The organism is Nocardia sp. bgisy134, from assembly GCF_057708325.1.
The window spans coordinates 115,344-158,412 of the sequence record NZ_JBYIRW010000021.1; the positions used below are offsets into that span (position 1 = coordinate 115,344).

A 43,069-nucleotide genomic window follows, 5' to 3' on the forward strand; every position below is an offset into this window, starting at 1 on the left:
TCGATCAGCGCCCGGATCTTCCAGGACACGAACGCGCTCATCGGGGTTTCCTGAATAAGCAGGTTGGAGTGCGTCGCGATGCGGTGCAGATCGTGTAAACGCCGTTGCCGCGGGGTCATCCGCTGGTGATCCTCGGCGGTGATGATCGGGGCGGGAACGAAGTCTCGACGAGTCAGCCGCCATCGGTTCCAGCCAGCCCAGACGGTGCGATCAGGGACCGGACCAGGCAGAAACAGTGCCGGACCGGTCAATTCACATCCTCCAATCCGGTTTCCACGGCGTGGTCTTGTTCGTTCTCGTCGGGTAGGACCAGCAAGCTGGTGCGGCGTAGACGTTCTCCCAATCTGCCTGGTGGCCTCGGCCGCGTCGGCACTGCTTGCTCACGGCGATGCCGTCGTTCGGTGGTGACCGAGTCCTCGGTGCTGCGGGCCTGTTCGGGCCATCGCAACGCCACCACCTTCCCCTGGTTGTCGTCGGCGGGGGCTGGGTCTCGGTCGTTGCGTGCGGCGTCGCCCTGGGCTGCTTGGCGGGCGGTACTGGTGCGCTGGGTTTTGCTCATCCGGGTCGACCAGGCATCGACGGGGATATCGGCGCCGAGCAACTCCAGCAGCACCGGCAGCAGTTCGGCGTCGCTGTGCGGGGACAAACCCCGGCGACGGACTTGACGTAGCAGCTCATCGGCAGTGATCGAGGAAAACGCTGGGACTTCTCCTTCTGGAGGTAATCCGTTCCAGCGCAATGTGTGCCATTCGCTGGTGTTCTCGTCCTGGAAGAACACCATGCGACGATCCCGACGGTCCGACCGGATCAGCCACTTGCCTTTGTGTTTTCCGCCCCGTGTCGAGGGCTGGCTGCCGTCAGGTAGTGCCGGACCCCAGTACCACAGACCGGAGATTTTCACCCCGCGCCGACCGTGGATATCGACGTAGTGAGGTTTGAGCAGCCGGTAATACAACTGTGGATCCGGAATCTGAAGGGAGACACCGCCTTGCGCCATCGCAGCCGCGAACAACGTATTCGGCGAATGCTGTTCACCCGGCGCCCAGGCCGGCGCATACTCCCCCAAGGCCCGGTTCTGCCAGACCTGGACAATCCAGGTGGCAATGAGATGCTCCATCTGCGAAATGGTCAGTATCGCATCGGATTCAGGATCGACACCACGGTCTGCGACGTCGACGCCTGTGTAGCCGGGCAGCACTTCGAACAGCAGGCTGCGTATTCCGCCGAAGGTCCTTTCGACCGCCTGCTTGTCGGTCGGACGCATTATCCGAGCAGGGAGAATGTTGCAGCCCAGGTCGCGTTCAGCCTGAACGAGCCGGTGGTTCTTGTAGACGGATCCGTGGTCGGTGGTCACCGTTTCCGGGGTGAAGAACGGCAACCCGGCGACCCGGTGGCCGGCGAATTCGGCGACCACTGCGGCGGGAACGCCCGGGTAGGGCCATTCCATGTCCTCGCCCCATCCGTCGCGCATCGGCAGCGGCATCATCACATCGCGCAGCACCATCGCGATGTCGACCGATGTGTCCGACACCAGCGTCAACCGGAACGCCACCAGAGAATGCGTATAGACATCCAAGGCCAGACTCAGATGAACCGACACCGACTCACCGAACACCGTTTCGCGGACCTTCACCGGCAACACCGTGGTGTCCAGCGCGACCACCTGCCCCGGCCGATGGACAACGACGTAGGTGATGCCGGTGTCGACCGCGGCCGCCGAGCGGACATAACGCTGACGCGCGCCGCCGGGCCCGAACCATTCCGACCAGACCGCCCGCAGCGTGTCGTAGCTGGGAATCCTGACTTCCGCTCCGTGCTTTTCGAGTACGTACTGGTGAATGAGTCTGTCCTTGGCGCGCATGCTCATTCGTGATCGGTGCAGACTCTCGGCCCGGACCGCGAAGATCGCTTCGCGCACTGGTTCGTTGATGCTCGGATGCCCGCCACCGGCCCGCAGCCAACGCCCGTCGACGCACCCGGCGAAACCTTCGGTGCGCCAGGCGGCAGCCAGCCGCCGCAGGGTGCGTTCGCTGAGATTGGCCAACCCCAGCACCGCCAACTCCTCTGCACCCAACGCTGCCAGTTCGGCGACCTTGGTTCGTCTGCGCTGCGTGAGCGTGGTCTGCTCCGGGTCGTAGGCCGGACGCGGTTCACCCGGAGCGCGACGGCGTGAATCCCCGGAGCGAAAGCCAGTTTCGGCTTCCAACGCGTGCGCCAACCGGATGTGCAAGCGGTCTTGCTGCTCTGAAGTCAGGTCGGTTCGCACCGCGAGTTGTCCAGATCGTGGATCCTTCACCACCACACTGGAAACCACACGGCAGTCCGGGTGAAACATCAGCCACCGGAACGTGCGCGACTCGACAGCCCCGCTCGCAGGCCGCACCAGAAACCGGCCGTGTTCGGCCTGAATCTCCTGAACAGTCCAGTCCAAGCCGTCGAAACGCAGCACCACCCCAACCGTCAGTTCCAACAATCCACGCCGGTCGCTCACCGTGCCGACTCCCACCCGGCGAACACCAAGGTCTCGTCGGACAGTGGGCTACCCAGCTCGATGCCGAGGCGGCGGTGCCACAACAAGTGCAGAGCGTGCGCACGCGCCACCGCCGGGAGCGAGGCCGCATTCACCAGATCCGCGAACCGCCGAGGACCCGTGACCACCGCACTGAGCAGCTGACCTTCCAGGCCGAGGCGGTCGGTCAGCTCACGGCGCTGCGCCGAGAAGGCATCCATCACGCTCACCACATGCGGGGCCCACCCGGCGACCACGCTGTAGGACCAGTCATTGACCAGCGCTGCTTCTTTCGCGGCCACGAACTTCGTCATGTCATCGTCGCCGATCAACCCGGCCGGGCGGACATCGAACAACCACCCAGAACCGTCCTGTGACACCGCCAGATAGTCCGGGACATGTTCGCCGCGGCGGCCCGCCGCGGTCTCGAACGACAGCCGAAATGGTTGCGGCAGAACCTCGATCACCTCACCGGCGAAATCCAACGCGAGCAGCAGCCGCTGTTCCTCGAGTGACTCGAAACCATGGTGACGTCCCGTGGACACCAGGAACTGCAACCCCGGCCGGTGCTTCTGCCGCGCACCCCAACCGAACCGCCGCACCGGCTGCAACCCCTCGATGGGCATCGCAGCCAGATCTCGTACCGCACAGGAAATCTCATCTCCCCGAAACTGCCACGACGCGATCCACCGAGACGTCCACCCCGACCCGCAACTCAGCCGATGCCGCACCGAATCGGGCAAATCGGCGACTACGATCAGATCGCCCACGCGGCACTGGTCTGAACGCACGGCCACACCGTAACCTGGTGTTCGCCAATACGTTTCAAAATCACAAAGATCACATTGGAACGACCGACACCTGCCGTTTGCCCCCGTGTGGGACCACCACGTTGCCTCTCGTGGGACCACCGAGCAGGCGATCCACTGGGGGAACACGTTCCAGAACGGTTGTGCGGAACGATCATGGCGATGGTGGCTGAGCGTCCGATAATGCCGAATACAGGATAGTTTGAACCCGCCAGTATCGAGAATCGAACGATTTCGCGGCGACACCAGGTGGATGTCGAGCGGACCGAGATGCGCTCTACGACTTCACCGGCCGTACCAGCAAGCGCACCGGGCCCAGCGGTGGTGTGGTCGGGAGGTGACTATCCCGACCTGTACTACCGGCGGTGGGCGATAGGCCCGATGAGCAGGGGCTGGTCCAGCATGTCTGCGGTGAACGACACTCCGGTGACCTTCGCCGCCAGGGCGAAGGCCCTCGGCACGCCGGTGCTGAGGCTGATGTCCCAGGCGTCCGAATTGCTCTCGGGTTCATCCTCATCGGCGTCATAAATGTAGTCATCGTCGGTCATGTCCAGCTCCATGCCCAGCTCGCGCATGTAGTCGTTGAGCCGGTCGGGCTCGCTACCCCAACGGATATGCGGGTACCACAGTCGGTGGCCGGTCACGATCGTCCCGCCGATCGCGTACTCGAGGCTGTGCACGGCGTAGTCATGTCGGGTGATCGCCAGGACCTCACAGTCTCGCGATAGCTCCGCCAGCGTCTTGTGGTCAGTCACCCACCACCCGCACGGTTCGATGGCCACGCTCCAGGCACCGGCCCGAAACACGCCCACGTAACCGCCGCCTTCCCCGCCGCCGGTCTTGCCGCTGTCGTTGAGCTCTTCGAAGTCCGACTCCTGGCCGGCGGCGCCACCGTTGCTGAAGCGGCGCACCACCTCCGACGGGTCCAGGTTTCGGAAGAAGCCGACGCTGAAGATCACGCCCAGCGGGCCCGCTTGGCTCTCGGATGCGTTGAGCCACTGAAATGGGGCCAGGGGATCGGTTGTCGCCATATGGGTCATGGTGGCAGACCCCACCGACAACCATTCGATCGTCTGGATGCTTGATCACTGTCCTCAGCGCGGACTTCCCGTGGCTCCGTTGACGTCCGAGCGGCTCGCCGGCCTGATCCGCGAGGGTCAGCAGAACACCGGACTTGCTGCCACTGGCGACCATTCTTGCCGCGCAGGCGAGGTGGCCCTCGGCACCGAGCACATCGGATCGCCATCCGGGACCGCCCGAAAGCACTGAAATGCCGCATACTGGTCGTTCGGGAACGCTGCATTCGCCAATCGGCAGTGCGATAATCCGTTCCACTTCTGGACGGCTGTTGGTGGTCCAACGACTGGCAACGTGGTGGTCCAACGACGGTGGCAAACGACACACCGATAAGTGGCCAACTATCGTTCTGAGTGGCCAACTATCGCTCTTTGTCACACCGGCCGGGCCCGCCGAGGTCTAGATGACCTTGGCGGCGATCAGCAGGTTCCAGATCTCGCCCTGGTCGACGACCTCGACGCCGAGTTTCTCCGCCTTGGTCAGCTTGCTCTCACCGACTCCCGCACCGGTGATCAGCAGATCGGTGCTCGCCGATACCGAGGAGGCCGACGTCGCGCCCGCCTTCTCGCACAGGCGTTGGAACGTCGGGCGGGCGACCTTCTCGCCGGAGCGTGGGTCGCTGATCGCGCCGGTGATCACCACCGTCTTGCCTTCCAGCGGCGCGCCTGCCGCAACGACCGGGGGAAGATCCTCCTCGCGCACGTCCAGACAGACGCCCGCCTCTCGCAGCCGCTCGAGTTCCGGACGCAGGCGATCCAGGTGCGCGACCAGTGAGGCGGCGACCTTCGGTCCGATATCCTCCACCGCCACGAGCCGTTCCTCGCCCGCGTCGGCGACCTCCTCCAGGGAGCCGAATCCCGCCCGGGCCAGGCGAGCGGCAGTGCCGTCGGAGGCCATCGGGATCGCCAGGCCGATCAGGGCGCGGCGCAGGCCGACCTGGCGGCTGGCATCGATCGAGTCGATCATGCGCGCGGCCGAGACCTCGCCGACGCGGTCGAACTCGAGCAGGCGCTCCTTTGTCAGCGTGTAGAAGTCCGACGGGCGCTCCAGGATGCCCGCCTCGGCCAGGCGTTCGATCCACACCTGCCCGATGGCGTCGATGTCGGCCGCGGCCCGCGACGCCCAGTGGATGAGCCTGCGCACCGTCTGCGCGGGGCAGGAGACGTTGGTGCAGAACAGTTCTCGGCTGTTGCCCTGCTCGATGACCGGCTGCTCGCACGAGGGACAGGTGGTGGGCGGGACGATCTCGCGCTCCTCGCCCGTGCGTTTGGAGGCGTCGAGAACGCCCGCCACGAACGGGATCACGTCGCCCGCGCGGCGCACCAGTACCGTGTCACCGACCTTGATGTCGCGGGCGCGGATCACCTCTTGGTTGGCCAGCGTGGCTTTCGTGACCGTCGTGCCGCCCACGAACACCGGCTCCAGCCAGGCGACCGGGACGATCTTGCCCGTCTTGCCGACGTCCCAGACCACGTCGGCCAGCAACGTGGTCTTCTCCTCGGCGGCGAACTTGAACGCCAGCGCGCCGCGTGGGGAGTTCGACCGAGTACCGGCTGCCGCGTAGGCGTCGCGGTCGGCCAGCCGCAGCACCGCGCCGTCGAGGTCGTAGTCCAGCTCGTTGCGACCTTGCTCGATCGCGGCGATCGCCGCCTGCGCCTGCTCGGCGTCGGCGCAGAGCCGCATCTGCGCACCCGCGACCCCCAGCGCCCGCAGCCCCTCCGCCAAGTCGACCGCGGCGCCGCCGGCAGTGGTATCCAAGTCGAATCCGAAGAATCGCAGGCGCCGCTCGGAGACCGTGGCCGCGTCCTTCGCCCGCAACGTGCCCGCAGCGGCGTTACGCGGGTTGATCAGCGGCTTGTCCGGATGGGCGGTGTTGTAGGCGAGGAAGGTCGAACGCAGCATCACCGCCTCGCCACGCACCTCCACCCGCCCCGGGACATCGATCCGCTCGGGGACGCCATCGACCAACGCCCGGACCAGCACGGTCACGTCGTCACCGGTGGTGCCATCACCGCGGGTCACGGCACGCACCAGCCGCCCGTCCTCGAAGACCACGGCCAGGGACAAGCCGTCGAGCTTGGGCATCACCACAACCGGCTGGCCGGGGAAGCGGTCGAAGAACGCCGCGACCTGCTCGGGCTTGGTCGCCTTCTCGAGGGACAACATCGGACGCGAGTGCCGGATCGGGGCGTGCAGCACTGCGGGCGCGCCGACCTGCTCCAGCGGATTCGGGTCGGGCGTGAGGCCGGGGTGCGCCTCGATCAGGCCACGGAGCTCGTCCTCGATCGCGTCGTACTCGGCGTCCGCGACCAACGGCGAGCCCTGGTAGTAGGCGTCGCGCAGCGCCACAATGCGGTCCGCGAGCTCTTGAATACGTTCCCCAGTTTCCACAGCACCCGACGCTACCGATACCCACCGACACCCTCGTCGAGGCCCGCACGACCAGGGTCCGAGTAGGTAGCCCGTGATCACGCCACTCGCCACGCGTCGGCGCGCCGCCCGTCATTCGCCTCGGCGCTCCTTCGGACGGGTCAGTGGCATGCCGAAGGCGGCGAACAGGCTTGGTTGGAGAAAGACGGTGATGGCGGCGACGCCGCTGGGGCCGGTGGTGATGACGTGTATCGAATGGGCCTCCAGGACGTCCCCTGCGTCCCGGCGGTATTCGGCGACGGCGGGTTGTCCGTTCGCGGCCGTCGGAATCAGCATGAGATCGCCAGGTTCGGCGAAAGCACGCTGGGCAAGGAACCCGGTCACGGCGTCGCGCCCGGTGAACCACAGCGGCACCGGCGGCATTTCGAGCCTGACGTCGGCCGCCAGTAGCTCGGTGAGTGCTGCCAGGTCGGCGTTCTCGAATGCCGCGCAATACCGGTCGAGCAGGTCGCGGCGCTCGGCGTCGTCCGGTTCGGTCACGCTTTCGCCGGTGGGGGCGACCTCGGCGAGATGGGCGCGTGCCCGCTGCAGAGCGCTGTTGACCGCGACAGGGGTGGTTTCGAGCAGGTCTGCGACTTCGGCGGCGCTGAACTGCACGACGTCGCGCAGGATCAGCACGGCCCGCTGACGCGCAGGCAGCTCCTGCATGGCCGTCACCACTGCCAGCCGGACGCTTTCCCTCGCGACAAGTGCCGTTTCCGGGGTCAACGCATCGGGCAACGGCTCCATCCAGTGGTAAGCACCGGCGTCACGGTCGAGACCCGCATCGGGGTCGACCGAGCCGGCGCCCAATCCATTCGGCAGCACCCGGCGGGCGCGGTTCTCCAGCGCGCGCAGGCACGCGGTCGTCGCGATGCGGTACAACCAGGTCCGCAGCGCCGCGCGTTCCTCGAACGCCGCATAGCCGCGCCAGCCGCGCAGGTACGTCTCCTGGACAAGATCCTCGGCGTCATGCACCGAACCGAGCATGCGATAACAGTGCGCGATCAGTTCGGCACGGAACGGCGCCGCCTGCTCGATGAAATCTTCCTGGACCGGCACGGTCGTACTCCTGGGTCTCGATATGGCAGGGATGGGCACCCCCTACCAGTACAGATACGTCCGGCGGCCGAAATTCATCGGTCGGCTCGCCCTCGATCGCCGAAGAAGTGCGTAGGCAACACGACCGATTGCTCGGCGTCGCACCGATGAATCGCGACGCCACGGCGTATCTGAATCAGTGGGGACCTCGAGCACATCACCAACGAAAGCGAATACGACCGTGAACGAAACACTCGAGCCCGGCGGCCTCGAAGGCACGACGGCGATCGTGACCGGAGCCAGCCGTGGATTCGGCCGCGGTATCGCCAGGGCGCTGTCGGCGGCCGGTGCACATATCGTCGGTGTCGCCAGGACCAGCGCGCATCTCGACGCCGTGCGCGACGAACTCGGCGCTACCTTCACCGCGGTGGCCGCGGACGCCGCAGATCCCGCGACTGCCAGCCGGCTCCTCGACGAGCATCGACCGCGCACGGTGGTCTTGTGTGCGGGGGCGGCTCCGTGGATGAGCCCCTTGCAGGACCAGACATGGGAGACCTTCAGTCAGAACTGGAATGTCGACGTAGCCCAGGCGTTCCACTGGACTCGCGAAGCGCTGCGGCGCCCGCTGGCGCCGGGTAGCTCGGTAATCGCGATCTCCAGCGGCGCGGCGATCAACGGGTCGCCGTTGAGCGGCGGCTACGCGGGCGCAAAGACCACCGTCAAGTTCCTCACGACCTATGCGGCCGTCGAGTCGGAACGGGCCGGGCTGGGTATCCGGTTCGTGTCCGTCCTCCCTCAGCTGACACCGGCTACCGATCTGGGGGCTGCGGCGGTGGCGGCCTATGCCGAGCGGCAAGGTGTCGATGTCGACACGTTCGTACGGTCCTCGGGACCTGCCCTCACCCCGGAACAGGTGGGCAAGTCGATACTCGAAATCGCGACTGCCGAACACCCGGTGCACCACGCGAACACGCTCACCTCCGCGGGCATCTCACCACTGGCCTGAACGACCGAAAACCGAAAGGAAGGTCATCGCAATGAACACACCGCTGATCGTCGCGCAACAGGAGTGGGAGGCAGCGTGGCAGCAGCTGCTCGTGAAGGAGAAGGAGCTGACCCGCGCACGCGACGCGCTGGCCGCCTTGCGACGGCGGATGCCGTGGCAGGCCGTGGACAAGGACTACGTGTTCGAGGGACCTGAGGGCAAGGCCGGCCTGCTCGAGCTGTTCCGGGGTCGGCGTCAGCTGATCGTCTACCGCGCCTTCTTCGAGCCGGGCGTGGACGGCTGGCCCGACCACGCCTGCCGCGGCTGCTCCATGATGGCCGATCATGTCCCCAACCTTGCCCACCTGAACGCCCGCGACACCACACTCCTGTACGCCTCCCGCGCGCCGCAGGCGGACATCGAGCGGTTGAAGGCGCGGATGGGGTGGGATATGCCGTGGTACACGATCACCGACGACTTCGACGCCGACTTCGGCGTGGACGAATGGCACGGCACCAACGCATTCATCCGCGACGGCGACCGTGTATTCCGCACCTACTTCATCCACAACCGCGGCGACGAGGCACTGGGTACCACGTGGAGCTACCTCGACATGACCGCGCTGGGCCGCCAGGAGCAGTGGGAGGACTCACCGGAGGGCTACCCGCAGACCCCGCCCTACGAATGGTGGGACTGGCACGACGAATACGGCGAGCACCCGCCGTCGCGGTGGTTCGGCGACCCCGACCCGGACAACCCCAATGATCAACGGCCGCCGCGAGCCGACTCGGAGGGCCGCGCCGCCACATGATCGACAACGCCGTTTCCGGAGCGCCGTCACGACCACGTACCGCCCTTGGCGGGTCGTGACGGCGACGTCGGTGGCCGCGCGGGTCAGCGGCGGATAGCAGGCACCGACCGGCGCCCATTACCGTGCATCCGATTTCTTGGCATACATACCACTTCAGGAGTGGACGGCCCAGCTCAACGCGGATTTCCATCTCACGGCATTGCTGGAGTTATCCCGGGTGAGCGCCGGGGAGGTTCGGCTGTACCCGCTGGTCGACCATATCGGCCGTTCCTGTTCGGGTGTGGTGGGTGTGGGTCCAGGCGTCGCGTTCGGCGGCGAACGGGTCGTCGACGACGGCCCATTCGTCGTTGATGAGCTGCGTGGTGCGCCGGTCGGGCCGGTATTCGGGCCAGCCGGGTGTACCGATGGTGACGAAGTCGACCCATGCGCGATGTACTCGGGCGGCCAGCGGTGCAGGCGCGGGCGTGCCGAGTAGCCCGTCCGCGCCCTGGAAGGTGGGTAGCAGGTTGTCGAAGACGAAGGGCAGCTCGACGATGTGGGTGGCGCCGAGTTGCCCGGCAAGCGCGGGCGAGCTCCAGCCGAACGCATAGGCGTAGGTGCGTTTGCCCGCCGCCGAGTGACTGTCGGCCATGGCTCGGCTACCGGTCCCGAACACCGCGTCCCCCAGGATGATCGAGCGCAGCCTGCCTGGTGTGGCGGTGGGATGCAGCCTCCTGTAGACCGACAGCAGCCGGTCCGGGTCGGGGTCGGCGTACTCGGCGGCTTCGGTCAGCTGTTGCAGGGTTGCCGCCGCCGCCACGCCGTTGGGCAACAGATACAGATTTCCTTCGTCGGTGTTGTGGCCGATCAGCAGGTCGACAGGTTGGCCCGCTGCGCGGGCCACGGTGGTGACGGGCTGGTCGTCGAGGACCACACCCAGCGGTGTAATCCGTTGCAGCGGGTCACGGACGGTCGCGGTGCCGAGGTCGAGACCGGTGAGCTCCGGCACGGCATCGATGAGCTGCTGATCGGTCAAGTCGGCGAATCCATCGAGTGTCGCTGCTACCCCGAGCGTCGCTGCGGCGGCATCACGCACGATCGCGGCCTGTTCGCGGCTGAATGCTGCGCTGCCGCTGCCGCTTTGCATCACGGCACGTCCGAACAGGCCGGCAGCCTCGGGTGCGGCGATTGCGGCGGCGGTGAGGATCGCCCCGGCGGACTGACCGGCCAGGGTCACCCGCGCGGGATCGCCGCCGAAGGCGGTGACGTTGCGGTTGACCCACGCCAACGCGGCAACGACATCGGCGAGGCCCCGATTCGGGAAAGCGCCGGGGATGTCGAGGAACCCGGCAATGCCCAGGCGGTAGTTCACCGTGACGACCACGACGCCGTGCTGCGCGAATCGGGAGCCGTCGAGCATCGGCGAGTGCGATGACCCTGCGACGAACGCGCCGCCGTGCAGGAACACCAGCACCGGGGCGCCGCCGGACACATCGCGGGGTGACCAGATATTGACAGTCAGGTAGTCGGGTCCGACCCGCCACCCGGGGTCGAAATACGCCGAGATATCCAGTGATCCGAAACGGCCGCGCGGTAGCTGCGGGGCGGTCGGCCCCGGCGCGGTGGCCGCACGCACACCCAGCCACGGCCGAACGGGAGCCGGCGCCTGAAAACGGCCGATCCCGACCGGCGCAGCGGCGTAAGGGATGGAGTAGAACACGGTGTGGGTCGGGTACGCAGTGCCGCGGAGCCTGCCGCTTTCCACCTCGCGCACGATATCGGCGGGTTGCGAATCGGCGGATTGTGAAGCCTTCATGGAGCGCCTTGATCTGGGTAGCGTGTGAGGAGTGCAGCGCCGCCCCGCGCGGGTGCGGGGCGGCACGACTTCGGTCAGTAGGCGGGGAGCGGAGCCCAGTTCTTGATCGCGAACGCGCTAGCGTCGCGGACGATTTCGAGGGCGCTGTGTCCGCTGAAGTGCGCGGGCAACACCAACGCGGTGTGATCGGCCGCCCAACCCAGCAGCCGAAGTCGGGTCGCCCTCGCGGCGACGGGGTCCTCGCAGAAGCAGCTGTTGTGTTCGGGGTGAGCGATCTGCAGGGGCGTATGCACCAGGTCTCCCGCGAACAGTGCCTTGTCGCTTCCTGACGCCAGCACCAGCACGCTCGAACCGGGAGTATGCCCCGGTGCCGCCCGCAACGTGAGATTCGTGTCCACGACGTATTCGTCCTCCCATAGCTGCACCTGGCCTGCGGCGTAGACCGGTGCGACGCTGTCCTCGAACACGTTCTCGTTGACACCGCCCGCGATGTTCGGGTTGTTGGCCGGATTCCAGTGCTCGTAGTCCGCACGCGGCATCAGGTAGGTGGCGTTGGGGAATGTCGGCACCCACTGCCCGTCCACGAGGCGGGTGTTCCAGCCGACGTGATCGACATGCAGGTGGGTGTTGATCACCAGGCTCACGTCCTGGGGCGCGATGCCTGCCGCGGCGAGATTGGTCAAATACCTCAGGTCGAGGTGGTCCCAGGCTTCGACCGCCGGGCGGGTCTTGTCGTTACCGATGCCGGTGTCCACCAGGATGATCCGGCCTTCGCTGCGCAGCGCCCAGGTCTGCATGGCGACCTGAACGATGTTGTCGACCGGGTCGAGGTGATCCGGAACCAGCATCGGCCGCTGCTCGTCCCAGTGCTGGTCGGGCGAGCCGGGGAAGAACTGATCGGGCGTCATGCCCACCGGCCCGTGCATTTCCTCGACCCGCAACACGGTGACATCACCGAGCACAATCTCATTCATCAGGTTCCTTCGCTGCGTGTTCCCGACGCCGTGACCGGGTGCCGGACGGCTCATGGGCCGTGCCACTGAGTTTTCAAGTGCCCGACGTCGGTAACCACACCCTGCGAAGGCGCCGCTGGCGCGGGTGCATCAACGGTGTCCACACCCCGGCAGGGTCAGGACAACTCTGCATCCGGCAGCGACAATGACGTGATGAGCGACCGCGAAGACCAGTCCGGACAGCTTGGGGCGTTCCTCAAGGCGTGCCGGGCCAGGGTGCGACCCGAGCAGGTGGGGCTCACGCCCTACGGCGAACGTCGCCGTGTCATGGGACTGCGCCGCGAGGAGTTGACCCTTCTGGCAGGGGTCAGCCCGTCCTACTACGCCCGGCTCGAACAGGGCAAATCCCGCAACGCCTCCCCGGAGGTCCTCGACGCCATCGCCGCCGCACTCGCGTTGACCGCCACTGAACGACGACACCTGCACGCACTGGCCGAGTCCGCAGGCCGCCGCCGCCTCACGCGCCCGGCACCCGTCGAGCACGCTGACCCCGCCCTGCTCGAGCTGCTCAACGCCATGCCATTGGTACCCGCGCTCGTGCTGGGTCGCCGCAGCGATGTGCTCGCCTGGAATCCGCTCGGCCACGCCCTGCTCGCCGCGAATCTCGACCCCGACTGCCCGGCGGTCCCCGGTCGCAGACCGAACATGACCCGGATGGTGTTCCTCGACCCCGACACCCGCGCGCTCTATGCCGATTGGCCGCGCAAGGCCCGCGCAGTCGTCGGCAACCTGCGGCTTATCGCTGGCGCCCACCCCGACGACCCAGCACTGGCGTCGTTGATCGGCAGCCTCACCATGGCCAGCCCGGAATTCGGCACCCTCTGGAACGACCACAGGGTCCAGGCATGCGCGACCGCCCACTACCAGCTGCACCACCCGCTGATAGGGGGCCTCACCGTCACCCAACAAACACTGAGGTCGGTCGAACACCCCGACCAGACCCTCGTCACCTGCACAGCCCCACTCGATTCCCCGTCGGCATCAGCACTGGCCATCCTGACCCATTTGGCTCAGCCGGCCGAGCCGCCCGCACGCCGAGCGGACAATCGGCTCAGAGCGGTTTGAACGGGTACGAGTTCGGACCGGTCACCACTTCGATCAGCTCGCTGGTCGAAGACTCCGAAGGCTTTGTCATCCCGCCGCTGTTCGGTCTGGTCATCACCGGCCGAGCGTTCGTCGACGACTTCGGCATCAAGGGGCGCAGCAAGCTGATCGCCTCGCAACAGGCGGCCGAGTTCCTCTTCGATCGTGATGAGATACTTCGGGAATATTCGTCCGGGCTGGACGAAAACGGCGAGATCATCATCGGCCTCTGACGTACTGATACCGACCCGGGGGGGACGTAACTCATGACCTTCTACCTGATCGACCCCGAGATCCCTGCCGACTTCGGCCAGGTCAGTAGAGACTCCAGCTATGACCCTCCGCGAGTGGTCTCGGCTCATTTCGAGTTTCACCACCCAGTTGACGGCGAACTGATCACGTCCTACAGCGGCGCGTACGCGGTGACGAAACCGCTGGCCGATGCTCTGGCCGAGAGCGAACTGACCGGCTACGAGTTCGGTCCGGTTACCGCCTCCATCAGTGCTCTGGTCGAAGACCCTGGTGGCCTTGTCATTCCTCCCCTGTTCGGGTTGATCATCACTGGCCGGGCGTTCATCGATGACTTCGGCGTCCAGGGCCACAGCAATCTGATCGCTTCCGAGCGCGCGGCTGAGTTCCTCTGGAATCGTGATGCGCGCCTTCGAGACTGGGCAAACAGATTGGATAGAGACGGCAACATGATCCTTGATTTCTGAGGTGTCGTGATCTCGCAGTTGCGCTGATTCGACCGTGGGTGTCCCGGGTGCCTCGTCGCGGTCGACCAGGGCCTGCTGCTTCCACCGGTACAGGGTGGCTTCGGTGACTCCCAGATCGCAGGCAACGTCGGCGACTCGACATCAGGACAGCCCAAAGCCGGTCCCCAACCCGTCACGGTTCAACTTCCAAGCTGCTGCGAGCCACGCAAAAGCGACCTGAGAATGCGCGCCATCTGGGAACTCGAAATTTCTGAGAGCCGTTGGCGGGGAGGCACATCGGGTGGGTTCAACGGTGGGAAGGATGCTGACCTCATGCAGATAGGCACGTTCGAACAGGTGCGTTTCGGGAGTATCGCAGTTGGAGAACGCATCGAACGATCAACCGCCGCGCGCATTGTGGCGGTGGTGTGAGTGTATGCGTGGGGGGTGGCCTGGTCTCGCGGATCTAGAAGCCGTACCCACGCTCATGCCGCTTCCTGCGTGGTTTCGGGTTGCGGACCGGGAATCGACTCGCGCGAGGGTTCACTGCCCGGTCTGCGGGGTCCGGGGCCGCTCTGGGCCGACACGACGAGGGGACGGACATCGGTGGCGGAATGGGGTTCTGCGGGCCGGGCTGGTCGCGGGAACTGTGCGGCAATCCGTTGCCCGGCGGTTGTGGACATGGCGGTACTCGGCCGGGGTCCTCACGACGTGACCCAGGGGCGGAGGTCCCGCGTCCCGCTGCGGCTCGATTGCCGGAAAGTGTCTGGCGCGCTTAGGATCTCAGCATGCCGTATGCGCTGTATGCCTGGGGGAACTTCATCGACGAGGTCGGCTTGGACCGGGATCCGGGGTGGCTCGACCAGGCGCTGCTGCGCGGCGAGCGCGATGTGGTGAGCGACTTTCTGATGATCGGGGACACCGAGACGCTGCGGGTGGACGGGCCGGGGACGATCTTCGAGGTCGACGGGGAGCTGGTCGACGGGCGCGATCTGGTGGGGCGTGATCTGAGCAGCGCCGACTGGCGGGTGGAGCAGATCCTGGTGCGGACGAACGGGACCAGGGAGGACGCGCTGCGCATCATGGCGGTGGTCGAGGAGGACGGCGACTACGCGATCGACGATGCGCCGGAGGGGAACCCGATCGGCCTCGGCGAGGTCGTGACCACCTGGGCGGACCAGCACGGTCAGTGGGATCTGGCCCTCGTCCGCCTCAGCGTCGTGGGATAAGGATCTCCACCGTCACCCCAGCTGCTGGAGCAAGAAGCGACACGGCGCTGACCGAGAGGTTCTGAGACCGGATCCGATACCGGCGCCCGAGTAGTCAGCGACGAGCTGCCCGGGCGAGCATGCCGTCGACGACCACATCGCTGTTGGTAGTCGCGCAGCGGGCGAGTAACGCGTCACCCCATGGGATCTCAGCGGCGGAGGAGAGTGCGATTCCGCCAGCGGTACTCGGCCAGGGAAGCAACGACTTTCGGAGCGACCGCGAGGAGTCTGAGGCTCGCGAGTGGGGAGACACTGGACCGGACGTCGAGATAGGAGTACTTCGACTGGGGCATTGCCTGCTCCTTGCGCGAGTCCGGGGTCTTCATGACTGTGTCGGCGAGCCGATCGCGTTCCCGGTGGTGATTTCCGAGAGGGTTTCGATGACCTCATGGGCGGCGCGTTCGCCGGACTCGATAGCACCCTCGATGTATCCGGCGTGCTCGCCTGCGGTCTCGGTTCCCGCCCAGTGGAGGTGGCCCACCCGCTCCGAGGAAGCGGGGAAGCATCCCTGGTCGTGTCCGATGTCGGGCAGAGCCGTGTAACCGCCACCGACATACTCGTCCAGGTGCCACGGCTTTTCGTGCCAGCCCGCGGGTTTCAGGACGGCGGGGCCGAGGTGGGCGCTGAGCGGGCCGAGTACCGCGGTGCGGCGGGCGCCGCTGTCGAGCCCATCGAGGTTGCGCGCTTCGGGGCCCGCGATGAGTACACACAGGTGGCCGGGTCCGCCCGGTGGGGAGGTGTCGAATACCGCCATACCGGGATCGGTGAGGACCATCAGTTCGGCGTGTGTGCGTTCGCGCCAGAACGGGCGGTCGTAGACCGCGATCGCTTTGTACACCGAGCCCATGTAGGTGTTGTCCTGCAATCGGGTTCGCGCAGTGGGAAGTTCGGGGTGGTGTTCGATTCTCGCTGCCATCGGCGGCGGGACGGCCACGATGACTTCGGCGGCGCGATAGGTCCCGGATGCCGAGTGAATCGTCACGCCGGTCTCGTCGCGGTGCAACGCCGTGACAGCGCTGTCGAACACCACCCTGCCCTCGAGTTCGGCGGCCAGCCTTTCGGTCAGCGTCCCGGCCCCTTCGAGAACCAGGCTTTCCTGCGCGCCGCCCGCGGTGGAGAGCATCGTCGTGAGGCCGCCCTGGTAGCGGATCATCTCGAGGAAAGCGTGCATCGAATAACGGTCGAGGTCGGCGGTGGTGGACACCGAGACGAGGACTTCCAGCAACCGTCGCGCTCGGCGTCCCGGCACGTATCGCAGCCACGACTGCACAGTCTGCGTCCTCCATGCTCGGGGTGCTCCGAGTCGCGCTGTGATCTCCCAGATCAGCAGTGCAGTGGTGGCGGCCGCTGTGGCCAGGCTGGGTTTTCTGATGCGCAAGTCGCCCTCGACGATCTCGGGCCGCTTGGGTGTGTGCATCTGGAATACCGTCGTGCCGAGTTCGGCGGCGAGCGCCTCGAAACGGTGATGCCCGTGGCCGATCCACTGGCCGCCGAGGTCGACTCGCGAGTTCAGAGCGGTGGTTTCGGCCATCATCCGCCCGCCGGGCCGCGCGGCCGATTCGAGCACTACGACCTCGATGCCCCGCCGATGCAACTCACGGGCTGCGATCAGCCCGGCCATGCCTGCGCCGATCACGGCAACCGTGACGGCTCGCGGCATGTCCTCGGCGTTGGACGTGTCGTTGATCTTCTTCTGGGTCATCGCGTCTCACTCCAGATGGCGAACCGTGGGCCGAACAAAGGGGAGGAACCTGTGGCTGGATCCGGGATGTGTCGGAGCCGAGCACCTGATGGACTGGTCCGTCGCGGCCGACCCGACTCCGTGAGACTTCTCGTTTCGATCCGAGTGAAAAGACACACACTAAGTCGGACAACCGTACGAATCACGATAATGCGAATGTGACCCGAGGCGCAACAGGGGGCGAATCGGGGGTTGACGGACTGCTAATCCGCGTCGGTGAGAGCTCGGCTCCCACGGCGCGCCGTGCTGCGCGCGACCGGCTGCGGATCGGCGAACAGGACCAGCATGTCCAGCGCCTGATTCAGGTCTCGCTGGGCGCGGCCGGGATCGGGCTTGGACGCGTATTGCAAGATCAGCCCGTCGATCTGAGCGAGCGCGAGGCGACCGAGCGTGTCGAAACCGACCGCGCAGCGCTCCCCCGCGGCTTGGGCGGCCTGCTCGCAGAACTCGGTGACAACCGAGCTGTAGCGCTCGTACTGAAGCTGAGCCAAGCTACCTTCCGCCTCGCTGCGCAGGGAATACGCCATCAGCTCGTACTGCATGATCTGCAGCCCGACCTGATTGTCCACCAGCTTCTTCCAGAAGCTGGTTATGCCGTGCCGGAGGGCGTGCTCGACCCCCTTGTCGAGCTCGAGCTCCGCGCGCAGTGCGTCGGAGATGTCGCGGATGAGCGTCGTGATGACCGAACGCAGCAGCTGGTCCTTGGTCGGGAACACGTAATGCAACGTGCCGAGCGGGATACCGGCCTCGCCCGCGACCGCGCGCAGCGTAGTGGCTGGCACGCCTACCTCGCTGAGCACCTTGATGGCCGCTGTGACGATCTGCTCCTCACGCTCGGACGCCCTCACGTAAACCACGGTTCTCCTCGCTCCCTCAGCAGACGAACTTCGCCACAACTGTTGCACACCTCAGTGGCGTGACCTATCTTACAGTCGTACAACCGACCGAGTTTCGCGTGAAGGATCCGAACATGACCGATGTCGACGTTGTTGTAGTGGGTGCCGGTCTTGCCGGCTTGACCGCGGCTAGAGCGGTGAAAGCCGCCGGCCACAGTGTGCGGGTGCTCGAGGCGCGAGACCGGGTCGCCGGCCGCAATCTCGGGGCCACGCTGTCCAGCGGGGTTCCTCTCGAGATGGGCGGACAGTGGATCGGACAGACACAGACCGAGGTATTGAAACTGGTCGACGAATTCGGTCTGAAGACGTTCCCGACCTACGACGACGGCGAATCGGTGACGCTCTACAACGGCACAGTCACTCGCTACGGCGATGCAACCTTCGGCCTGTCCGACGAGGCGGCCGAAGAAGTCGGTCGCCTGCAGGCCGAACTCGAAGCGCTGGCCGAAACCGTCTCGCTGTCTTCGCCGTGGACTTCTCCGCAAGCGGCCGAGCTGGATCGCCGAACCGTCGACGAGTGGCTGCGGGCCAACACGCAGAACGCGGAAGCGCTCGCGTTCTGGGGCGCGGTGGTGCCCGCGCTGTTCTCCGCCGAGTCGTCCGAGATGTCGCTGCTGCACTTCCTTTTCTACATCAGGTCCGCAGGCATGATCGACGTCCTCGTCGGCGTGACCGATGGCGCGCAGGAGTTGCGTATCGTCGGCGGCACACATCAGATCTCCGAACGGCTGGCCGACGAACTCGGCGACGATATCGTCTCGCTCGACGTCCCGGTCCATTCGATCGTCCACGACGAAGACGGCGTGAGCGTGTCCTACTCCGGCGGAACGATCACCGCCGGGTATGCGATCGTCGCGATACCGCCGACCCTGGCCGGTCGATTGCGCTACGAGCCGGCCCTTCCCGCCACGCGTGACGGACTCACCCAGCAGATCCCGATGGGGTCGGTGATCAAGGTCCAGGTCGCCTATCCGACGCCGTTCTGGCGCGACTCGGGCCTCAACGGGTTCGCCTTCAGCCTCGACGATGCGCTGAACGTCACCCTCGACAACTCGCCGCCGGACGAATCATGCGGTGTCATCGTCGGATTCTTCGAAGGTGCTCACGCCCGGACCGCGGCGCGTTGGAGCGCGGCCGAACGACGGGCTGCCGCCGTGGCGACTCTGACCAAGCTGTTCGGTCCCGAGGCCGCAGAACCGGCCGAGTACGTCGAACAGAACTGGATGGAAGAGGAATTCACCCGCGGGTGTTACGGCGGCCGACTGGGCGCAGGCGTCTGGACGCAGTACGGAGCGGCGCTGTCCGAACCGGTCGGGCGCATTCACTGGGCGGGCGCGGAAACGTCCGACATCTGGAACGGCTACATGGACGGCGCTGTCCGATCCGGATACCGCGCGGCGGCCGAAGTCCTCGAACGCTGGGATTCCTGAAGTCGAAGGTCATCCCCCGCATCAGCGCCCGCGCGGGTAGCGAGGGCGATCACGGGTCGGGTCGAGCATCGCGACAGCACCCGGTCGAACAGCACATCCTCACCGCGGCTCAACGCCGAGCGCGCAATCCGGTCGATCCGGCCCGCCGTCGGCGGCTCCAGCTTCCGCCGCCGAAGCTCGGCCAGCAGATGCTCACGCAGCCGCTCACCACTGCGTTCGATCCGGGTCACATGATCGGGAGTTGCGCCGTTTCGCGGGAGGCATTGTCGACCTCGGCGCGGATCGCCGGCTTCACGTCTTGGCCGATCTGGGCGTCGGCGAGCGCACGGCCGAGATCGGTGCGGCGTTCGAGGAAGGCCTCCCCTTGGGTCTGCTGGACCCCGAATTCGGGGTCGGTGCTGGTGCCGATGAGTAGCCGTTCCGCGTCCGCGCGCAGCTGGCGGTGGGCGAGTTGCCTTGTGGTCCGCGGTTCGACTGCCACACAGTAAGGCGCGGAACCACATCGGACCGATATCTGACGGTACCGCCGTGGTTGTGGAAGCAGCCCCGGCACGCGGACCTGTCCCTGTCTTCGCAGCGGCTCCGAGATCCGGCGCCCCGATTACCTACCCCCAACGTTGCGTGACACGGCGCTGGCAAACTCGCTGGATGCGCGACCGAGAGGTGGCGCACCTGCGGTTCTCTACAGCGGCTCCCACCTTCCCCCTATACATAGTTAACCGAATGTGCGTAAACTGTGACCAAGCTGATATCAAAAAGACGGCCGAGCAGGTTGGCGGCCCTGTAAGCGCTAGGTCGAAACGACCGTACGTCCCGCGAGTTGCCCATGAGGTCGGCGAGCAGAAGTTCGCAGCCGGCTCGCAACCCGCGAGGTTTGTTTACATCTCGTCATCATATTGAAGATCGACCCCCGCGACACCGCCGCGGACAGCAATAACGAGACGGTGGCCGCGATTGCGTGACGCTGCCGGACAGCTGAGCGCTTCCACAACACCAGAACTGCTGTATCGGCGAGCCTCAGCGGCTCATCTTACCGGGTCTGCGCTATCCGACCACGTTGCAGAACCCGATCCCCTGTCCAAGACACCGAGTCACAAGATCACCATAGCCACGAAGGAGCTGCAATGCGCAGGAAGGTCGAAGACGCACTACATCAGGATTTCCATCGATGGAGCGAACTGGTCGACCGCGCCGCACACGCGGACAACGAATTCGAAAGGGAGAAACCCGCTTTGGCTGCGGGAGAGCTGGAAATGAAGTGGATCCGCACCGCCGCCGAAGACTGGAGAACACTGCACGACCAGTGGTGCGAAAGAATCGACCGGACGCGATCGAGTGCGAAGTCCGAATACGCTCTGTTTTGAGCCCTATCACCGAATCGACCTGCGCATGTGAACGGTCGACGAGCACCACGAACTCGAGCGGTCTTGTACCGGCGACGTCTCAGATCGGCTGGTCACCGGTCAACTGATGCCGATGTCGTACTTCCGGCCATTCGGTGACCGGTGTGTGCTGTCCGGTCCAGCGAGAACTTCGGTCAACGCCAGCATGTGCTGCCCGGCTCTGTCCCCAGGCCTGGGTCGCCACGGGCACCAGCGCGTCGCGCGGCCTCGATTCCCCGGCCTGCTGATCCGGGTCGTCGAAGCGCATCCGACTCGCAGGCCCGTATCGAGCCGAGGCCACCAAGGGTGACCGACAGCCGGTGAGCCGGCCGATTCGCGCCCGTTGGGCGGGCGGGGATCAACTCGTCAGATGTGCGGCGATGCCGTCGAGCAGTTTGCCCAGTCCGAATTCGAACACGCCCTCGGCGACAGCGCGGATGTCGCGGTCGCCGACGGGACCTGCTGTGAGCATCGCCAGCAAGGCCGGGTAGCGCTCGGGTCGACCGTACTGGTGGATCATTGCCGGATCGAGGGCCGGACCGACGTGCCCGACCGCGTCACGGCCCTGGGTCGGATCGATTTCCAGACGGGCGACGCCGCCGACGAAAGCGGTGATGGACAGGACGATGTCGGCGATGCCGTGTGGCGCCAGCCCGGCATCGAGGAGCGCGCTCATCGCCGCCTCTCCCCACGCGGCCTCGTTCGGGCCCATCCAGCGATTGCTCGTGCCGACCGCCAGCACCCAGGGGTGACGTAGGTACAACTCGCGGGTTCGGCGAGCCCAGTGCTCCAGCGCCGCGCGCCAGTCGTCGGAGGGAAGATCGGGCGGGGCGGCCATCGCGGTGTCGAGCATCACCGCCACGAGGTCGTCTTTGCTGGGCACGTGCCGATACAGCGACATGGTCGCGGTGCCGAGCTGATTGGCGACTCGTTGCATCGAGAGTGCGCCGATGCCTTCCGCGTCGGCGATGGCAATAGCCGTACCGACGATGCGGTCCAGGCTCAATGCCGGCCGGCGGCCTCGTCCCGAGCGTTGATTTCCCGACCACAACAGCCGAGCCACACGCGGTGGCTCATCGGCCATCTTCGCTCCCCTCGCTTCAATTGCGTATGGCATACACTTTGCGTATACACTACGCAAATTCTTCCGTCATCGCCATCCGGGGGTGGTTCCACCATGACAGTACCGACAAGGCATTCGAATCCCGTTGCGTGCGAAGCCAACCCGGTGCGGCAGTGGGGCAGGCACCGAGCGTGAGCCTCGCCGGTCTCGGACTGACCGTTGAACAGGAGCGGGTGTACCGCCACCTGCTGCGCACACGCCCCGGCGCCTCCTCGCACGCGGGTGGCGCGGGCCAGGTCGACTCCCGCGTGCGGAACGTGATCATCGAGCTGCGCACCTTGGGTTTGGTGGACGAGAACCTCACGGTGGTCCCACCGGAGGTAGCGGTCGATCTGCTGGTGCGACGGCGAATCACGCAGGCGCAAAAGCAGTTCGAGGGACTCGCCGCCGCCTGGGACGCAGTGCGGGAGTTGACCGAGGAGCAGCGCACCGGCCGGCCCGCGGGTATGGTCGAGCAGCTGCCGCATGGACTGGAGGTCGGCCGGCGGATAACCGCATTGCTGACCGATCACCCTGGTGAGTTCTCGTCCCTGCGGACCCATGCGCTGCACGACGAATCCCCGCATACCGGCGCCCGGCGCGGTCGTCTCCTGATGGCTGGACTGAGCAGTCGCATCCTGTTCCCCGTGCACGCCTTGACGGATCCCCGGCAGGCGGCCCACGCACGACGCAGGCACGCCCTCGGCGAGATGCATCGAGTCACGACGGAAACGGTCTGGCCGCTGACCGTCGTCAACCGATCGGTCGCCTTCGTACCGGCCGATCTCTCCGAACCGGCGGCCGGTGTACTGCAGATCCGCCGTACCGGTATGGCCCAGATACTGGCAGAGGTCTTCGACGGCATCTGGGAACGCGCCCACGGCGTGGACGAAGCCCCGGTCTCGCCTTCCGAGCAGCGCGTCCTGCGGGCGCTCACCCGCCATGACACCGATGAATCGGCGGCACGCGCGCTCAATGTCTCGGTGCGCAAGTTCCGCACCCATGTCGCCGACCTGATGGACCGGCTCGGCGCACGCACACGATTCCAGGCCGCCTTGCTTGCCAAAGAACGCAACTGGCTTTGACCCGTCGCGGGTCTTCTGCCGTCCCATGCGCCCCCTACGTCGGCTCACCCGGCCGGACCATGGCCTGCTGGTGCACTCGCTCGTCCTGGTAGCGCATTCCGGGAATCAGCGGGGCCGAACCGATCGGAGTGAATCCCATTCGGGTGAAAAACCTTACGGCCCGTGCATTTTCGACCTGAGTCTGAAGATGACAGCCCGGCGAGCCGTTCTCGTCGAGCCGGGCGAACCATCGGTCCATGAGAGCGGCGGCGGCGCCGGTGCCGCGCGCGTCGGCCGCCACTGCGATGTGCAGGTGCGCGGGCCAGCGCGAGTCCTGGAAATCACTCGCGGTCGGCTCGCGGCGAATCGCCGCGGCGAGGGTGTCGACCATGGCACGGCCGAAGAACCTGGCCGGAGTCGGACGTAGGAACAACCGGTAGGTGCGGATGGCCCGCTCGATCCGTTCGACCTCGCTGGGAAACTTCGAGCTGTCCAGACAGCCCGTCAGGTATCCGACGATCTTGCCTCCCGCGACGGCCACGAACACGGACTCGGGTGCCAGGTCCAGGTATGGATCGAGGTAGATCGCCGCCTCGGATTCCGGATCACCCCACAGCGAGGCGACGGGCGAGCCCTCACTCGCCCAAGTGAACAACTCTCGCAGCTCCTGCCGATCGGCGGCCTCGAAGTCGCGAATCTCCATGTGCGTCCTCCCTATCAGGATCGGACCTACCGCCGCCGGGCGAGGACGACCCGGTCGGCGATGTTCGGTTGCCAGGGCATTCCGGTCCTCAGGTTCACAGGGTCCGGCCGAAGTGGGCGGCGACGGCATCGACGGCGACGGTGACCTGGGGTTCCTGATCGTAGAAGTCGAACTGAGTGCCCTGGGTCCACGTAATATCCTTCCGTCCGGGCAGTCCGGCGTGGAAGCGGCGCGCGCCATCCGGGATGGCGGCGTCCTCGCTGTGCACCAGCAAGGTCGGCTGTCCGATGAGCGGAGCCAGCGCGATCGCGTCGTAGGTCAGCCAGTCGATCCAGGACATGACGGCGAAACGGTTGGGCCAGGCCGGGATTCCGCCGCGGGTGGGGTTGAGGTAGAAGTCGATGTCGTAGGGCATGGCCGCGCGTTCGTCGGTGGCGCTGACCACCGGAACGTAGTCGACCTCACCGGTCTCGTCGAATCGTGACCGCGCCTCGCGGGCGATCTCGATCTTGGCGGCAACCGCATCCGCCCCGCCGTAGACTTGCTCGCAAATCGCCGCATCGTGCAGCCACGGCGCCACCAGCGCTAGTGATTTCACCCGCATATCGTGAGCAGCATTGTCGGACATGTACATTGCCGCAGCGCAGACGCCCAGCGCGCCCAGCCGGTCACCGTCGACGGCCGGGTGCCCAGCCAGAAAGCTCACCGCGTGGTGGATGTCGCGAACCTTCCGTGCCGGGTTCTCGACATCGCGTGGCTCGCCCTGTGATTCGCCGAAGCCGGTGAAATCGAACGACAGAGCCGCATACCCCTGCTCGGCGAGACGTTGAGCGTAGCGGTCGGCCATCAATTCCTTGACGCTGGTCCACGTCCCCGCCACCACCACACCCGGCGCCCGATCCCGGCCGACGGGCAAGAACAGGTTTCCGGTGAGTTTCACACCGTCGCTGTCGAACTCGACCTTCATGGACTCGACTCCTTCTCGAACGCCGTCGCCCCACGCCGCTGTCATCACTGGTCCTCCAGTCATCCTCGGAACGCACGAGATCGACACCAGGCCATGCGCGTGCAGGTGTCACATCCAGGCGATCCATACCGCACATCCTGGCCGCCGCCGACCGAAGGCGGAAGAGAACAAGCTGCACGATTGCCTGCAGGAACCTGCAACGGTAGACGCGAAATCTCTTGGTTGCTACAAGAATTGGCGCAATGATTCTCGTGACAGGAGCGACCGGCAATGTCGGCGCGGAAGTTGTGCAAGCCCTGACCACAGCCGGCGAGCCCGTACGGGCGCTGGTGCGCGATCCCCTGCCCGCCGTTGTGCCCCGAGGGGCGGACGCCGTGGCCGGCGACCTCACTGCACCGGAGACACTGAACTTCGAGGGCGTGCGCGCGCTGTTCCTGCTGCCCGGTTACCCGGGCGTCGCCCAAGCGGCGGTGAAGGCGGGTGTCGAGCACATCGTGCAGCTCTCCGGTGTTTCCGCGGGCACTGGCGACACCTCCAACGCCATCACCCGCTACATGATGACCTCCGAGCGGGAGGTCACCGAGTGCGGTGCGGCGTGGACCATCCTGCGGCCCTGCGCCTTCGCCTCCAACGCTCTGCGCTGGCTCCCCCAGCTGCGCGACGGGGACGTGATTCGGGCGCCGTTCCCCGAGGTCCGTACGGCCACGCTGGATCCACAGGATCTCGGTGCTGTCGCCGCCACCGTATTGCGCGAAAACAATCGTCACGGCGAAATCCTCTGGCCCACGGGACCGGAGCCACTCACACCCACCGAGCAGGTGGCGATGCTGGCCGAGGCCACCGGCCGCGATCTCACCTGCCAGGGCCTCACCGATGACGAGGCCCGCGCCGAGATGCTCCGAACCACTCCGGTCGAGTACGTGGACGCCTTCTTCGACTTCTACGTGAACGGGGCCATCGACGAATCCATCGTCCGCCCAACGGTGGAAGAGGTCACCGGCCGGGCACCGCGCACGTTCGGACGGTGGGCCGCAGCCCACGCCGACGCCTTCCGCTGATCATCCGGCGGGTGCGCCAGATCGCAGAACCCCGCTCGGACCCGCGTGACAACCTCAGCCAGTGGCGAGCGCACGGTCGGCGAGTGCGGCGATGACCGGTCCGAGTGTTCTGGCGCAACCGACGGTGAGGTGATTGTCATCGCGGTACACCAGGTTGTCGCCGATCACGAGGGGGCAGCGGGCGCGCGGAGGGCCTGCGATAACCGCCGACGAACCGAGCTGAGTGTGGGCGGTCGTTTTCCCGTTCGAAGCGTCCGAGGGTGGCGGATGGTGACGACCGTGTGGATCGCTCGCTATCAACCAGGGGGATGTGCGTGGAGTGGCCCATGGGGAATCCGTTGTTCGCCTGTATGTTTCGGTTGCCGTAGCGCAATACTGTCCTTGTGCGGTGGATTGTGGTGGGAAGCTTCCTGGGATCGCTGGGACTGATCGCGCTGGCGATAGTCATGTGGCGGCAAGGACTGGAGCAGGCCGACCGGATCGCCAGCGTGGTGAGCATGTTCACCGGCATTTGCGGCCTGACGGCCTCCTTGGCCGTTCCCGCCTTCCTGCAACGCCGCCGCTCCAGAGACCGGAATTATCCGGGACTTGCCATGCTGAAGAGTCTGTCGTTCGAGCCGAGTGGTGTCGTGTCGTACCTCGGTATCGTTCAGCTACCGAACGGCAGAGGCAGCGAATGGGAGGTCGCGCTCCCGCCTGCTGCCATCGTGGCCAATCCCTGGGAGAATCGGGAGACGTGCTTTCTGCACTGGGGCACGGCCGCAGGCTTGAACTGGTGCGAAAGGTTCTGGCTTCTTCGGAGGCCACCGTCGAACTGAATCCCACCGGAACAGACCAGTCTCATATCAGCACCCTGATTCGAGCCGGGTGGCTCACCCGAGTCCAGGGCAATCGCTACAAGGTGCCCGAAGCACGAACAGTTCCGCTGCTGGCAATCGTTATGGCGGCCTCCCCGGAATAGGGCGAGTCGACGGATCGACGATATCCGGTGGCCGCAAAATCTGTGATCGCTGGTGGATCCGCGCGAAGGTGCCACGTTCTCGGCTACTCAGTCGAGACAGAACTCGTTGCCCTCGATGTCCTGCATTACCAGGCACGACTCGTTGACGCCATCGGCGCGCAGTAGTCGCACGCGTATTGCGCCGAGCGCGACCAGTCGTGCGCATTCGGACTCGAGTGCAGCCACGCGCTCGTCACCCACGAGACCGGTGCCGACCCGCACGTCGAGATGCAGCCGATTCTTCACGACCTTCCCCTCGGGCACACGCTGGAAGTACAGGCGCGGGCCCGCACCTGAGGGATCAATACACGCTGAGCCCCGGTGCTCGTATCCCAACACCTCAGACCAGAAACGAGCGACGTGCTCAGGTTCCGAGCAGTCGAAGGTGACTTGGAGCTGTCTAACCGACGCCATCGGTCCACCATAGAGACGGAGTCTGACGTCGTCTCCACTTCGAATCGCCACGCTCACAATGCGATACACGCTGACAACGGCTGTGCAGTCGGTACTGACCACTGGTCGACGCGGGTGCAGCTGCACCGCCTCGACCGTCGGGACACCTGCTCGTTTCGGAATGCGCTCTTCGGCATGATGGTGTGCCGGGACGGCGGCAGATGCCGACGGCGCGTTGATCTTCCGAGGTGCCGCGCCGGCAGGTTCGGTCAGCGCGGTATGCGGCGCTGTGCATCGGCTTCGGGTACGCCTCAGCCCGGTAACGCTGCCGTCGGCTCGGCACAGAGCGCATCGAGTCCGGATGCGGGGATTTGAGGCGCGTCCGGAGAATCGGCGTTGTGCCACGGCACATCTCGTGCGGTGCTGGCCGGTCGGGTGAAGACGTGCTGGTGGAGGTGGACACCGGCCGCGCTCAGGCCCGCCACGAAGGTGAAGACGTGGGCGGGTTCGAGAACCCGGCGCAGGGCACCGATCGACGAGCGGACAGCGCGGGCGAACGCTACTGTCTCAGCGTCGTCGAGCAGATCGAGGGTCGCCACGTGACGACGAGGCTCGACGAACAGGTAGCCCGGCCGGACCCAGTCGCCATCCGATATCACACCGCAGTCCGATTCCATGTCATACCAAAGGGTTACGGGTAACGAGAATCCGGCCGATAGCTTCGGGGTATCGAAATCGGCGCCCCGCTCCACCGTCGACCGGCCAGCATCGTCGACGGACGGAGGTGGCGTCTCCGACCCAGCTCTCAGGAAGATCTATGACGACACCTGCCCTGGTCCCCGAGTCACAGTCACCGCGACGCGGTGCTGACGGTGATTACGCCCGTCTGTTGCGCCGGATCTCCGACGCGGGGCTGATGAACCGGCGTCCCGTCTACTACGCCATCCGGCTCAGCGTCGTCGGGGTCGCGTTCGCAGCCGGCTGGGCGGCGTTCGTCCTCATCGGAGATTCGTGGTGGACGCTGCTGGTCGCGGGGTTCATGGCCGTGACGTTCGCTCAAATCGCACTCGTCATGCATGATGTCGCGCACCGCCAAGTCTTCCGGCTACGGCAGCCGACGGAGCTGGTGGGACGACTCGTCGGCAACGCCGGCATCGGCCTGGGCTACGGCTGGTGGCAGGACAAGCACACCCGGCATCACGCCAACCCGAACCACGAGGAACTCGACCCCGATGTCGCGCCCGACATTCTGGTCTGGTCACAACAGCAGGCACGGTCCAGCCGCGGTCTGGCTCGTCTCATCGGGAGAGCGCAGGCGTTCCTGTTCTTTCCCCTCCTGTTGCTGGAGGGCCTGAACCTCCATGTGGCCGGCGTACGTGCGCTCAGAAATCGATCGGTCAAACATCGCGGATTGGAGGGCGCACTGCTGTTCGGCCACTTCGCCACCTACTCGGCCGCACTGTTCGCGGTTCTGCCCGCCGACAAAGCCTTCGCGTTCTTTGCTGTCCACCAGGGCCTCTTCGGCCTGTACATGGGCTGTATCTTCGCCCCGAACCACAAGGGCATGCCAACCTTGACCGGCGACGACCGCCCCGACTACCTCCGTCGCCAGGTGCTGACCTCCCGCAACGTGCGGGGTGGCGCGTTGACCGACCTCGCCCTCGGCGGGCTCAACTATCAGATCGAGCATCATTTGTTCCCGAGCATGCCCACGCCGAACCTGCGTCACGCCCAGGTGATCGTCCGCGACTACTGCACCGAAATCGGCGTGCCCTACCACGAAACTGGCCTGATCTCCTCTTACCGCGAGGCGCTGAGACACCTGCACCACGTCGGCGCTCCTCTGCGCACTCCCGATCGACACCCGGGTGCCGGTGCGCCACAACACAATCGCTGAACACAAGCTGGGCATCACGACGCCCCGGACACACCGGGGCGTCGGCAGCCGCGGTGCTGGCGTCCGCTCGTCGGCAGCAGCGGACGTTCAGGATCGCGCGATAGGCGGCGTGAGCGGATGTTGGGGTGCCAAGACGACGGCGTCGCCAGGGCGCGTATTCGAGCCGTGCCGCGAGGCTCGCGTCATCGACGCCCGACTACCGTCCGGCGAGCTCGGCTACGACCGGAGCGAACCTGTCGGCGAAGTCGGCGCCGAAAATGAAATAGGAGAAGCCGATCTCCTCCCGTCGCCGCTGGATTTCCTCGGCGGCGGCCGCCGGATCGTCCGGAAGTACGGTCAGTGCGTCCGCCGCGCGAAGCGCAGCAGGGTCGGTGTCGGGGCGCGCCATGTGCGGCGCGACAGTGTCACCGATAACCGGCACGGCGAGCGCGAGCTCGACGTCCCCGATGGTGTGGAAGTCGCGTGCCAGCCGCTCGACTTCGCTCCGCGGCTGATCCCCCAGCGCGAAGGTGACCGTGTCTGCGACCTCGGCCGCCAACGCCCGCGCCTTCGGACCGAGTACGGCCATCGCCACGGGCGTGTGCAGGTCGGGGCCGTCGAGTTCTCGCAGCGTCCTGACGGTCTCACGTACCTGTGCCAGCCGCTCGTTCGGCGGCGGTACAACGGGCAGTCCCTTGTCGCGCAGCTCGTCCTCGATTCCCGGTCTACCGGTGCCGATGCCCATCTCGAAGCGACCCTCGGTCAGCAGCGACAGCGAGTGCGCTTCCCACGCCGTCAGCCAGGCCGGGCGTAGCGGAGAGGCGTACACCCACGTGCCCACGCGCAGGTCGGTCAGAGCCGCGACGGTGGCCAGCATGGGACCGGGCGCCGGTTGCATCTGTGGGAAGTCGGGCACCAGCAGCGTCGAGTAGCCGCTGTCGGCGATGCGGCGCACGCGATCTCGCCACGTCGGCAGGTCAGTTCTGAGCGGGGCAACGACCCCGAATCGAAACGGTCTCGTCATGCCTGGATTCCTCTCTGCGTCGACGAGATCACCTGGCAGCCACTCCTGAGGGAAGGCCCATGATCATCTCCTCCGGTACATCCAGAGATATCGACGAGGGTTGGACCCGAAATTCACCGGTGCATCCGAGATCGCGTGCACGCTCCTGCGAACGCCCTGTATTCGGCACGGCGTTCACCACACAGGAGCAGACGTTATGAGGCTTCAGCCCAACCCACTTCGCGGTGTCACGAGCGCCGGGTGCGCTGCGGCTTGCGCGCGGCTTCCTCGATCACCTGGCTGCGCCGGTCGGCGGGCACCAGAGCGCGGATATCTTCCCGCGAGCCGATCATCAGTTTGTGCAGGATCGCGGCCATCTGGGCGTCCACGGTTTTGAAGGAGCTGCCACGCCTAGCGGCGATCGCGGTGTTGGTCCAGCCCGCCGCGGCCAGGACGGCCACGTCCTGTTCCGCCGTCGACAGCTCCTGCCAGCGCGAGGGTCGCTCCCGCCGGACCGGGTGGTCGACCGGCAGACGGTCCAGCGACAGGCGGCCCAGCGCCAGCTGCGCCACCTCGCCGAGCTCGGGCCGCAGCAGCGCGCCCTCCCGCTCGGCCACCGTGAAGGCCGACGCGCCGAGAACTTCGCGAGCAGCTGCCACGGCGGCGTCGGTCTCGGTCGCGAACGGCCGAAGATTGCCGATGTCCACCCCGAGTTTGTGCCGCAGTCTGGCGGCGCCCCCGACGAGACGGGCGATATCACGCGCCCATCCGGTCACGACGTCCGATCGCTTGTCGGCCGCGTCGGTGATCAGGCGCGCCAGCGACCACGCGCGGAGATGGATGGCCCACGTGGCGCCCCATTGATCGCGCATGGCGAGCTGGTCGGTCAGCGTCGTACGCCCCACGGCGAGAGCCTCGTTCGGGTCACCGTGTTTGGTCAGCGCGATCGCCCAGGCAAGTTCGGCCCACGACGTGGCCCACCGCGCACCGGACCGCTCCGCGTTTTTCATATGCTGCCGTGCGGTCTCCAGTGCCTGGGTCGGCGTGCCGAGGAAAGCGGCGGCCAGCGCCTCGAACAGTTCGCTCATCGCGGCGCCGCCGCGATCGCCCTGCGCGGCAAATTTCGTTCGGGCGCGGGCCAGGACGGGAATCGCGCGCACGTCTAGGCACACCAGCATCAGTTCACTGCCCCTGGCGAATTCGACAATGGCGGGCAGATCGAAATCGCGTTCGGGGTGCTCTCGCCACTCGGAACGGGTGGCGGGGTCCGGCACGCAGGTGGCGACGCACTCGTCGAGCATGCGCGTGGCATCGTCATGGACGCCTTGGCACATGCTGATCCACCCGATCAGCGCCATCGCCGAGATCTGCAACTGGACAGGCTGTGGATCGAGGCGTCGGCTGGCAGCGAGGGTGCGCTCCGCCCAGTGGCGCGGCTCGCGCAACGAGCCGGTGAAGAACGGGCTGCGCAGCGCGATGAGCCCGACCGCGATCTCCAAGCCCACCGCGGCCTCGCCCGGCGTGCCGAGACTGCCCTCGATGGCGCACAGCAGGTTGTCCCAGGCCGCCTGTGCCCAGTCCAGCAAATCCTGCTCGGTCGGGCCGAACCATTCGACCTGCGCCGCAACGACTTTGTCGTGGTAGTACCGACGGTGCCTGCGGGCCGAACGGTCGAACTCCGCACCGCGTTCGCGTAGGCGTTGCTGGGCGAACACCCGAACGCTCTCCAGCAGCGAGTAGCGCACCGTGGTCGCGGTCAGGTGGACCGAGACCAGCGATTGGTCCGCCAGGCGCTCCAGCAGGTCCTCGATCTCGGCGTGGGCCAAGCCGTCGGGGTCGTCGTCGGCGCAGACCGCTCCGATCGCCTCCAGATCGGCGCCGACGTCCGGACCGGGCAGGGCCGCGTCCTCGTGGTCGACGTCGTAACCGGCCGCGAAGACCGACAGCCGCTCCAATAGCAGCCGCTCCTTGTGCCGGCACAGGTCATACGACCAGGCGATGACGTCGCGAATGCCCTGATGCCGTTGGTCGGCGCCGACCCGGGGGCCGTGCGACCAGCGCAGCCGCCGATCGCTCGCCTCTCCGGTGAGGTCACGCAGGATCATCGCCAGCGGCTGGCGTAGCAGGCGCGCGGCGGCCAGCCGGATGTAGAGAGGGTGGTTGTGCACGTGCCTGCAGATCGCGGCGGCCATCTCGGCATCGTCGTCGGCGATCGTGTGCCCGGTCAGTTCTGCGCGTCCACGGAACAAGGTCAGCGCTTGTTCGGTGGACAGTGCGGGCACGGGCACGAGTTGCTCGTCGATCCAGCCGATAGCCTCGCGGCTGGTGGCCAGCACGGTGAGCCCGGGCGCCGCGTCGAGCAAGTCGGCGATCACCCGGCCCGCACCGTCCAAGACGTGCTCGCAATTGTCCATCACCAGGATGGTCTGCAAGGCGCGTCCGACCGCGTCGCGGCGCTGGAGGGTGTCGAGCATCGCCTCCCATGCCGACCGTCCGGAGAAGTCCGCGTCGATCAGCGACCGCGCGACCTGCTCTTCCACCGCCGCCACGTCGGCGTCCCTGGACAGGAGGGCCAGCCGCACCCAGTGCACCGGCACCCGCCGCGCCCTGTGGAACCGGTGCACGGCCTCCGTCGCCAGCCGGGTCTTGCCGATGCCGCCCGCGCCGATCAGCGTGATCAGGCGAGTGGGACCGAGCAGTAACATCCCGATCTTCTCCAGCTCACGTGCGCGGCCGACGAAATCGCTGGTGGCCGCTGGCGGGAGGCCCGACCCCGACGAACGTCTTACCGACACAGCAGTGCAGTGTAGTCGGGTCGCGTGCCGGAAAATCCGGGCACGAGCAGGCAGTCGGGGCGGGAACCGGCGCCCACCCGCAGCATGCCGGGGTGCTCGGGCGGCCCGGCCCGTGTCTACCGATGTGCCGCAATCACCTATTCCTCGACGATTTCGCTATCGCCGCAGTCGATCTCACGACCGAAAGGACACCATGGCGGAACGGATACAGGTACTCGGAGCGGGCGAATGCGGGTTACCTCTCGCTTATTGCCTCTTGCGCGGCAGTAGCGCGGTCACACTGGTGACCGATCGCGATGCCGAAGCGATTCTCGCGGGCACGGTGACCAGCACGCAGGTCAAATTCTCGCCGACGCTCGATCTCGAATCGGATGCGGGGCTGGGCTTCTGGCGGACGAGCGCGCCGAACATCGAGGGCATCCGGTTCACCATGGCCGTCGATCGCACGGCGGTGGCGGCCTGGGCCGGACGCTTCACCCGCCCGGCGCAAAGCGTGGACCAGCGGACCGTCTTCGCACGATGGCTGGACGAATTCCTGTCCGCGGGCGGCGATCTGCGCGTCGCCGCCCCGTCGGTGACGGAAGTCGACCGCGCCGCCGCCGACTACGACCTGACCGTGGTGACCCGCGCGGCGCCCGAACTCGCCGCCTGTTTCGAGAACGATCCGGCGTGGACCGTGCCCGCCGAGCCGCAGCGGCGGCTCGCGGTGCTGTACCTCGACGGCGTCCGGCCCGAGCCGCACCACCTCGGCTGCTACACCGCGCTGCCCGAGCACGGTGAAGTGATCTCCTACCCCGGACTGACCGGACGGCCTGGCCAGGAGCGACGCTGCGAGATCGTGCTTTTCGAGGCGCGGCCCGGCGGCGCCCTCGACGTCTTCGACCAGCTCGGCACGCCGACGCAACGATTGCGGCAGGCCAAGCAGCTCATCGACCAGCACCTGCCCGCCGAGCTCGCCGAACGGTATCGCGATGCCGAGCTGACCGACGCCGGAGCGACGCTGGTCGGCGCCGTGAGGCCCGTCATGCGCAGGCCGGTCGGCACCCTGCCCTCGGGCAGGCCGGTGCTCGGCGGCGGCGACGTCGTCTGCCGGATGGACCCGGGCGGCGCGCAGGGCGCCAACAATGCGGTGCAGTGCGCGATCCGCTACGCGGAAGCGATCCTGCACCATCCCGGCGGCCCCTACGACCGGGATTGGATGGAATGGACAGCAGCGCCGTGGCTTTCGGCCGTGGCGCATCCCGCGGCGCGGTGGACCGCGACGGTGCTCGACCCACCTCCGGCGATGCAGGAGATGATGCTGGCCGCGCAGCACGACTCGACGCTGGCCGACGCGTTCGCCGCCGCCTTCGCGCGGCCGTCGAATCTGGCGCAGTTCGCGGCAGGCGCCCCGTCCTGAATGTCGTGGCGCCGGTTTACTGCTGCCAAGGCGGGGTCGCGGGGAAGACGACCGGTAGCGCGGTCAGGGCACGATGGAAAGGCCCTGGCCGCCAGGTCAATTCCGGCACCGGTACCGCGGGCCGCAGCTCCGGCAACGCGTCCAACAGCTGGTCGATCGCGTCCTGGGCGATCAAGTAGGCCGGGCTGCGCGCCGGACAGGCGTGCGGTCCGGCGCCCCACGCCAGATGCGATCGGTTGCCGTTGCGATTCTCGGCGCTGATCGCCGGATCGTTGTTGCACGCAGCGAAGCTGATGACGACCGGATGGTGGGCTGGTAGCCACACATCGTCGATCAGGATCGGCTGGCGCGGGTAGGTGACGGAGAAGTTGGCCATCGGCGGGTCGGCGAACAGCACTTCGTCCAACGCATCGCGGGTGGACAGGCTCCCACCGAGAACGTTGCCACCGAAACGGTCGTCGGACAGGATCAGCACGAGACTGTTGATGATCAGGTTCTGCAGCGGCTCGATTCCCGCACCGTAGAGCACGACGAGCTGGTGGATGACCTCGGCGTCGTCGAGCTGGGCCGGATGCTGGAGCAGGCGGGTGGTGATGTCCTCGCCCGGTTCGGCGCGCTTGAGTTCGAGCAACCGCAGCAACGCCGCGCTGAGCATGCGGTTGCCCACTTCGGCGTCGACGCCGTCGAAGACCGCTGCGGTCGCGGCGGCGACCTCCTGCCCGATCTCCGGTGGGCACCCCAGCAGGACGTTGATCACCTCGAATGCGAGCGGAAACGCGTACTGCGAGACCAACTCGGCGCTGCCCGCCGTACAGAAGGTGTTGATCAGCGGGACCGCGATCCGCTCCACCGTGGCGTGCAGGGCGTGCAGGTCCACGGCATTGATGGCCGCGGTGTTGGCCTCCCGGTAGCGGGCATGCTCGGCGCCCGCGCTGCGCATCGCGTTGGGCCGCCATTCCAGCACCGGCAGCACCGAGCAGTCGGCGGAGACCTTCGACTGCCACGTGCGCGGGTCGGCCGGGAAGTGCTGCGGATCATGCAGAATGTGCACCGCGGTGCGATAACTGAGCACCAGCGTCGCGGGCACGCCCGGCGCCAACTCCACCGGCGCGAGCGAACCATAGCGGGCCCGCATGTCCCGGTAGGCTCGATGCGGATCGGCCGCGAACTCCGGGGAGTACAGCAATACCCGCTCGCCATCGGCACCCATGGGCGAACCATGTTGCACGCCAATCATATTCGTGGCCGTAATGTCGTTTCGACGCGTGGTCAATGCGCGACTCCCACAGTAGAGGCGAATTCGGCGATCGGGCGAACTCGACACGGGACCGCCGAACACCGCAGTCGTCCGGTCCTGCCGTGCACCAGCGCGACATGAGTCCCGATCGCGTTGGCGATCGACACACAGGATGATCACTTAGGTATGCCATCGGCATCGGTAGCAGCGGATGACCTGCAGGTATGGACCTCGCTCAGGCTGCGCCACAACGGGATTCGCATGGTCTGCCCATCTTCGAACACGCCGCCTGAGTGGTTCATCGAGGTGAGCACGACGCTGCTGGGGCAGATCGGTGGGGCTGTCAAGGATTCATGAGGCGAGCCGGCGCCGCGACGGCCCGACTGATAACTTTCGCCGCGGCCCCTGTTGAGGTATTTGTGTTCCTGGCTGACGTTCGGGAATGCAAGCTGGTCACCGGTATCGACGATCACTCTCGATACGTTGGGATCGCCCACTGAGGTTGCTCGAGTCTTCCGGACTACTCGAGCCCTGAATATCAGCGTTCCTCGGTGTCCAACCGTTCAGCATGCCGCGCACGGGGGTGTTCCGCATCGGAACCGCCGGTCCCCGGGTTCAAGGGCGGAGCCTGCGACCCGGTCCACGCGGCGAGCAGCCGCAGTGCGGTCTCCGACGCCGAGCCCGCCTCGGCGGTGTAGATGCACAGCGTCTGGTCGGGATCGCCTGGTAGCGAGACGCTTTCGTAGTCGATGGTGAGATCACCGACGAGGGGATGGTGGTAGCGCTTGCTGCCGTGACTGCGTTCGCGGACGTTGTGGTCGGCCCACCAGCGCCGGAATTGCGGGCTCTTGACCGCCAATTCGCCGACGAGTTCGGCCAGCAGCGGGTCGTCCGGGTGACGCCCGGCGTCCAAGCGCAGGACCGCGACGTTGTCCCGGGCGACCTCTTCCCAATCGAGGTACAGCTCGCGGGCGGACTCGTCGAGGAAGGTGTAGCGCAACATATTTCGGTCCCGGGGCGGGAGCGCCTCGAAGTCGGTGATCAGCGCCCGGGCGAGACGGTTGGCGGCGAGGATGTCCATGCGGCGGCCGAAGACGAAGGCAGGCATCACGTCGTCGAGCGTCTCGAGGATGCGGCGGATCCCGGGACGGACCCGCTGCACTCGCGCCGGAGTCCGGCGCCGGACGCGCCGCGGATTCGCCCGGGCGATCTGGAACAGATAGGAGCGCTCGACCTCGTCCAGGCGCAGGGCGCGGGCCACGGCGTCGAGGACCTCGTCGGAGACGTTGATATTGCGTCCCTGCTCGAGGCGGCTGTAGTAGTCCACGCTGACCCCGGCGAGCGGGGCCGCCTCTGCACTCTCAAGGCCCGGAGCAGCCCACGCGATCAGCGGCAAAATAGTGCGTTCGGTCGGTAACCCTGCTGGCTGCCGACCTCAACGGGCGGTGTCGACAACTGGTTCTGTCGCTGTGCGGCGGATTTCGGCAGCCACTCTGCCGGGAGCCTCGAGCATCGGTACGTGCCCCACATCGGGCAGCATGACCACCCGACGGCTGGCTGAAGGCGTGACCAGTTGCGCACCGAAGCGAGGGGGCGGGGCCACGCGGTCACGCGCGCTGAAGACGATTGTGGTCGGTGTGGTGATCTGGTCGAGCATCTCCAGCGCGGTGTCGGTCGGCCAGATTGCGTTGATGTCGCGCGCGGTGCAGTATCCAGCCGATTGCAGGGCAATCGCAGCCAGATCGGGCGCGACGAGCCCTGGCCGGTGGCAGAGCACGCGCATCGTGGTGGCTTTGCCGATGGCGGCCAGTGTCGGATTCGCGAAACCGCGCGACAGCGGAGCGAGGTATGCGCTGAGCTGGAACTTCAGCCGGAGCCGGTCGGCGTGGCGGCTGCCGCGCTGCCATAGTCCCGCCGAGGCGATGGCAGTCACGCTGCGTGCGCGGCCACGCCGGGCGAGCTCGAGTGCCATCCACCCGCCCAGAGAATTTCCGGCGATGTGCGCTGTCTCCCAGCCGGTCTCGTTCATCAGTGCTTCGACATGATCGGCTCCTGCGGCCACAGTCAGTGGCCGGTCGCCGACGGGGCCTCCCCAGTGGAACGGCAGGGTCGGTGCGACCATGTCGAATTCGTTGGACAACTCGTTGATCACCCCACCCCAGCCATGTCTGCGTGAATGCGTGTAGCAGCAGAAGTGGTTCACCTGAACCGCTCCTGCTGAGCCTTGCTGGTATCGCCGAAGAGTTCGCTGAATTGTTCATGCGCTCTCTGCCCCCTTCCGTTCTTCCCCAACGCGATTCAGAGTCGCGACGTGCCTCGGCACTTCACCGTGCGAAGACTGGGGACGATGCTACAAACGAGGTCACGCGATGTCTACTACCACTTGTAGTTGACCTGGATTCTTCGTAATCGCCGATCACGGTTGAGATCGTGGCCGACTCCAGGTCGATGCGCGAAACTTGGCAAGACCGGATGTCTCGAGCAGCAACGGGTCTCGTTCGTTGACCGCGCGCCCAACGGCAGGAGCCGATGTTCGTCGCCGGACGTTCGTGATCACGCCGAGGTAGAACATCCTGGTGACCACCGACAGCGACTACCCGCGAGAACACGACTACCACACCGTCGATCTCCACCTCCGACGGTTCTGGCCCGATCGCGCGGTCGAGGACTTCCAGTGGAAGATCGGGCGCCGAGCGAGGACGTCCTGCCCCGGTCCACGTACGCAGACTCGCACCGTCGTACGCAGACTGGCACCGTCCAGCCCGGGCGAAGGCTGGATCTACATCTCGATCGGAGCGTTCGAGGTCGATCGCGGTCAACCGGTGGAATTCATCATCCCAGTCCTCGGAGGAAACGCCCGAGCACGTCGAATCGCTGGCGGTCATCGCCCACCATCATGCGACGACTCATCATCCGCTACATCCAGGCCGTCTGATCAACCTCGGGCGACCCTGGATGGGAGACTCGACCGCCGAGGGCTTCATGGTCAACCTGCCCTATCCGTGGGGTCCGCGCCTCGAATGGTGCGAACTCCCCGATGGTCAGCGTGTACAACTTCTTTGGCTGGTCCCTATCACCCCTGCCGAACATCGGTATGCCGTGACGGAGGGAACCCCTGTACTCGAAGACCTCCTCGAGGCCCACGCGGTGGACACCCTGGACCCCCACCGCGCCTCACTTTTGTAAGCACGCAATTCGGCAGAAGCGGACGTTCGTGACCGCGCGATAGGCGGCATTACCGTTCGGTCGCGTGGACTCGCTGCAATTGACGGGACCCCGTCGATCGGTCCCGGACCGAACCACAGGGGTCAGGTCAACGGCACTTCGACGCGAATGGGGATGGCAACCTCAAGGTGGGACGAGCAACAGGGAGAGGTGTGTGCACGGCCGTGGCGGTGGATTGAATTGGAGATTTTTGACACGTCGGCACAGAATCTAGCGCCTGTGCTGCTGGTGGGGTCCTCGCCCGAGAGTTACGAGGGCGTCCAGGACCGATTTCAGGATCTTGATGCGGTCTGGGACGTCGGCGTCCTTCATGGCCTTGCGAGCCAGGCACAGCACTCCGCACACGATGACGATCACAGTTAACGCAATGACCGCGACGACGGTTGCAAGGATCAGTGTCACGGCCGAGGGGGATCCGTGGGCGGTGACCAACAGCGTCACACCGGAACTGGTACCGCCCAGGGCTGCGGCAGCTGCTGTCTTCCTCACCCCATCACCGCCATACCTACCGTAGGGATCTGCCTGGAGCGCCAGTACGCGAACAACTCACATGCTGTGTGGAACTCGTTGTGGACAGAGCTGCGCTGTCGGGTGATCTCTGCACGGGCAGGTGTGCGGTGGCCGAGCCGGACTGGGTCGACCGCGGCGGTCACGGTCGCGAGGTGGGGAGCCATGACAGTGACGGTTGCCGCTGGGACCGTTCAAAGTCATTATCTTCTGCCAGATTTCGGCGATGCCTGCTCGAAGAGTCACGGGTCTAGTGTGGTCGGCGAAAGATTGAACAGGATTGAACAGCTGGGCCTCGGGAGGGACGGGTGAGCGGCTTGAAACCGATCGAGTTGGCGTTGATCAACTCCAAGACCGAGTTCCACGCCGCTCTCCGTGAACTCAAGGCGCGTTCGGGCCTGAGCTACGACCAGATCCTTGAGCGTGTCAAGGACGGGTCGCCGACAAGGGGGGCGCTGCACAACTGGGTGAATGGGGTTTCCTGGCCGAGTTGGCGGCTGCTGGGGCCGGTGTTGCAGACGCTGGTTGAGCTCGATGCGCCGGGTTCGTGGGCGAAGACCGGGGCCGACTGGCAGGCCGCCTATAGGCGGACGAGTCAGGTGATACCGCATTTGCGGCCGTTGACCGAGGTGAACGATCCGTTCGAACTGGAGGTGCGCCGTTCGATCACCACAACCCGCGCGTTCGCTGGGGAACTTCCGGTATATGTGCTTCGCAAGCATGATGACGAGCTCGATGAGGTGGTCGGGCGGGCTATAGCGGGCTGCAATGAGATGGCGGTGCTTCTCGGTGGCTCGTCCACGGGCAAGACCCGGGCGATATGGGAAGCACTGCGGCGGCTGCGTGGTCACCGGAGGTGGCGGTTGTGGCATCCGTTGGACCGCAACGCTTTCCTGAGCGAGCTACCGAACCTGCAACCCCGTACCGTGGTGTGGCTCAACGAAGCGCAAAGGTACCTCGATACCCGCGACGGTGATACCGGTGAACCGGTTGCAGTCGAGCTTCGTAAGCTGCTTCGCGGTACGGGGTTGAAGCCGGTTCTGATCTTAGCCACGCTGTGGCCAAAGCATTACGAGATCTTGTCCAGTGACAAGCACCCGCAGGCACACCAGCTGCTGGAGGAGCGATTGATCCGGGTCGCTGACGCCTTCACCGGCGAGGACCTGGAAGAGCTGGATCGGCTGGCGGGCGATGATCCGCGACTGGCGGAAGCAAGAGAAAAGGCGGTGTCCGGACGGATCATCCAGTACCTGGCCGGGGCGCCGGAGCTGCTGAGACGCTACGAATACGGCACCGAATCGGTTCAGGGAATCATCGAGATTGCGATGGACGCTCGCCGTCTGGGGCATTCCAACTGTATCTCGATCGGCCTGCTACGCGACGCTTCCCCCGACTACATCGCGGTCGGCGCACTTGATGACGAGTGGCTGACCAGAGACCTGGAAGAACTCAGGAAACCTGCCCGCGGGCTACCCGGACCGCTCACCCCGATCCCGCCCCGTCGCACCGGATCCCGTCGTCGCGGGCACCTTTCAGCCAACGATGCAGGTCCGCGATATGAGCTGGCCGAATACCTCGACCAACACGGTCGCATTCACCGTGCCGACTGCATACCGCCGACAGGGTTCTGGGACGCGGTCGCCGACCACGCCTGTGCTGCTGACCTCACCGCCCTCGGCCACGCCGCCTGGGAGCGCGGCTTGTACCGCGATGCCGCCCAGCTTTGGAAAACCGCGACCGAAGGCGGCGATCCCATGGCCAGCATACGGTTGATAGAAGAACTGTCCAATCTGCACCCAGGCGATACCCGGCCCGAGGAATGGATAAAAGAACTCCACCGATCTACCGACCACCGCTCCCGAATGCCGGAAATACCTCAAGAAATATGCTCCAAACGCGCATCCTTGCAAAGGATCGGGAACAAGATATCTGAACTGACGCTTGCCAACACCGACGCCGTCGCCTCATTGATGAAAGCGCTCAGTCGCGGCGGTATGGGCGATCAGCTGAGCGTTCTCTCGAATCGTGTGGCAACCGAAACAAGCCCGATACCAGCGCCAAGGCTGGCAACCATCATCGACGCACTCAGGCAAACCGGGCAAACGGTGCAGCTGGCACTGCTCGCTCGACGAGTCGTTGAGTGCCATCCGCCATGGAAACCGGATCGCGAGGAACGATCCGAACCGGCGTACGACCTACTTCACATGGTCGAGAATTCGCCATTCCTTCAGCTTTCTGAAGTAATGTCAATTACCCAACCTGCCCGGGCTGTAAGAGCAGTTTGCGATGCGCTGCGGCGTGCTGAGCAGGTCACCGCAGCGAACGCTATCGTCGACCACATCACCTCTCCGGCCGGCGGCAACCTACTGGCAGCTGCGGACCATTTGGAACACAAAACAAGCGACTTCTATCCAAGACACGATAATAACGATGACCTGATCGAAGTGCTGGGGAGAATTGAATCAGGGGAAATATCACGAACCGGAATTGATATGCTTATACATTTCCCGGTCGATGTTGTCGGCATCTTGGATTCAGCGCAACGCTTCGATGAATATACTGGCGATGTCATATCCCTGGTGCAACGAGCCCCGCTTGAGGTGAAGGTCGATCGCCCTGAAATCGCCGCTGAGCTGCTGACAACTCTACGTGATGTGGCGACTCCTGATCGCCTGACCGCGTTAGCTGATCGCATCGCCGAGCAAACCAACCTGAGCTCTCCGGTTGGTGTGTCCGAGCTGCTACATGCCCTGCACATGGCTGGACAATGCCAGCAGCTGTCGACAGTGGCAGAGCGCGCGGCCCGTTCCGTCACAGACCTCACAAGCTGGGAAGGTGCTGTTGAACGATTGCTGAAACAGTTCCTCGTCCTAGGGGAGGATCAGCCCTATAGAGTTCTGGTGGCCCGTCTGCCCGCTTGGGGATTAATTGACCTCTTTATGGCTCAGTCCGACCACTGGGCGCGTTACCGATTCGGTCGTGAGCCTGACGGGTCCATTGCCGCACCCTGGGGATGGGATGACCTGCATTGAGACTTCCCGCCGTGCCTCTGATTCACATGTCCGTTCTTTAACCGATGCGGACTGACTAGAGCATCAGTAGTCATGACCCCGCCGAGACGATCTGCATCGTGACACCAAACGTGTCTGCGATCAAGCTCCAGTAGCGCCAGATCTACCCTGCCTGCCTCCTGGAGGGCGATGACTAGCAGATCAAGTGGCCTATCGTGCTATCGATTTGTGGATGGATTCTCGGCGCAATGTCATTGCATTCGTTGCGCGCGTTGAATATGCCTGTGAGTTTGTCCGCCCTGCGCGATGACCGTATCCGCCGCGATCGCTACATAATCGGACCTCGACGAGCCCTGATCGACCGGCCCTCTGAACTGCCCCAACCATCCGAAGTCTTCGCCAACTGGACAATCGCTCGCTCATCGGCATTTCAGGATGCTTATACCGACTTGGTGATGGCAATGTGGTTGAAGACCGTTCTGGGGACATCCGTCCGCGCTGGCCTCGGTGTCCAGGTTCCGCGGACCGGCGGTAGCTGTTCCACAACTGCCTAGCCGATCAACCACGCTCCGCGCTCTCGCCGCGCCGAATCATAGGGCTGCTGTAGGGAGTCGGGAGAGGTGACATCGTCGTCTCCCTCCCCGTGCGGGCATTTTAGGAGTGCGTAACCGACATGTCACCCCGGCCAGATGTGCGCACTACGTACTCCATGTCGCCCGAGCAGCGCGAAGAACAGCTCAGAATTCCTCTCTCGGTTCCACCACCAACCGGGTCGGCCGATTCAA

Annotated in this window: 38 protein-coding genes (1 of these 38 running past the window's edge); 15 read left to right on the forward strand and 23 right to left on the reverse strand. The window is 65.8% G+C overall.

Annotated features, from left to right (window positions below; all coding sequences use genetic code 11):
- The 6 genes from AC3ERS_RS30370 to AC3ERS_RS30395 form a co-directional block, all read right to left on the reverse strand.
- Positions 1–119, reverse strand: the 5' end (the start) of a protein-coding gene (locus AC3ERS_RS30370) for an AAA family ATPase (protein WP_431971554.1). Its footprint begins 991 nt before the window's first position; only the first 119 of its 1,110 coding nucleotides appear in the window; the start codon lies at positions 117–119; its stop codon lies off the left edge, out of view.
- A gap of 128 nt (positions 120–247) precedes the next feature.
- A complete protein-coding gene (locus AC3ERS_RS30375) occupies positions 248–2,491 on the reverse strand; it encodes a COG3415 family protein (RefSeq protein WP_431971555.1) in 2,244 nt (747 codons plus the stop codon).
- Entirely contained in the window at positions 2,488–3,564 is a 1,077-nt protein-coding gene (locus tag AC3ERS_RS30380; protein WP_431971556.1) for a TnsA-like heteromeric transposase endonuclease subunit, read from the reverse strand. Before AC3ERS_RS30380 ends, AC3ERS_RS30375 begins: the two co-directional genes overlap by 4 nt.
- 110 nt (positions 3,565–3,674) lie before the next feature.
- Entirely contained in the window at positions 3,675–4,349 is a 675-nt protein-coding gene (locus tag AC3ERS_RS30385; RefSeq protein WP_431971557.1) for a DUF6461 domain-containing protein, read from the reverse strand.
- 445 nt (positions 4,350–4,794) lie between these two features.
- Complete coding sequence (gene ligA / locus AC3ERS_RS30390) at positions 4,795–6,786, reverse strand: NAD-dependent DNA ligase LigA (protein WP_431971558.1); 1,992 nt, start codon at positions 6,784–6,786, stop codon at positions 4,795–4,797.
- 111 nt (positions 6,787–6,897) lie between these two features.
- Positions 6,898–7,866: an RNA polymerase subunit sigma-70 gene (locus AC3ERS_RS30395; RefSeq protein WP_431971559.1), complete on the reverse strand. Its 969-nt coding sequence runs from the start codon at positions 7,864–7,866 to the stop codon at positions 6,898–6,900.
- A 220-nt stretch (positions 7,867–8,086) separates the two neighbouring features.
- Between AC3ERS_RS30395 and AC3ERS_RS30400 the strand changes: the two genes are divergently transcribed.
- Both AC3ERS_RS30400 and AC3ERS_RS30405 read left to right on the forward strand, forming a co-directional pair.
- On the forward strand, positions 8,087–8,851 hold the full coding sequence (locus AC3ERS_RS30400) for an SDR family oxidoreductase (RefSeq protein WP_431971560.1): 765 nt from the start codon (positions 8,087–8,089) through the stop codon (positions 8,849–8,851).
- Between the two features lie 31 nt (positions 8,852–8,882).
- Entirely contained in the window at positions 8,883–9,641 is a 759-nt protein-coding gene (locus AC3ERS_RS30405; RefSeq protein WP_431971561.1) for a DUF899 domain-containing protein, read from the forward strand.
- Positions 9,642–9,849: 208 nt separating this feature from the next.
- On the opposite strand, the gene AC3ERS_RS30410 is transcribed toward AC3ERS_RS30405, so the two are convergent.
- Positions 9,850–11,436, reverse strand: a complete 1,587-nt coding sequence (locus tag AC3ERS_RS30410) for a carboxylesterase/lipase family protein (protein ID WP_431971562.1) — start codon at positions 11,434–11,436, stop codon at positions 9,850–9,852.
- A 74-nt stretch (positions 11,437–11,510) separates the two neighbouring features.
- Positions 11,511–12,410: an MBL fold metallo-hydrolase gene (locus AC3ERS_RS30415; RefSeq protein ID WP_431971563.1), complete on the reverse strand. Its 900-nt coding sequence runs from the start codon at positions 12,408–12,410 to the stop codon at positions 11,511–11,513.
- A gap of 192 nt (positions 12,411–12,602) precedes the next feature.
- On the opposite strand from AC3ERS_RS30415, the gene AC3ERS_RS30420 reads away from it, so the two are divergent.
- The 4 genes from AC3ERS_RS30420 (at position 12,603) to AC3ERS_RS30435 (ending at position 15,456) form a co-directional block, all read left to right on the forward strand.
- On the forward strand, positions 12,603–13,514 hold the full coding sequence (locus AC3ERS_RS30420) for an MmyB family transcriptional regulator (protein ID WP_431971564.1): 912 nt from the start codon (positions 12,603–12,605) through the stop codon (positions 13,512–13,514).
- Positions 13,511–13,765, forward strand: a complete 255-nt coding sequence (locus tag AC3ERS_RS30425) for a hypothetical protein (RefSeq protein WP_431971565.1) — start codon at positions 13,511–13,513, stop codon at positions 13,763–13,765. Before AC3ERS_RS30420 ends, AC3ERS_RS30425 begins: the two co-directional genes overlap by 4 nt.
- Positions 13,766–13,798: 33 nt before the next feature.
- On the forward strand, positions 13,799–14,248 hold the full coding sequence (locus AC3ERS_RS30430) for a hypothetical protein (RefSeq protein WP_431971566.1): 450 nt from the start codon (positions 13,799–13,801) through the stop codon (positions 14,246–14,248).
- Between the two features lie 767 nt (positions 14,249–15,015).
- Entirely contained in the window at positions 15,016–15,456 is a 441-nt protein-coding gene (locus AC3ERS_RS30435) for a hypothetical protein (RefSeq protein WP_431971567.1), read from the forward strand.
- A gap of 361 nt (positions 15,457–15,817) precedes the next feature.
- On the opposite strand, the gene AC3ERS_RS30440 is transcribed toward AC3ERS_RS30435, so the two are convergent.
- Together AC3ERS_RS30440 and AC3ERS_RS30445 are read right to left on the reverse strand one after the other, a co-directional pair.
- Entirely contained in the window at positions 15,818–17,197 is a 1,380-nt protein-coding gene (locus AC3ERS_RS30440) for a flavin monoamine oxidase family protein (protein WP_431971568.1), read from the reverse strand.
- A 242-nt stretch (positions 17,198–17,439) separates the two neighbouring features.
- Positions 17,440–18,093, reverse strand: coding sequence for a TetR/AcrR family transcriptional regulator (locus AC3ERS_RS30445; RefSeq protein WP_431971569.1), 654 nt, complete (start codon positions 18,091–18,093; stop codon positions 17,440–17,442).
- A gap of 113 nt (positions 18,094–18,206) precedes the next feature.
- Here AC3ERS_RS30445 and AC3ERS_RS30450 point away from each other — a divergent pair, with 113 nt between their 5' ends.
- Positions 18,207–19,562: a flavin monoamine oxidase family protein gene (locus AC3ERS_RS30450; RefSeq protein WP_431971570.1), complete on the forward strand. Its 1,356-nt coding sequence runs from the start codon at positions 18,207–18,209 to the stop codon at positions 19,560–19,562.
- A 226-nt stretch (positions 19,563–19,788) separates the two neighbouring features.
- Here AC3ERS_RS30450 and AC3ERS_RS30455 read toward each other — a convergent pair whose 3' ends face one another.
- A complete protein-coding gene (locus tag AC3ERS_RS30455; RefSeq protein WP_431971571.1) occupies positions 19,789–20,043 on the reverse strand; it encodes a hypothetical protein in 255 nt (84 codons plus the stop codon).
- Between the two features lie 643 nt (positions 20,044–20,686).
- Here AC3ERS_RS30455 and AC3ERS_RS30460 point away from each other — a divergent pair.
- On the forward strand, positions 20,687–20,926 hold the full coding sequence (locus AC3ERS_RS30460) for a hypothetical protein (RefSeq protein WP_431971572.1): 240 nt from the start codon (positions 20,687–20,689) through the stop codon (positions 20,924–20,926).
- A 376-nt stretch (positions 20,927–21,302) separates the two neighbouring features.
- On the opposite strand, the gene AC3ERS_RS30465 is transcribed toward AC3ERS_RS30460, so the two are convergent.
- Positions 21,303–21,950 carry a TetR/AcrR family transcriptional regulator gene (locus AC3ERS_RS30465; protein ID WP_431971573.1) on the reverse strand — a complete coding sequence of 216 codons (648 nt, stop codon included), beginning with the start codon at positions 21,948–21,950 and terminating at the stop codon, positions 21,303–21,305.
- Between AC3ERS_RS30465 and AC3ERS_RS30470 the strand changes: the two genes are divergently transcribed.
- Positions 21,950–23,131 carry a helix-turn-helix transcriptional regulator gene (locus tag AC3ERS_RS30470; RefSeq protein ID WP_431971574.1) on the forward strand — a complete coding sequence of 394 codons (1,182 nt, stop codon included), beginning with the start codon at positions 21,950–21,952 and terminating at the stop codon, positions 23,129–23,131. The genes AC3ERS_RS30465 and AC3ERS_RS30470 overlap by 1 nt on opposite strands.
- Before the next feature lie 34 nt (positions 23,132–23,165).
- Here AC3ERS_RS30470 and AC3ERS_RS30475 read toward each other — a convergent pair whose 3' ends face one another.
- The gene (locus AC3ERS_RS30475) at positions 23,166–23,813 is read right to left on the reverse strand and encodes a GNAT family N-acetyltransferase (RefSeq protein WP_431971575.1); all 648 of its coding nucleotides are present in this window, start codon (positions 23,811–23,813) and stop codon (positions 23,166–23,168) included.
- Between the two features lie 94 nt (positions 23,814–23,907).
- Positions 23,908–24,780: an alpha/beta hydrolase gene (locus AC3ERS_RS30480; RefSeq protein ID WP_431971576.1), complete on the reverse strand. Its 873-nt coding sequence runs from the start codon at positions 24,778–24,780 to the stop codon at positions 23,908–23,910.
- 242 nt (positions 24,781–25,022) lie between these two features.
- Between AC3ERS_RS30480 and AC3ERS_RS30485 the strand changes: the two genes are divergently transcribed.
- Both AC3ERS_RS30485 and AC3ERS_RS30490 read left to right on the forward strand, forming a co-directional pair.
- Positions 25,023–25,838, forward strand: a complete 816-nt coding sequence (locus AC3ERS_RS30485) for an NmrA family NAD(P)-binding protein (RefSeq protein WP_431971577.1) — start codon at positions 25,023–25,025, stop codon at positions 25,836–25,838.
- Positions 25,839–26,236: 398 nt separating this feature from the next.
- Entirely contained in the window at positions 26,237–26,656 is a 420-nt protein-coding gene (locus AC3ERS_RS30490; RefSeq protein ID WP_431971578.1) for a hypothetical protein, read from the forward strand.
- Positions 26,657–26,886: 230 nt separating this feature from the next.
- Here the strand turns inward: AC3ERS_RS30490 and AC3ERS_RS30495 are convergent, their stop codons facing one another.
- Both AC3ERS_RS30495 and AC3ERS_RS30500 read right to left on the reverse strand, forming a co-directional pair.
- Positions 26,887–27,252 (reverse strand): VOC family protein, encoded by a 366-nt coding sequence (locus tag AC3ERS_RS30495; RefSeq protein WP_431971594.1) that lies wholly within the window; start codon positions 27,250–27,252, stop codon positions 26,887–26,889.
- 290 nt (positions 27,253–27,542) lie between these two features.
- Positions 27,543–27,983, reverse strand: a complete 441-nt coding sequence (locus AC3ERS_RS30500) for an HIT family protein (protein ID WP_431971579.1) — start codon at positions 27,981–27,983, stop codon at positions 27,543–27,545.
- A 137-nt stretch (positions 27,984–28,120) separates the two neighbouring features.
- Here AC3ERS_RS30500 and AC3ERS_RS30505 point away from each other — a divergent pair, with 137 nt between their 5' ends.
- A complete protein-coding gene (locus AC3ERS_RS30505; protein WP_431971580.1) occupies positions 28,121–29,128 on the forward strand; it encodes a fatty acid desaturase family protein in 1,008 nt (335 codons plus the stop codon).
- Positions 29,129–29,324: 196 nt separating this feature from the next.
- Here AC3ERS_RS30505 and AC3ERS_RS30510 read toward each other — a convergent pair whose 3' ends face one another.
- Positions 29,325–30,131, reverse strand: a complete 807-nt coding sequence (locus AC3ERS_RS30510; protein WP_431971582.1) for an LLM class flavin-dependent oxidoreductase — start codon at positions 30,129–30,131, stop codon at positions 29,325–29,327.
- Between the two features lie 227 nt (positions 30,132–30,358).
- Positions 30,359–32,905 carry a hypothetical protein gene (locus AC3ERS_RS30515; protein ID WP_431971583.1) on the reverse strand — a complete coding sequence of 849 codons (2,547 nt, stop codon included), beginning with the start codon at positions 32,903–32,905 and terminating at the stop codon, positions 30,359–30,361.
- A gap of 283 nt (positions 32,906–33,188) precedes the next feature.
- Here AC3ERS_RS30515 and AC3ERS_RS30520 point away from each other — a divergent pair, with 283 nt between their 5' ends.
- Positions 33,189–34,304: a styrene monooxygenase/indole monooxygenase family protein gene (locus tag AC3ERS_RS30520; protein WP_431971584.1), complete on the forward strand. Its 1,116-nt coding sequence runs from the start codon at positions 33,189–33,191 to the stop codon at positions 34,302–34,304.
- Between the two features lie 16 nt (positions 34,305–34,320).
- On the opposite strand, the gene AC3ERS_RS30525 is transcribed toward AC3ERS_RS30520, so the two are convergent.
- The 4 genes from AC3ERS_RS30525 to AC3ERS_RS30540 all read right to left on the reverse strand — a co-directional run bounded on the left by AC3ERS_RS30525 (position 34,321) and on the right by AC3ERS_RS30540 (position 37,744).
- Complete coding sequence (locus AC3ERS_RS30525) at positions 34,321–35,514, reverse strand: cytochrome P450 family protein (protein ID WP_431971585.1); 1,194 nt, start codon at positions 35,512–35,514, stop codon at positions 34,321–34,323.
- A 203-nt stretch (positions 35,515–35,717) separates the two neighbouring features.
- Entirely contained in the window at positions 35,718–36,014 is a 297-nt protein-coding gene (locus AC3ERS_RS30530; RefSeq protein ID WP_431971586.1) for a hypothetical protein, read from the reverse strand.
- A gap of 65 nt (positions 36,015–36,079) precedes the next feature.
- On the reverse strand, positions 36,080–36,937 hold the full coding sequence (locus AC3ERS_RS30535) for a helix-turn-helix transcriptional regulator (RefSeq protein WP_431971587.1): 858 nt from the start codon (positions 36,935–36,937) through the stop codon (positions 36,080–36,082).
- A gap of 39 nt (positions 36,938–36,976) precedes the next feature.
- Positions 36,977–37,744: an alpha/beta fold hydrolase gene (locus AC3ERS_RS30540; RefSeq protein ID WP_431971588.1), complete on the reverse strand. Its 768-nt coding sequence runs from the start codon at positions 37,742–37,744 to the stop codon at positions 36,977–36,979.
- Positions 37,745–38,415: 671 nt separating this feature from the next.
- Between AC3ERS_RS30540 and AC3ERS_RS30545 the strand changes: the two genes are divergently transcribed.
- Entirely contained in the window at positions 38,416–38,727 is a 312-nt protein-coding gene (locus AC3ERS_RS30545; RefSeq protein ID WP_431971595.1) for a suppressor of fused domain protein, read from the forward strand.
- A gap of 249 nt (positions 38,728–38,976) precedes the next feature.
- On the opposite strand, the gene AC3ERS_RS30550 is transcribed toward AC3ERS_RS30545, so the two are convergent.
- On the reverse strand, positions 38,977–39,255 hold the full coding sequence (locus tag AC3ERS_RS30550; RefSeq protein WP_488186874.1) for a hypothetical protein: 279 nt from the start codon (positions 39,253–39,255) through the stop codon (positions 38,977–38,979).
- A 326-nt stretch (positions 39,256–39,581) separates the two neighbouring features.
- On the opposite strand from AC3ERS_RS30550, the gene AC3ERS_RS30555 reads away from it, so the two are divergent.
- A complete protein-coding gene (locus AC3ERS_RS30555; RefSeq protein ID WP_431971590.1) occupies positions 39,582–42,305 on the forward strand; it encodes a hypothetical protein in 2,724 nt (907 codons plus the stop codon).
- The last annotated feature ends 764 nt before the right edge of the window (positions 42,306–43,069 follow it).

Coding starts and splice junctions, on each gene's coding strand:
- AC3ERS_RS30385 (WP_431971557.1), bottom strand. CDS start 4,349: ATGGCGACAACCGATCCCCTGGCCCCATTTCAGTGGCTCAACGCATCC.
- AC3ERS_RS30405 (WP_431971561.1), top strand. CDS start 8,883: ATGAACACACCGCTGATCGTCGCGCAACAGGAGTGGGAGGCAGCGTGG.
- AC3ERS_RS30410 (WP_431971562.1), bottom strand. CDS start 11,436: ATGAAGGCTTCACAATCCGCCGATTCGCAACCCGCCGATATCGTGCGC.
- AC3ERS_RS30415 (WP_431971563.1), bottom strand. CDS start 12,410: ATGAATGAGATTGTGCTCGGTGATGTCACCGTGTTGCGGGTCGAGGAA.
- AC3ERS_RS30420 (WP_431971564.1), top strand. CDS start 12,603: ATGAGCGACCGCGAAGACCAGTCCGGACAGCTTGGGGCGTTCCTCAAG.
- AC3ERS_RS30430 (WP_431971566.1), top strand. CDS start 13,799: ATGACCTTCTACCTGATCGACCCCGAGATCCCTGCCGACTTCGGCCAG.
- AC3ERS_RS30435 (WP_431971567.1), top strand. CDS start 15,016: ATGCCGTATGCGCTGTATGCCTGGGGGAACTTCATCGACGAGGTCGGC.
- AC3ERS_RS30440 (WP_431971568.1), bottom strand. CDS start 17,197: ATGACCCAGAAGAAGATCAACGACACGTCCAACGCCGAGGACATGCCG.
- AC3ERS_RS30450 (WP_431971570.1), top strand. CDS start 18,207: ATGACCGATGTCGACGTTGTTGTAGTGGGTGCCGGTCTTGCCGGCTTG.
- AC3ERS_RS30460 (WP_431971572.1), top strand. CDS start 20,687: ATGCGCAGGAAGGTCGAAGACGCACTACATCAGGATTTCCATCGATGG.
- AC3ERS_RS30470 (WP_431971574.1), top strand. CDS start 21,950: ATGCCGGCCGGCGGCCTCGTCCCGAGCGTTGATTTCCCGACCACAACA.
- AC3ERS_RS30475 (WP_431971575.1), bottom strand. CDS start 23,813: ATGGAGATTCGCGACTTCGAGGCCGCCGATCGGCAGGAGCTGCGAGAG.
- AC3ERS_RS30480 (WP_431971576.1), bottom strand. CDS start 24,780: ATGAAGGTCGAGTTCGACAGCGACGGTGTGAAACTCACCGGAAACCTG.
- AC3ERS_RS30485 (WP_431971577.1), top strand. CDS start 25,023: ATGATTCTCGTGACAGGAGCGACCGGCAATGTCGGCGCGGAAGTTGTG.
- AC3ERS_RS30495 (WP_431971594.1), bottom strand. CDS start 27,252: ATGGCGTCGGTTAGACAGCTCCAAGTCACCTTCGACTGCTCGGAACCT.
- AC3ERS_RS30510 (WP_431971582.1), bottom strand. CDS start 30,131: ATGACGAGACCGTTTCGATTCGGGGTCGTTGCCCCGCTCAGAACTGAC.
- AC3ERS_RS30525 (WP_431971585.1), bottom strand. CDS start 35,514: ATGGGTGCCGATGGCGAGCGGGTATTGCTGTACTCCCCGGAGTTCGCG.